The sequence below is a fragment of the Herbidospora sp. RD11066 genome, from assembly GCF_054661255.1.
This window is the reverse complement of the sequence record NZ_BAAGDO010000001.1, coordinates 707,185-764,070: the sequence shown is the minus strand read 5'-3', so window position 1 is coordinate 764,070 and position 56,886 is coordinate 707,185. Positions and strand designations below refer to the sequence as shown.

Below are 56,886 nucleotides of genomic sequence, written 5' to 3'. Positions count from 1 at the left end.
GGGAGCCGAAGCCACCCCGCTTGGCGGGGCCACCGGAACCGGAGCCGGAGCCGCGGGCGCCTGAACGGCCCGCGCGGAAGGAGTTGCCTCGACCGCGTCCATCACCGGACGGGGTTCGCTTGTTCACTTGGATTGCTCCTCAAGAGTGTCGTCGTCGGGGAGGAAGGGCGCGAGTTCGGGGAGCTCGGAAAGGTCCCGCAGGCCCAGCCTCTCCATGAAGTAGCTGGTGGTCCGGTAGAGCACGGCCTGGCTCTCCGGGTCGGTCCCGGCCTCTTCGACGAGGCCGCGGGCGGCGAGCGTGCGCATGACGCCGTCGCTGTTGACGCCGCGGATCGCCGCCACCCTGGCCCGGCTGACGGGCTGTCGGTAGGCGACCACGGCGAGGGTCTCCAGGGCGGCCTGGGTCAGCCGCGCCTGCTGGCCGTCGCGCACGAACCGCTCCACCAGCGGAGCGCATTCGGCGCGGGTGTAGAGGCGCCATCCTCCGGCGACCTCTCTCAGATCAAAACCCCTCCCGGCGGAGGTGTATTCCGCCGACAGTTCGCGCAGTGCGGCCCCGACCTCGACGGTCGGCCGTTCGAGGACCTGCGCGAGGGTGATCTCCTCGACGGGTTCGTCGACGACGAGAAGGATGGCCTCGAGCCCCATCCGGAGGTCAGACACCTTCATCCTCTTCTCGTCGCGACTCGTCGTAGTCGTGGCCGACGAGCACGTTGCCGTCGGCCGTTCCGGTCCAGGTCACGTAGAGATCCCCCAGAGGCTCGGCCTGATCGAAGGTGACCGCGGACTCGCGGAACAGCTCCAGAACGGCGAGGAACCTCGCCACCACTTCGAAAGGGCCGGCGCAGTCGGAGGTCAGCGCCCGGAATGTCGCGGTGCCCGCCCGGCGCAACCGCTCGACCAGGATAGCGGCCTGTTCGCGTACGGAGGCGAGGGGTTGGTACATGTGGGTGACGGAAACGGTGGGCGGGAGCTTCGGGGTGAACGCCCTGCGGGCGATCTCGGCCAGCCGTTCGGGCCCGATCCCGAGCACCAGCTCGGGCAGCAGGTTCGCGAACGCGGGCTCCAGCGGCACCACGCGCGGGAAGCGCAGCGCCTCCTCGGCCATCCGCCCCGAGAAGATCTTCGCCACTTCCTTGTACGCCCGATATTGCAGCAACCGCGCGAACAGCAGGTCACGGGCCTCCAGCAGGGCGAGGTCCTCTTCGTCCTCCACCTCGCCGGTCGGCAGCAGCCGGGCCGCCTTGAGGTCGAGCAGGGTGGCCGCGACCAGCAGGAAGTGGCTCGTCTGGTCGAGGTCCCACTCGGGGCCCCGCGACCGGATGTAGGCGATGAACTCGTCGGTGACCTTGCTGAGCGACACCTCGGTGATGTCGAGCTTGTGCTTGGCGATCAGCCCGAGCAGCAGGTCGAAGGGGCCCTCGAACACCTCAAGGTGGACGTGGAAGCCCTCTTCAGGCGCTGCGGTCTCCGGCTCGGTCACCGAGCCATTGTCCCCCAGAACTCAGTGCCGCGCGGGCCAGCGGACGAGCACCTCACGGGCCAGCTCACGGTAGGCGGTCGCACCCATCGAACCCGGGTCGAACTGGGTGATCGGCTCACCGGCCAGGGTGGCGTCGGGGAAGCGGACGGTCCGGTTGATGACGGTGTGGAAGACCTTGTCGCCGAAGCCCTGCATGATCGTCGCGAGGACCTCGCGGGCGTGGAGGGTGCGGGGGTCGTACATGGTGGCGAGGAGACCGTCGATCTCCAGCGTCTTGTTGAGGCGCTCCTGGACCTTGGAGATCGACTCCATCAGCAGGGCCACGCCGCGCAGCGCGAAGAACTCGCACTCCAGGGGGATCATGACGCTGTGGGCGCAGGTCAGGGCGTTGACCGTGAGCAGGCCCAGCGAGGGCTGGCAGTCGATCAGGCAGATGTCGTAGTAGGGAAGCAGGGGCTCCAGGCTGCGCTGGAGGGCGTATTCCCTGGCGACCTCGTTGACCAGCCGAATTTCGGCGCCGGAGAGGAAGATGTTGCTGGGCAGCAGGTCCATGCCCTCGACGCTGGTGGCCAGCAGCGCGTCTTCCGCGGTGACGTCGGGCTCCTCCATGAGGAGGTCGTAGATCGTCGTCTCGAGCGGGCGGGGGTCGATGCCCAGGCCCACCGAGAGGGCGCCCTGCGGGTCGAAGTCGACCAGCAGCACCTTCTGCCCGACCTCGGCTAACGCGGCGCCGAGGTTGATCGTGGTGGTCGTCTTACCGACGCCACCCTTCTGGTTCACCATGGCGACGACCCGCGCGGGACCGTGGCTCTCGGGCGCGGGCGGTTCGGGGAAGACGGGGCGGGGGCGCCCGGTCGGACCCAGGGCACCCGGATTCGCCGCGGTCCACGTCTCGTCTGTGGTCGCAGTCACCTGTTGAACCTCCCTGACGGTCCCGAATCGGACCGAATCTAGAGGGTAGTCACGTATGCGGCAAGGCGCCGCGCCCAAGCAAAGCAAGGGTAATGGAAGTGCATCACCTGCGTGCGCGGGGATGCGCAGCGGCGTACACCTCTCGGAGCCGGTCGACCGTCACCAGTGTGTAGACCTGAGTGGTGGTCACCGAGGCGTGGCCCAGCAGTTCCTGCACCACCCTAACGTCGGCGCCGCCGTCGAGAAGGTGGGTTGCGAACGAATGGCGCAACATGTGCGGGGACACACCGGACAGACCGGCCCGCTCGGCGGCCGACTGGAGGACCTCCCAGGCGCCCTGACGGGTCAGACGGCCGCCCCGGGCGTTGAGGAACAGAGCGGGCGTTCCCCGGCCGTGAGAGGCGATCTGAGGGCGCGCCCGGACGAGATAGGAATCGAGGGCCGATCGGGCATAGCGGCCGAGAGGAACGATCCTGGTCGTACCGCCCTTGCCGCGCAGCACCACCTGTGAGGCCGCGGCGATGTCGTCGACCGCCAGGCCCACCGCTTCGGAGATGCGGGCGCCCGTGCCGTACAGGACCTCGAGAAGGGCGCGGTTCCGGAACGTCAGAGGCGCCTCGTCGGGGCCCGAGGCGGCGATGAGACGTTCCACGTCGTCGACGGTGATCGCCTTCGGCAGCCGCCGCAGGGTGCGCGGGGGGCGGACCTGGTTGGCCGGGTCGTGCCCCGAGACGCCCTCGCGCAGCGCGAACCGGTGGAGGCCCCTGACGGCCGAAACGGCCCTGGCCGCCGAACTGGCGACCAGGGCCGGATGATCGTCGTCGCCCTCCCGCAGCGCCGCCAGGAAGCTGACCACATCGGCCTCGGCGACCTGGCCGATGGAGCACAGGCCGCGCGAGGACAGATGGTCGACGTAACGTCGCAGGTCACGGCGGTATGAGGCCAGCGTGTTCGCCGAAAGGCCCCGCTCCACCGCCAGATGGGCGAGGTAGCTGGTGAGTACGACTTCCGGCGAGCTCAGCGTAGGTCCCCTGGTTCAGGCCTCCGGCGCGGTCGCGGCCCGCAGGCCCTTGAAGTCGTCGGAGGATGCGGCGTACGCGGCGAGAATACCGGCGATGGCGGGGGAATTGTGGATCATTCCGGCCAGCGCCTTCTCTACCGCTTCGTCCAGAGGTACCCATTCCACGGGCATGTCGATCTCTTCGTGATGCCGGACGTAGGTGTTCTCTTCGTCAGGAATCCTTTCCAGACCCCTGGCCAGGAAGACCCGGTTGCGCTCATTGCTCATCCCCGGCGAGGTGAAGAGATCGACCAGGGTGTGCCAGGTCGTTGCCCGGTAGCCGGCCTCCTCGGCCAACTCCCTGGCCGCGCACTCGACCAGAGACTCGCCGGGAACGTCGCGAATACCTGCGGGCAGCTCCCAGAGCAGTTTGCGGACGGGATGGCGGTACTGCCGCAGCAGCAGCACTCGCCCGTGCTCGTCGATCGCGGCCACCGACACCGAACCGGGATGCATCACATAGTCACGGTCGGCTGTCTTTTCCCCCGGCATCACGACCGTGTCCGTCACGGCCGAGATGATCCGCGCGGAGAACCGTTCACGTGACCCGGTGACCTCCCACTTCTCGCCGACGTCGGCGACGATCACTTGGCCTTCACCGCCTTGGCGCGGCCCTCGCCATGCGCGATCGAGGCCGCGATGAGGCCCCGGAACAGCGGGTGTGCCCTGGTCGGACGCGAGCGGAACTCGGGGTGCGCCTGCGTACCGATGAAGAAGGGATGCTGGTCGGCGGCCAGCTCGGCGTATTCGACCAGACGGCCGTCGGGCGACAGGCCCGAGAACGTCACGCCGACCTTCTCCAGGCGCTCGCGGTAGGCGTTGTTGACCTCGTAGCGGTGGCGGTGCCGCTCGTCGGCCTTGGCCTTCCCGTAGAGCTGGCGGGCCAGCGAGCCCTCGCTGAGCTTGGCGGTGTAGATGCCCAGCCGCATGGTGCCGCCCATGTCGCGCTCACCCGCGACGACGTCCTCCTGGTCGGCCATCGTCGAGATGACCGGGTGCTTGACGTCGGGGTCGAACTCGGCGCTGTTGGCCCCCTCGATGCCGGCCAGGTTGCGGGCCGCCTCGATGACCATGCCCTGCATGCCCAGGCAGATGCCCAGCAGGGGGATCTTGTTCTCTCTGGCGTGCCGGATCGCGCCGATCTTGCCCTCGATCCCCCGCACACCGAAGCCACCGGGGATGAGCACCCCGTCGACGCCGTCGAGCTCGCGTGCCGCCCCCTCCTGGGTCTGGCAGTCGTCGCTGGTCACCCAGCGGATGTTGACCCTGGCGTCGTTGGCGAAGCCGCCGGCTCGCAGGGCCTCGGTGACCGAAAGGTAGGCGTCGGGCAGGTCGACGTATTTGCCGACCAGCGCGATGGTGGCCTCCTTGGACGGCTTGTGAACCCGCTTGAGAAGTTCATCCCATTCGGTCCACTCGACGTCGCGGAACGGCAGCCCCAGGCGGCGCACGACGTAGGCGTCGAGGCCCTCGGCGTGCAGCACCTTGGGGATGTCGTAGATCGACGGCGCGTCGATGGCGGAGACGACGGCATCTTCGTCGACGTCGCACATCAGGCTGATCTTGCGCTTGAGGGAGTTGGTGATCGGCCGGTCGGACCGGCAGACGATCGCGTCGGGCTGGATGCCGATGCTGCGCAGCGCGGCGACGGAGTGCTGCGTCGGCTTCGTCTTCAGCTCCCCGCTGGGCCCGATGTAGGGCAGCAGCGAGACGTGCAGGAAGAAGACGTTGTCGCGGCCCACCTCGTGGCGGACCTGCCGGACCGCCTCCAGGAAGGGCAGCGACTCGATGTCGCCGACGGTCCCGCCGACCTCGGTGATGACGACGTCGACGTCGGGGCCCGCCATGCCCCTGATGCGGTCTTTGATCTCGTTGGTGATGTGCGGGATCACCTGCACGGTGTCACCGAGATACTCGCCGCGGCGCTCTTTGGCGATGACGTTGGAGTAAACCTGGCCGGTTGTGACGTTCGCCGAACCGTGCAACTCGGTGTCGAGGAAGCGTTCATAATGGCCGACGTCGAGGTCGGTCTCAGCGCCGTCATCGGTGACGAAGACCTCACCGTGCTGGAACGGATTCATCGTTCCGGGGTCGACGTTGAGGTAGGGGTCGAGTTTCTGCATTGTCACACGGAGCCCGCGGAGCTTGAGCAGCCGGCCAAGACTGGAGGCCGTCAGGCCCTTGCCGAGGCTGGAGGCGACGCCGCCGGTGACGAACAGGTGTTTGGTGCTAACGGCGTTTCGCAAGGAGTCTCCCGTGGTCCGAAAAAGTGTCGGCCATGTCCACGGGCTTCGAGCCTATCAAAGCCTGGTGTCCCCAGCCCACCCACGTGCGGTAACCCGCCATGGATGGCGATTTCACAAGAAGGTAACTTGATCCGTTATGTCGATGAGGCGACGGTTGCTCGGCCGTCTGATCCACCGGATGTGGGATGTCGTACGAGATGCGGGAGCCATCAGCCCGCACTCTCCGGCCGGATACCGCTTCCGCAGGCTGGGCGACGGCGTGTGCATCGCCTTCCCGGTCGGAGCCATCTTCGGTGAGCAGTGGATCGAGATCGGCGACCACACCCTGATCGGCGAACGGGTGTCGATCTCGGCCGGCATGTGGCCCGGCATCGACCTCGGCCCGTCGTCGCTGGTCCGCATCGGCGGCTCCTGCTCGATCGGCCGCGGCAGCCACATCGTCGGCCACCAGTCGATCGACATCGGCGACCACGTCTTCACCGGCCCGTACGTCTACATCACCGACCAGAACCACGTCTACGACGACCCGTCGATCCCGGTCGGCCGCCAGTGGCCGCGTAACAATCCGGTCAGCATCGGCGAGGGCTCCTGGCTCGGTACGGGCGCCATCATCCTGCCCGGCACCCGCATCGGCCGCCAGTGCGTCGTCGCAGGTGGGGCCGTAGTTCGGGGCGAGTTCCCGGACCACTGCGTGATCGCCGGGGTGCCCGCGAAGATCGTACGGCGGTACTCTCCGGAGGAGGGCTGGGTGGCGCCGGAGGTCCGGTTGATGCGGATCGCCGGAACTTCCGGGGATATTTCGTAATAGTGGGTCGTTGTCCCCCTCGAAGGGAGGTCGATCCGCTGTGTTAGCGACACTGACCGGGCTGGGCCTGTCGACGGCGGCCGGCCTGAACGCCTACATCCCGCTGATGGTCGTCGGCGTCCTGGCCAACGTGACCGACGCGGTGAAGCTGCCGTCCGAATACGCGTGGCTGTCGAACGGCTGGGTGCTGGGCATCATCGGGGTGCTCCTGCTGGCCGAGTTCGTCCTGGACAAGGTCCCGGTCGTCGACCACGTGAACGACATGATCCAGACCGCGGTCCGCCCTGCTGCCGGTGGCGTGGTCTTCAGCGCGACCTCGGCGGCCTCGCAGCTCGACAACTCGACGTGGATGGCGGAGCACCCGGCGGTCGGCTGGGTGCTGGGCATCGTGACGGCCTTGATCGTCCACACGGTGAAGTCGAGCGCGCGACCCGTGGTCAACGCCACGACGGCCGGAGTCGGCGCCCCGGTCGTGAGCACGGTGGAAGACGCGAGCTCACTGAGCCTGAGCCTGGTGGCCGTCTTCCTGCCTTTGCTGGTGCTGGTCTTCCTCGCGGCCTTCATCGTGATCGGCTGGCTGGCACTCCGAAAACTGAGACGCTTCAAACAGACCCGCCGAGCAAGATCCGCAGTGGTCTAACGGCACTGCCGCGAACCTCGCACAAGAACCGGTGCATGCCGGATGCAGGCGCCCTAGTGTCTCCCGTCGCGAAACACCGTCAGGATTCAACACGATTCGCTCGGCGGCCGAAATGCCGTCGAGGACGGGCATCTGCTCACCGCGGATCACCAGGTCCGGCCGGACCTCGGTGACGAGCCGACCCATGCGGCAGGTGGGCGCTGGAGGATCGGCCAATGCTGCAAGCGGGCACATGAGAGCCCACGCATGCGACACGTGGGCGCTGAACCCCGAAGCCTGACCAGGTGAGCGAGCTCTCTCAGTTCTCGGCGAGGTGGGCGAGAGGTGCCATCAGGGTCTCGTAGTCGATGCCTCGCTTGATCAACGCGCCCGCCCGCTGGGCTTCCCTGATCGTGGGCAGCCATCCCGCCAGCATCGGCGACAGCAGCGCCCGCCGACCCCAGAGATCCATCGCCGACCCGGACCGATGCGGGTTGCGGATGATCGCCACGTTCACCCGGATGGCGTGCTCGTTTCCCGGCGGCACCCCCGCCCTGTCGGTCTCCCTCGCCGAGAACCGGAACCCGTGGGCCAGGTCGCACGGCCCGCACCCCACCGGCCCCCGCCCGAGGAACGCCCCGCACTCCCCGCAGGGCACCCGGTCCATCGCGGCGTCGACCACCCGCCAGTCGTGGGCCTGCGGCTCGTCGACGACCATCTCGGCCAAGGTTCGCTCGTCGGCGGAGGAACCGTACTCCCGGAGGAGGCCCGGCCACACCGACTCGACGATCGCGTCGACGAGGGCCAGGCAGTCGGCGCAGTCAGGCGCTCCGCCGTATCGGAACCACCCGCACGACGGACACCGCGCCATCAACGACCCCACGGCGGGACGGCTCACCGGGATCACCTCGCGCTCAATCCGAGGCGGGACCACCGCCGAAGCCGATCTCGTTGCCGTCGGGGTCGCGGTAGGTGACCTTGCGGACGCCGTTCGAGTAGGTCTCCTGCTGCGCCGGCTCCAGCCCCCGCTCGGCGATCCCCGCCAGCACCGTGTCGAGATCGCTCACGAAGACCGTGTTCAGCGCATGACCGGCCCGCTCGGGGAGCAGCTCGATGTACACATACCGATGCTCCCCGAGCCCCCACACGGCCTCCACGTCGTTCGGGAAGAACTCTGGCGGCGACCCCAGTAACCGTTCGTACCAGTCGAGGGCCACGGCGAGGTCGGACACCGGGATCCCCGCGAACAGGTCGCCGGTCACCCCACGCCCGCCGTCTTCATGTCGCGGACCTCACGCTTCAGCTCCTTGATCTCGTCGCGCAGCCGGGCCGCGACCTCGAACTGGAGGTCGGCCGCCGCGGCGTGCATCTGCTCGGTGAGCGATTCGACCAGGGACTCGAGCTGGGCCCGGGGCATCTCCCCGACGATCGCCTTGGCGTGCTGGCCCGCCTGGCGCGACTTCAGGCCCGGGACGGGGGCCTTGCCGCGCGACTGCTGGCGACCGCCGCCGCCGAGGAGCTCGGCCGTGTCGGCGTCTTCGCGGTTCAGCGAGTCGAGGATGTCGGCGATCTTCTTGCGGAGCGGCTGCGGGTCGATGCCGGCCGCCTCGTTGTAGGCGATCTGCTTGGCCCGGCGCCGGTTCGTCTCGTCGATCGCCCGCTCCATGCTGGGGGTGATCTTGTCGGCGTACATGTGGACCTGGCCCGAGACGTTTCGCGCCGCACGCCCGATGGTCTGGATCAGCGACGTCTCCGACCGGAGGAAGCCCTCCTTGTCGGCGTCGAGGATGGCGACCAGCGACACCTCGGGCAGGTCGAGGCCCTCACGGAGGAGGTTGATGCCGACCAGGACGTCGAACTCGCCCACCCGCAGCTCGCGCAGCAGCTCGATGCGCCGGAGCGTGTCGACCTCGCTGTGCAGGTAGCGGACCCGGATGCCGTTCTCCAGCAGGTAGTCGGTCAGGTCTTCGGACATCTTCTTGGTCAGCGTGGTGACCAGGACCCGCTCGTCGCGGTCGGCGCGGGTGCGGATCTCCTCCATCAGGTCGTCGATCTGGCCCTTCGTGGGCTTGATCACGACCTCGGGGTCGACCAGGCCGGTCGGGCGGATGACCAGCTCGACGAACTCGCCCTTCGCCCGGCCCAGCTCATAGGGGCCCGGGGTGGCCGACAGGTAGACCGTCTGGTCGATGCGGCCGAGGAACTCCTCCCACTTCAGCGGGCGGTTGTCCATCGCCGACGGCAGGCGGAACCCGTGGTCGACCAGGGTGCGCTTGCGGGAGGCGTCGCCTTCGTACATCGCGCCGATCTGGGGGACGGTCTGGTGGGACTCGTCGAGGACCAGCAGGAAGTCTTCGGGGAAGTAGTCGAGCAGGGTGTAGGGGGCCGAACCGGCCTCACGGCCGTCGATGTGGCGGGAGTAGTTCTCGATGCCGGAGCACGAGCCGATCTGGCGCATCATCTCGATGTCGTAGGTCGTGCGCATGCGCAGGCGCTGGGCCTCCAGCAGCTTGTTCTGGCCCTCCAGCTCGGCCAGCCGCCCGGACAGCTCGGCCTCGATGCTGTTGATCGCGCGCTCCATGCGCTCGGGACCGGCCACGTAGTGGGACGCCGGGAAGATGTAGAGCTCGGTGTCCTCGGTGATCACCTCGCCCGTGAGCGGGTGGAGCGTGGCCAGCTTCTCGACCTCGTCGCCGAACATCTCGATGCGGACGGCGAGCTCTTCGTACTGAGGAATGATCTCGATCGTGTCGCCACGCACCCTGAAGGTGCCCCGGGTGAAGGCGAGGTCGTTGCGCGCGTACTGCATGTCGACCAGGCGGCGCAGCAGGCGGTCACGCTCGATCTCCTGGCCGACCTTCAGGCGCAGCATGCGATCGACATATTCCTGCGGGGTGCCCAGGCCGTAGATGCACGACACCGAGGCGACCACGATCGTGTCGCGGCGGGTCAGCAGCGAGTTGGTCGCCGAGTGGCGCAGCCGCTCGACCTCCTCGTTGATCGAGGAGTCCTTCTCGATGTAGGTGTCGCTCTGCGGGACGTAGGCCTCAGGCTGGTAGTAGTCGTAGTAACTGACGAAGTATTCGACCGCGTTGTTGGGCAACATCTCGCGCAGCTCGTTGGCGAACTGGGCCGCGAGCGTCTTGTTGGGCTGCATCACCAGGGCGGGCCGCTGGAGCTTCTCCACGAGCCACGCCACCGTCGCGGTCTTACCGGTTCCGGTCGCGCCCAGGACGACGGTGTCCTTCTCCCCCGCGCTCACCCGCCGTTCCAGCTCGGCGATCGCCGTCGGCTGGTCACCGGACGGCGACATCTCTGTGACGACCTGGAAGGGCGCCACCTTGCGCTGCAAATCTGTTACCGGCCTCACGCCTCCATAACCTACGCGCCCCCACCGACAATTCCGGGGGTCACCCGTTTGCAAGCCGACGGCAAGTCAGCCCCGTTAGGTTACAGAAGCACCAGGTTGGGGAACCCCGCGGCCTGAGTCGGCCGTTAAGCGATCAACCGTCACAAATTAGTAGGAGCCTCCTAAAATGGTCTTCCGCAAGCTCATGGCCGCCTTCGGCGCCGGCGTCGAGGTCGACACGGTCCTCGCCACTTCGACCGTCCGCCCCGGCGACACCCTCTCCGGCCAGGTCAATTTCGCGGGTGGCGGCAGCGACTACAACGTCGAGGGCATCTTCATCGACTTCACGGCGGTCGTGGAGGTCGAGAGCGGCGACAACGAATACCACGCCAACTACAGCTTCCTGCGCCAGCAGGTCGCCGGCCCCTTCCACCTCACCGCTGGCGCCCGCCACTCCGCGCCCTTCCAGATCCCGGTCCCGTGGGAGACCCCGATCAGCGCTATCGGCGGCCACCCGCTGCGCGGCATGAAGCTCGGCGTGAAGACCGAACTGTCCCTCGCGGGCGCGCTCGACAAGGGCGACCTCGACCCGCTGTTCGTCACCCCGCTCCCCATCCAGGAGCACCTGATCATGGCGCTCGACCGCCAGGGCTTCCGGTTCAGCAAGGCCGACCTCGAGCGCGGCACCCTCCAGGGCTCCCGCATGCCGTTCTTCCAGGAGATCGAGTACTACGCCGGCCCCCAGTGGAGCCGCCACTTCAACGCCCTCGAACTGACCTTCATCACCAGCCCCCACGCGGTCGACGTCATCCTCGAGGCCGACAAGCGCGGCGGCTTCATGAGCTCCAGCCACGACACCTACAACCGCTTCACGGTCCCCCTCAACGGCGACCTGGGCGCGGCCGAGCAGGCCCTCAACAACGGCCTCCACCAGATGGCCCAGCGCCGCGGCTGGTTCTAACGGCTCTTTCTTTCCGGTACGGCTTCCGCGACGCGGGAGCCGTTTCCCTTATCCGGGGAGAACCAGCACCCCGAACCCCACGCAACAGACCGCCAGCCCCAGCCCGGTCGCCACGAACCTGCCCACCGGCACCCGCAGCCCGAACCGCCGGCACTGCTCGAACCACAGCAACGTGGCCAGCGACCCCCAGGGCGTCACGATCGTCCCGGCGTTGGTCCCGATGAGCAGCGCGAGAATGGCCCGGGTATCTCCCGGCGGAAGTCCCTGCTCGACCGCGACGTAGGCGGGCAGATTGTTGACCACGTTCCCCAGCCCGCCCCCCAAGGCCGCCACGGCGAACGGGTCGCCGCCCCCGAGCCCGTCGAGCACCCCTTGGGCCTCCAGCGCCCCCACGACCAGGAACAGCCCGGTCACGAACACCAGCAGCCCCCACGGGATCAGCGCGAACGACAACCGCCCCCGATCCCGCCACGCGAACACCCCGACCGCGACGACCGCCGCCACCACGGCGGCCACCTCGATCGGCACCCCACCCAGCACCGCGACGGCGAACGTCAGACAGGCGGCGGCGAGCACCCTGAACACCACGGGATCCCCGATCTCCACCTTCTCCGGCAGCGTGTACGAGGCCGGGTGGCGCCGCCAGTAGAAGATCCACAGGAACACCGCCGTGAGCGCGAGGATCACCACCTGCGGCAGCCACATGTGGCGCGCGAACTCCAGCGGCGGCAGATTGAGCCGGTCGGCCGCCAACAGGTTCGTCAGGTTGGAGACCGGGAGCAGCAGACTGGCGGTGTTGGCCAGCCAGACGGTGGTCATCGCCAGCGGCAGCCCCGGGATGCCGGAACGGGCCGCCATCGCCAGCAGGACCGGAGTGAGCAGAACGGCCGTCGTGTCCAGGTTCAGGAAGATCGTGGAAACGGCCGCGAACCCGAAGCAGACGGCGAAAAGAGCCGGATAACGCCCCTTGCCGGTACGGGCCAGCGTCGCCGCGACGACATCGAAGACCCGCGCCTCCTTGGCCAGCTCGGCCAGCACGATGACGGCACAGAGGAACACGAGCAACGGCGCGATCCGCCGAAGACCGCCTTCAGCGGCGGCCCAGGGAAGCACGCCCGTGGCCAGACACACCAGCCCGGCGAGCAACAGCCCACCCCGAACCCAGTCGAGCACCCGCAACCGCTTCAACACCGAACCCAACCCGATCACCCAGCCGCCCGAGCCCCACCGATCGTGACCGCCCCGGCGAAAGATTGTGCCCGACCGGAAAACGGCCCCGAGCCCCGACCCGGAAACCCGGGCTCAGGGCCCTGATCCCGGGGTCACCACGGCCGGCTCACGGCCGCCAGGGCGCCCTGATCGTGCCCCGCAGCATGGCGCCGCCGAGAAAGAATGATCGCGCTTCGTTGACGGCAACCTCCCCCATCCGCCGACAGGTGGTGAGGTCGTCCCCGACCACAGAACGTGGAGGAAGACACCCTCAGAGGCGTAGCTCCGTCCGCTCGCGTCCGGGGCGCGGTCGACTATGTCGGTCCACTGCGGGCCCTGATCCTGCGGGAAGGCAGACACCGTGCCGGTGCCGTCGGCGAGCAGCTGCCAATCCTCTGCCGGGGGAACCGGCAGTCGATGCCCGCGATCACCAGATCGCTGCCGTCCTTATCCTGAGCACCGCGTGGCGCCTGGCTCAAGGACTGCCCCAGAAGCAGGCGCTTGCAGACGTGCTGTCCCGATTCGAATGGGCCGCCGATGTCGACATCACCGAAGTGACAGCCGAGGAGATCGCCGCCTCCCAGCAAGAGGTCGCCAAGGACACGGGCGCCCGCCCGGGACCGGCTACGAGGCGATGCGGTAGATATCCCGCCCATCTCCGCGCCGGGACCCGATGACACACCGTCGCAAGGGCCCGGAGGCTGGGCTGCCGTCTCGTTGTCGGTGTTCTCAGCTCGACGTCAGCCGGGCCCACGCCTCGTCGATCTGGCGGTCGAGGTCGTCGACGGTGCCGTTGTTGTCGATCACCGTGTCTGCGATCGACAGCCGCTCCTCGCGGGACGCCTGGGCCGCGATGCGGGCCCGTGCGTCCGACTCGGACATGCCCCGGTTCTCCGCCAGCCGGCGGATCCGGGTCTCGTCGTCGGTGTCGACGACGATCACATGGTCGAAGGTGGGTGCCAGCTTGTTCTCGGCCAGCAGCGGTACGTCATAAACGATCACGCCACCCTCCGGAACATCGTCCAGAAGCTGCTGGACGCGCTCGCCGACCTTCGGATGGACGATCCCGTTCAGGGTTGTGAGCTTCTCCGCGTCGGAGAACACGATCGAGCCGAGTTTCTCCCGGTCGAGGGCGCCGTCGGGGCGCAGGACCTCCGTCCCGAAGGCGGCGACGATCTCGGCCAGGCCCTCGGTGCCCGGTTCGACGACCTCGCGGGCGATCTTGTCCGCGTCGATGACGACCGCGCCGCGTGCGGCCAGCCGCTTGCTGGCCTCGCTCTTGCCCGACCCGATGCCGCCGGTGAGCCCGATTTTCACGACCCGATCGTACTGACCCGTCGCATGTGCACCATCGTCAGGTGGTCTTGGACGCGCTCGCGACGCGTCTCGCCATAGCCGAGCCGCTTGTAGAGCCGCAGGTTGGCGTCCGAGAGATGGCCGGTGAACAGGTCGAAGGCGCGGACATCGGAGTACTCCTCGGTCACCCGCTCGTGGAGCGCCTCCAGCAGGGCGGTGCCGATCCCCTCGCCCTGGCGGTCCGGGGCCACGACGAGACGCCCGACGACGCAGGCGCGCCCGTTGGAGGTGCCCGGCGTCAGATCGGCGACCACGCCACGCACTGCCCCGACGATGCGGCCGCCGTCGACGGCCTTCAGCAGGATCCCGCTCTCGATGGCCTTACGGAGCTGCTCGAGCGACTCGACCAGCGGGGCGATGAAAGGGTCGCCGTAGAGCTGCGCCTCGCTGACGTAGGCGGCGCGCTGGAGGGTGAGAATCTCTCCGGCATCGGAGGACCCGGCACGCTCGATCGTGAACATCGCGCCACCTTATCCGCTCCGACGCCTTTACAAAGTAGATCACTATCGGTTCGACCCGACACCCAACCTCCCGGGCCCGTCACGGCAGCCCCGCGAGCTCGCCCGCACACGAACCGAAGCGCGTACATGAAAAACAAAAAGCCCCGTCCACCTTGGTGGACGGGGCTTTTGATGAGCTCTTAGCTCTGGCCACCCGCGAGCTTCTCGCGGAGCGCGGCCAGGGCCTCGTCGGAGGCGAGCGCGCCGCCCGTCGACGCGGTGGTGGTCTGGGTCTCACCCGTGTAGGAAGACGGGGCGGCCTCGTTGGCCTCCGCGTCTTCGGCGCGGGCCTGCTCGACCTGCTTCTTGTGAGCCTCGAAGCGGGTCTGAGCCTCGGCGTACTGCCGCTCCCACTCCTCGCGCTGCTTGTCGAAGCCCTCGAGCCACTCGCCGGTCTCGGCGTCGAAGCCCTCGGGGTAGATGTAGTTCCCCTGGTCGTCGTACGTCGCGGCCATGCCGTAGAGCGTGGGGTCGAACTCGACGTCGACGCCGGCGTTCTCGTTCGCCTGCTTCAGCGAGAGCGAGATGCGGCGACGGTCGAGGTCGATGTCGATGATCTTCACGAAGATCTCGTCGCCGACCTGGACGACCTGCTCGGGGATCTCCACGTGACGCTCGGCCAGTTCGGAGATGTGGACCAGGCCCTCGATGCCCTCCTCGACCCGGACGAACGCGCCGAACGGCACCAGCTTGGTGACGCGACCCGGCACGACCTGGCCGATCTGGTGGGTGCGGGCGAACTGCTGCCACGGGTCTTCCTGGGTCGCCTTCAGCGACAGGGAGACGCGCTCGCGCTCCATGTCGACGTCGAGGACCTCGACCGTGACCTCCTGGCCGACTTCGACGACCTCAGACGGGTGGTCGATGTGCTTCCAGGACAGTTCGGACACGTGGACCAGGCCGTCGACGCCGCCAAGGTCGACGAAGGCGCCGAAGTTGACGATCGAGGACACGACGCCCTTGCGGACCTGGCCCTTCTGGAGGGTGTTGAGGAAGGTCTGGCGGACCTCGGACTGGGTCTGCTCCAGCCAGGCGCGGCGCGACAGAACCACGTTGTTGCGGTTCTTGTCGAGCTCTATGATCTTGGCCTCGAGTTCACGGCCGACGTAGGGCTGCAGGTCGCGCACGCGCCGCATTTCGACCAAAGACGCCGGGAGGAAGCCACGCAGGCCGATGTCGAGGATGAGACCACCCTTGACAACTTCGATGACCGTGCCGGTGACGATGCCGTCTTCGTCCTTGATCTTTTCGATCGTGCCCCAGGCGCGCTCGTACTGTGCGCGCTTCTTGGAGAGGATCAGACGGCCTTCCTTGTCCTCCTTCTGGAGAACCAGGGCCTCGACGTGCTCGCCGACCTCGACGACCTCAGCGGGGTCGACGTCGTGCTTGATCGAAAGCTCGCGCGAGGGGATGACGCCCTCGGTCTTGTAGCCGATGTCGAGCAAGACCTCGTCTCGATCGACCTTGACGACGGTGCCTTCGACGATGTCACCATCGTTGAAGTACTTGATGGTCTCGTCGATCGCGGCGAGGAAGGCCTCCTCCGAACCGATGTCGTTGACCGCTACCTGCGGGGTGTTCGAGGTGGCCTCAGTGCTGCTCGTCATGTGTGGAATTGCTCCGAACCGGACAGATGTCGTTGTGTCGAAGCGCAGCAGGCCTGCTTCGTTCAAGTCCGGGGATCAGGATTGAGCGAGCGCGAGCCCGCTCCCTTCGAGGCGCGCGCGAGCCCACAGCGCAGCGATCAGCATATGAGACCAGACGAGCGGGGTCAATCCGAAGGCTCGGTACGCAGCTTAATAGTAGATAACCTTTTTGCCACGCTTTGAAGCAAGTTTAGCCCGAAGTTGGCGAGGCGCGGAGAGACTCGTGGGATCTCCGTCGGCCGTGTAGCGCTCGCCCGGATGATCGTCGAGCCACTTGAGCCAGTAGGTCGAGCACCACCTGCGGCAGTCGCCGGCCAGCCCGTTCGCCTGGATCCGCTGGATTTCACGGGGGTCGTACCCCTTCGCGAAGGGCGACTTCGACGGCTCGGCCCCGGCCAGGAACACGCCTTCGTACTTGTACTTGGAGCCGTCCCACGACCCCCCGCGTCCCAGGGAGCCCTTTCTCGGACGTGACCCGAACGGGAGGGCGAAAGTGGCGAAATCATCGACGCCGAGCTTCTTCAGCAGCCGCTCGCCCCGCACGATCTGCTCGCTGACCTTCTTGTTGGAGAGGGCCCGCAGGTCTTGGTGGGCCCACGTGTGGTTCGCCACCTCGAAGCCGTGGTCGAGTAACCACCGGACCCCGGCCTTCTGGGCGTCCACACCCTGCAGCCCGAAGGGCTCGCGGTTGACATAGAAGGTGGCGACCGGACGGAAGGAGGGGTACTTCTTCGCGACGTCGAAGATCACCGCCACGGCGGTGTCCTTCATCGGGTGGCCGTCGGCGTCGAGCGCGAAGTGGCTGGGGTTGCCGTCGTCGAAGGTGAGCACGACCGGGTGGGCCCCGGCGGCGACGTCCATCCTCCCCTCGACGAACTCGGCAGCGGTGACCGGCACGTAACCCGCCCGCGCCAGCCGCTCCAGCTCGACCCGTAACTGCTTGGGCGTGCGGTCGATCGACGCGCTGCGATCCCACCGGATCCGGTGGTACATGAGCACCGGCACGAGCCCGAGCTCGTTGGCCTTGGCCGTCCGGGCCGACTCTTCGGTCGCCTGTACGGGGGCCGGAAGGGCGAACCCGGGTAACGCGGGCTTGGCCGGGGGCGGCGGCGCCTGCTCGACCTTCTTCTGCGCCTCGGGGTGGGGCGCCTGGGTGCGGGGCGGGGACGCGGGGCCGTGCATGACCGAGAGCACGATCAGGCCAAGCGTGACCACCACGACATTGGCCACACCCGTGAGCGACACAACCTTCCGCACAGTCACCCGACTTTAGCCGTGATCACCCGTTGGAACGAGGTGAAAGCCCCTCAAAGCCAGGGGCCATAACCAGGGGATTACCCACAAAGGCCAAAATTCCACCCATCCTCGGTCGCGCCTCACCCGGGCCGGTCACCCGGCGACCCGGGCGCGCCCGGTTGGCGCCGGCCACGGCGTGGGCCGGGGACGGCGGTCGGTGCCGGCCGGGCGGAGCCGTAACGGAAGAAGCGCCTTTGACTTGGGCTTCTCAGTGACCGGCGTCCTGCCAGTTCGAGCCCACACCTACAGATACGTCGAGCGGCACCGTCAGTTCATATGCCGCGGCCATCTCCTTGACGACCACCTGGCGCAGGTCATCGAGTTCGCCGGGGTGGACCTCGAAGACGAGTTCGTCGTGGACCTGGAGGAGCATTCTCGACTGCATCCCCGAGATCGCCCGCTGCACGTTCAGCATGGCGACCTTGATGATGTCGGCGGCGCTGCCCTGGATCGGGGCGTTGAGGGCCATGCGCTCGGCCATCTCGCGGCGCTGCCTGTTGTCGCTGGTCAGGTCGGGGAGGTAGCGGCGGCGGCCGAGGATGGTGGAGGTGTAGCCGTCGGTGCGGGCCTGGGCGACGATCGCGTTGAGGAAGTCGCGGATGCCGCCGAACTCCTCGAAGTATTCGTCTTTCAGGGCGCGCGCTTCGGCCACGGGGATGTTGAGCTGGCCCGAGAGGCCGAAGTCGCTCAGGCCGTAGGCCAGGCCGTAGTTCATCGCCTTGATCTTGGCGCGCATCTCGCCCGTGACGGCCTCGGGCGTGGTGTCGAAGACCTTGGCGGCGGTGGCGGCGTGGAAGTCGTGGCCCGACTCGAAGGCCTCGACGAGCGAGCGGTCGCCGCTCAGGTGGGCCATGATGCGCAGCTCGATCTGGCTGTAGTCGGCCGTGAGCAGGGTCTCGTAGCCGGGGCCGACCACGAAGCCCTTGCGGATGCGGCGGCCCTCGGAGGTGCGGATCGGGATGTTCTGGAGGTTGGGCTTCTCCGACGACAGGCGGCCGGTCGCGGCGACGATCTGGTTGAACGTCGTGTGGATGCGGCCGTCGTCGGCGATCTCCTTGATCAGGCCCTCGACCGTGGTGCGCAGCTTCTGCTGGTCGCGGTGGCGGAGCATGATCGTGGGGAGCTCGTGGTCGGTCTGGGTGGCCAGCCAGGCGAGCTGGTCGGCGTCGGTGCTGTAGCCGGTCTTGATCTTCTTGGTCTTCGGCAGGTTGAGCCGCTCGAAGAAGATCTCCTGGAGCTGCTTGGGCGAGCCCAGGTTGAACTGCTCCCCCACCGCCGCGTGGGCGGCGTCGACGGCGAACTTCACCTCGGCGGCGAACTCGGCCTCCAGAGCGGCGAAGTAGTCGCCGTCGGCGGCGATGCCGTTGCGCTCGACCTCGGCCAGCACCCGCACCAGCGGGAGCTCGACGTCGGTCACCAGGCGGGTGCCGCCGCGCTCGGACAGGTGGTTCTCCAGCGCCTCGGCCAAGTCGAGGACGGCCACGGCCTTCATCGCGAGGTCGCGGGCGGCGGTGTCGTCGGCGTCGTCGAACAGGCTGGTCTGGCCGTTGGTCTCGGCGGTGTTGGTCAGCGTGCGGTGGAGATAGCGCAGCACCAGGTCGTCGAGCGGGAAGGAGCGCTGGCCGGGCATCGCCAGGTAGGCCGCGAGAGCGGTGTCGCAGGTGAGGCCGCGCAGGTCGTAGCCCTGCGCCCACAGGCCGAGCAGCGGGCCCTTGCTGTCGTGGACGGCCTTCTCGATCGACTCGTCGGCCAGCCAGGCGGCCAGGTCGGCCTCGTCGTCGGGGGTCAGCCGGGTCAGGTCGAGGTAGGCGGCGGTGCCACCGGCGGCGGCGAAGGCGATGGCGTCGATGCGGCCGGTGCCGGCGCCCCAGGAACCGGCGAAGGCCAGCGCGGTGCGGCCGGAGGCGAGGGTGCCGAGCCAGGCGGCCAGGCCACCGGGCTCCAGGGTGACGATCTCGGCCTCGAAGCCGCCCTCGACCTCGGGCTCGGCGGTGCCGAGCACCTTGAACAGGCGCTCGCGCAGCTCGCCCCGGATCTGGAGGCTGTCGAGGATCTTGTTGAGCTCTTCGCGGTCCCACTGGCCCATGACCAGGGACGCGGGCTCGGCGTCGATCGCGACGTCGCGCTTCAACTCGGTGAGCATGCGGTTGTGGATGACCTGGCCGAGGTGCTCGCGGAGCTTGTCGCCGACCTTGCCCTTGACCTCGTCGGCCCGGCGGACCAGTTCGTCGAGCGACCCGAACTCGCTGATCCACTTGGTGGCAGTCTTCTCGCCCACACTCGGGATGGACGGCAGGTTGTCGCTCGGGTCGCCGCGCAGCGCCGCGAAGTCGGGATATTGGTTTGGGGTCAGACCGTATTTCTCCACGACCGCGTCGGGCGTGAAGCGCGTCATGTCGCTGATGCCCCGGCGGGTCATCAGAACGGTCACCTTCGGGTCGACCAGCTGGAGGGCGTCGCGGTCGCCGGTGACGATCAGCACATCCATCCCCTCGCCGGAGGCGCGGGTGGCCAGGGTGGCGATCAGGTCGTCGGCCTCGAAGCCGGCCAGGGACAGGTGGGGCACCTTCATGACGTCGAGCAGTTCGTAGATGAGCTGCATCTGACCGCGGAAGTCTTCGGGGGTCTCCGACCGGTTGGCCTTGTAGGCGGCGAAGGCCTCGTGGCGGAAGGTCGGCTCACTCCGGTCGAAGCAGACCACCAGGTGGGACGGTGCCTCGTCGCGCATGATGTTGACCAGCATCGACAGGAAACCGTAGACCGCCTCGGTGTGCTGGCCGTCGGTCGTCATGAGGTTGGCGTCCTTCAGCGCGTAGAACGCCCGGTAGGCCAGCGAGTGGCCGTCAAGCAGCAGCAAGCGGGGGGTCTCTTCGGTCTTCGGCACCCTCAGAGCCTAGTCTCCCCCTACGACAGAACCACCCGGAAAGGAAGAGCCTTGACCCAAGAGCTCGTCGCTCTGATGAACGCCTCAGGAACCGGTCATCTGCCCGATCGGATGGGCATCGAATTCCTCGAGGTGACCGCGGAGAAGGTGGTCGCCAGGATGCCCGTCGAGGGCAACACCCAGCCGTTCGGGCTGCTGCACGGCGGGGCCTCCGTGGTGCTGGCAGAGACGGTCGGTTCCATCGCGGCGATGTTCCAGGCGGGCGAGGGCCGGGCCGCGGTCGGCATCGAGATCAGCGCGACCCACCACCGTTCGGCCAGGTCGGGATACGTGACCGGCACGGCCACACCTCTTCACCTGGGGCGCACGCTGGCGACGTACCAGATCGAGGTGGTCGACGACGAGGGTCGCAGGGTGTGCACCTCGCGGCTCACGTGCATGCTGCGTGACCAGTAGAATTCCTGACCCGAAAGCTGACACAACCGCCCCAACGGTCGCTACCGTTGGGTGCCGAGGGCCCGTGGCGAGCCGAGTAGATAACGTGCGGCGCCGGGGAAGTGCCGCACGGCCCCAAAGGCCGCCACGGGTCCTTTACATCCCCTGACATTTCGGCCCCTCACCTGCGCCGACTTTGCAAACGCCGATGACACAGGCAGGTCACCGATTGGTGACGAACTGTCCGTAACCGGGCGTTCGGCTCTATGCTCCGGCCATTACACCGTGGACCTATCACGGTGTCCCGTGTTCGGGATGACGAGGCACAACCCCGTCATGACCTACGAGGAGCACCATTGCGCAGAGCCGTGATCGCGTTCACGGCCTTCATGGGTGGACTCATCTTCGTCTTCTTGGCCGGAGCGTCCACAGCGTGGGCCGAGGGCGAAGAAGTCAAAGGCACACTCAGACTCCAAGGCCAGCCTGTACCAGGCGTGACAATCACCGTGACGTCCGACGCTGACGCGCCCGTCGGAACCGCCACGACCGGACCTGATGGGACCTGGAGTGTCCCCATCGACGAGGCCGGCTCGTACAAGGTGACGCTGGACCAGGCCACCCTGCCTGCCGGGAAGGCACTACGTGACCCCAACAGGGGCACGCTGACCGTGCAGGTCTTCGAGGGCAACGCCCGCAACGTGCTGTTCGGATTGGTCGACGCGAACGCCCCGCCCGCGGGGCAGCAGGGAGACGGGGGTGGCAGCTCCTACTGGACGCGTGTCGCCCAGCTCGTCTTCGAAGGCTTGAACCTCGGTTTGATCATCGCGCTCGGCGCGGTAGGCCTGTCACTGATCTTCGGTACGACCGGATTGACCAACTTCGCCCATGGTGAGCTGCTCACCATCGGCGCCTTCCTCGCGTTCTTCTTCAACACCACACTCGGGCTCCACCTGCTGATCGCGGCGCCGCTGGCGCTGGTGGTCGCGGCGGCCTTCGGCTGGGGGCAGGACCGCTTCTTCTGGGGCCAGCTCCGGCGCCGCAAGACCGGCCTGATCTCCATGATGATCATCTCGATCGGCCTCGCCCTGTTCCTGCGGGCGCTGCTGCTGTTCCTGTTCGGCGGTGGCGGCGAGTCCTACGACCAGTACGTCGCCCAGGCCGGCATCCAGATCGGCCCGATCTCGGCCACGCCCAAGAGCCTCATCGCGATGGGCATCGAGATCGTGGTGCTGGTCGCGGTGGGTCTCGCGCTGACGTACACCCGCCTCGGGAAGGCGACCCGCGCGGTCGCCGACAACCCGGCGCTGGCCTCGTCGTCGGGCATCAACGTCGACCGGGTCATCCGCATCGTCTGGGCGGCCGGCACCTGCATCGCCGCGCTGGCGGGCATCCTGCTCGGCACCACCCAGAACCTGAACTTCCAGATGGGCCAGCAGATCCTTCTGCTGATGTTCGCCGGCGTCACCCTCGGCGGCCTGGGCACCGCGTACGGCGCCCTCGTCGGCTCGCTGGTCGTCGGCATGTTCGTCCAGGTCTCCACGCTGTGGATCCCGCCGGAGATGAAGACCATCGGCGCGCTGGTCGTGTTGATCATCGTGCTCATGGTCCGGCCGCAGGGCATCCTCGGTCGTCGCGAGCGGATCGGTTAGGAGGCACACATGGACTGGACATTCGTCATCAGCCGTGCCGTCGAAGCCGGCATCGGCTCCGAGGCCATCATCTACGCCCTCGCGGCGATCGGCCTCAACGTGCAGTTCGGCTACACCGGCCTGCTCAACTTCGGCCAGGCCGGCTTCCTGGCCATCGGCGCCTACTCCATCGCGGTGACCGTCGCCACCTTCGGCCTGCCCTTCTTCCTGGGCGTGGGAATCGGCCTGCTGCTGGCCGCCGTGATGGCCCTGTTGCTGGGCATCCCGACCCTGCGGCTGCGGGCCGACTACCTGGCCATCGTCACCATCGCGGCGGCGGAGATCGTCCGCCTCGTCGTGCGGTCGGTCGCGCTGTCGGACACCTTCGGCGGCACCGACGGCCTCCAGGCCTTCTCGGGCTCGTTCTACGACCTGAACCCCTATCCCCCGGGGGACTACGGCATCCCGCCGATCATCGGTTTCGACAACCGGTCGATGTGGGTGCTGACGGTCGGCTGGGCACTGGTCGCCATCGCGTCGTTCATCCTGTTCATGGCGATGAAGAGCCCGTGGGGCCGCGTGCTCAAGGCGATCCGCGAGGACGAGGACGCCGTGCGCAGCCTCGGCAAGAACGTGTTCTCGTACAAGATGCAGGCGCTGGTCATCGGCGGCATCATCGGCTCGATGGGCGGTTTCATCTTCGCCCTGAGCCGGTCGGCCGTGCAGCCCGACCTGTACTCGACCGACCTGACGTTCTACGCCTACACCGTGCTGATCCTCGGTGGCGCGGCCCGCATCCTGGGCCCGATCGTCGGTTCGATGCTGTTCTGGCTGCTGCTCATCTTCGTCGGCCAGGGGATGGAAACGGCCGTCAACAGCGGTGTGATCACGTTCATCACGGTCAACCAGGTCGGCGCGATCCGCCTGATGCTCGTCGGCCTCGGACTCATGCTGCTGCTGATCTACCGGCCGCAGGGCATCTTCGGGGACAAGAGGGAGATCTCAATCGATGCACGCTGACTCGCTCCCCGCCGGGAAGGCCGCCGCGCTCAAGGCGTTCGAGGGCATGGCCGCCGAACCCGGTGTCGCCAAGCCCGACCCGATCCTCGTCGTCGACAACGTGGTGCGCCGCTTCGGTGGTCTGACCGCCGTGAACGTGAACCACGTCGAGATCCAGCGGGGCAGCATCACCGCCCTGATCGGCCCCAACGGCGCCGGCAAGACCACGTTCTTCAACCAGCTCACCGGCTTCGACACCGCCGACGAGGGTCAGTGGACCTTCAACGGCAGGAACATGAACGGCGTGTCGGCCTACAAGGTCGCCCGTCAGGGCATGGTCCGCACGTTCCAGCTCACCAAGGCGCTCTCGAAGCTCACGGTGATCGAGAACATGCGGCTGGGGGCGCAGGCGCAGCGGGGGGAGAACTTCTTCCGCGGCCTGATCCCGGGCCTGTGGCGCGGCCAGGAGGACGAGATCACGGCCAAGGCCGAGGAACTGCTCCAGCGCTTCAAGCTCGACGCCAAGCGCGACGACTTCGCCGGCAGCCTCTCGGGCGGCCAGCGCAAGCTGCTGGAGATGGCCCGCGCCCTCATGGGCGACCCCGAGCTGGTCATGCTCGACGAGCCGATGGCCGGTGTGAACCCGGCCCTGACGCAGTCGCTGCTCGGCCACGTGAAGAACCTGCGCGAGCTCGGGATGTCCGTCCTGTTCGTCGAGCACGACATGGACATGGTCCGCGACATCTCCGACTGGGTCATCGTGATGGCCCAGGGCGAGGTCATCGCCGAGGGCCCGCCGGACAGCGTCATGTCCGACCACCGGGTCGTGGACGCCTACCTGGGCGCCCACCACGACGCGCCCCTCTCGGCCGAGGAAGAGGAGCGGCAGCTCCACGAGGCCGAGGCCGAACTCGACGCCGAGCTGGAGAAGGAGGTCAAGGAATGAGCGCCGCCGACTCGAACGTGATCGTCGACCGCTCGGCCCACGTGGCCGCCGCCGGGAGCGCGCTGCTGCGCTGCGACGAACTGCTCGCGGGTTACCTGCCGGGCGTGAACATCCTCAACGGCGCCGACCTCTACGTGAACGACGGCGAGCTGATCGGCATCATCGGCCCCAACGGTGCCGGTAAGTCGACCCTGCTCAAGGCGCTGTTCGGGCTCGTGGAGGTCCGGTCGGGGTCGATCACCCTCAAGGGCGAGAACATCACCGGCCTGAAGGCCCACGCGCTCGTGGAGCGCGGTGTCGGCTTCGTGCCGCAGACCAACAACGTGTTCCCGTCGCTGAGCGTCGAGGAGAACCTGGAGATGGGCGCCTTCCAGACGCCCAAGAAGTTCAAGGAACGCTTCGACTTCGTCTGCGAGATCTTCCCCGCCCTCAAGGAGCGCCGCAAGCAGCGGGCCGGCTCCCTGTCGGGCGGCGAGCGCCAGATGGTCGCCATGGGCCGCGCGCTCATGACCGAGCCGTCGGTGCTGCTCCTGGACGAACCGTCGGCCGGCCTGTCGCCCAAGCTGCAGGACCTGGTGTTCATCCAGGCCCAGCAGATCAACCGGGCCGGGGTGACCGTGGTCATGGTCGAGCAGAACGCCCGCCGCTGCCTGCAGATCTGCGACCGCGGCTACGTGCTGGACCAGGGCCGCAACGCCTACACCGCGACCGGCAAGGAACTGATCAAGGACCCGAAGGTCATCGAGCTCTACCTGGGGACGCTGGCCAAGGCCTGACGTCTCCCTCTGAAAAGGCCACCGGGGTTTCCTCGGTGGCCTTTTCTGGTTTCGTACGAGAAGAAGGGGGTTCCGCCCATGACACCCGGCCGCCTGCTCACCGCGCTCGCCCTCGCCGCCCTGACCGCCTGCGCCACCACTCCCCCGCCGCCCGATCCTGTCGCGGCGCCCTCCGACCGGTACATGACGGGGACCGAGCCCGGCGACGACCCGTGCCAGCGGGTGGTGTCGGCACTGGGGTTCGCCGAGATCGTCCTGAAGCCCGCGGGGCAGGAGGAGGGCCAGGAGTTCGGCGAGGGGGTGCGGGGGCGGATCGCCTATGGGGAGGGCGTGATCCTGACCTACGGTGCGAAGCTGCCGGCGGAGCTGGCCGAGCACACCGCGACGCTGAAACGGGTCATCCGGGAGCTGGTCCCGGCCGCGACCCCGCACGAGAAGGCGGTCGCGGCACTGAAGGAATGGCGCGCGGCGGCCACCGCGATCGAGCGGGTCTGCGCCGGGAAGGCCTGAGCGGCCCTGAGATCGATCACGGCGGCCGAACGGGGGGCGCAGTGAGGTTGCATATTCATACATCGGACAAGCCGCCAGAAACGGGCAAAGGCCCCCGCCGTCCTTGCGGACGACGGGGGCCTTTGGTGGGCTGAGGGGAAGTTCAGCCTCAGACCTTGCCGGCGAGGTAGGTCTCGTTGGTGTACTTGTTGTCCTTGCCGTACTTGTAGATGCCGATGGTGGCCTCCGACGGGTCACCCGCGTCCGAGAACTCGACCGGACCGCTGATGCCGTCGTAGTCGATGTCGGTGCCGGCCTTCAGCAGGTCGACGCAGGCCTTGAAGTCGGTGCACTTCGTGCCGCCCTTGCTGACCGCGACCAGGTTCTTCGAGATGCCGGTGCCCGAGTCGTCCTTGCCCGCCTCGGCGGCCAGGGCGATCAGGATGGTGGCGTCGTAGGACTCCGGCGCGTAGCTGAAGTCCTTCAGGTCGGGGTTGGTCTTGAGCAGCTTCTCCTTGAAGTCACCCTCGGAGGCGGCGCCGGGCAGGGTGCCCTTGACGCCCTCGAGAAGACCCTCGGGGAAGTCGGCCGAGTAGTCGGCCAGGTTGCCGTCGACGAAGTAGATCTTGACCTTGTCGGGGCCGAGACCCTGCTTCTCGAGCTCGGGGATGAGCTTCTTGGTCTCGTCGAAGGAGATCAGCGCGATCGAGTCGGGGTTGGCTTCCTTGATCTTCGCGACGTCGGCCGAGAAGTCGGGGGCGGCCGGGTCGTAGGCGACTTCGCCGGCGATGGTGCCGCCGCCGCTCTCGACCGACTTCTTGACCTCGGCCGCGAGGCCGGTGCCGTAGGAGTCCTGGCGGTTCAGGATGGCGATGTTCTCGCCGCCGTCCTGGATCATCAGGTCACCGAGAACACGACCCTGGAGCACGTCCGACGGGGCGGTACGGAAGTAGAAGCCCTTGTCGTTGTAGGTCGTGAACTCCGGCGAGGTGTTCGCCGGGGAGAACTGGACCACACCGGCGTTGACGATCTTGTCGATCACGGTGAGGGACACACCGGAGGAAGCGGCACCGATGATCGCGTCGGCCTTCTGCTGCAGCAGGCCGTCGACGGACTGCGAAGCGATGTCCGTCTTGGCGTCGCCGGAGTCGGCGTGGATCTTGGTCACCGGCTTCCCGAGGACACCGCCGGCAGCGTTGATCTCTTCCACGGCGAGGTCGACGCCCGCGAACTCCGGCGGGCCGAGGAAGGCCAGGTCACCAGTCTGGGGCAGGATCGAGCCGATGGTGAGGGTGCCGTCGCCCGCGGTCGCCGCCGTAGTGGCGGGAGCCGCGCTGGTCGCGGCCGGCGCCGAGGTGGCCGGCGCGGCCGTCTCCTCGCCACCACCACAGGCGGTCAGGGCAAGGCTGGCGGCCGCGGCGACTGCCAGCACCCGCCCCATGGGGGCAATGCGGATCATGAAGTGTCTCCTTCATCCATGCAACGGGGCGCCGGGTTCAACCAGGACACCGCCCCGTTCGAATGCTGGAAACGTACATAACTCCCGGGGGCGTGAACAGGAAAGCGTCTGAACTGTGGACACTTGGATGCGGAGTCGTAATAAGACCTCAACACAAACCCTCCGGCTCTGACCTGCGCGGTCGCGAGCCGGAGGGATCTTGGTCGGTTCAGGCGGTCGTATCAGGCGTCCCGGCCGCCTCTGTCACCACGATCTGCGCGACCTGGCGCATGCTCAGCCGCCGGTCCATCGAGGCCTTCTGGATCCACCGGAAGGCCTGCGGTTCGGTCCAGCCGTGCTGGGCCATGAGCAGGCCTTTCGCCCGTTCGACGAGCTTCCTGGTCTCCAGCCGGTCGGAGAGGGTGGTGACCTCCTTCTCCAGGGCCGCCATCTCCTCGTGGCGGCTGACCGCCATCTCGATGGCCGGTACCAGGTCACCCTTCGTGAACGGTTTGACCAGGTAGGCCATCGCCCCGGCGTCCCGCGCCCGCTCGACCAGGTCTCGTTGCGAGAACGCCGTCAGGATCAGGCACGGGGCGATGCGCTCCGACACGATCTGCTCGGCGGCCGAAATGCCGTCGAGGACGGGCATCTTCACATCGAGGATCACCAGGTCCGGCCGGAGCTCGGTGGCGAGCTTCACGGCGCTCTCCCCGTCACCGGCCTCGCCGACGACGGCGTAGCCGTCTTCCTCCAGCATCTCCTTCAGGTCGAGGCGAATCAGGGCCTCGTCTTCCGCGATCACCACTCGCCGCTGCGTTCCACTCACGCACAAGAGGTTACCGACGTCCGCTAGATTGGGACCACGCACGCCCCGATAGACCAACGGCAGAGTCAATGGCCTCAAAATCCATCAAGTGTGGGTTCGAATCCCACTCGGGGCACCCCTCAGTAACGCCCGGATCCTCTTCGTGATCTTTGTGTACGCAGCGTAACCACCACCGGAAAGCCGAAAGGCCGCCACGTCGTACGTGACGGCCGTTTCGCCGAGCGACTAGCCGAGGTTCGGGTGAGCCACGGCCGAGCCGATGATGTGGACGCGCAGGGCGTTGGTCGACCCGGGGTTGCCGGGAGGCGAGCCCGCCACGATGACGATCTTGTCGCCCTTCTCGAACGTGCCGAGGGCGAGCAGGGACGCCTCCACCTGACGGACCATGTCGTCGGTGTGGTGCACGAACGGCACCTCGAAGGTCTCCACGCCCCACGTCAGCGCGAGCTGGCCACGCACCTGCGGGTTCGAGGTGAACGCGATCAGCGGGATCGGGCTGCGATAGCGGGCCAGGCGGCGCGCGGTCTCACCCGACATGGTGAACGCCACCAGGGCCTTGGCGCCCACGATGGCGCCGACCTCGGCGGCCGCGCGGGCGATGGCGCCACCGGTCGACTCGGGACGCCGGTCGAAGTGGTGGGTGGCGTGCAGGGTCGCGCCCTCCGCGGCGGCGGCGATGCGGGCCATCGTCGAGACCGACTCGATCGGGTAGTTGCCGACCGACGTCTCGCCCGACAGCATGACCGCGTCGGCGCCGTCCATGACGGCGTAGGCCACGTCGGAGGTCTCGGCCCGGGTCGGCCGGGGTGCGGCCATCATCGAGTCGAGCATCTGGGTCGCCACGATGACCGGGTGGGCCTTCTCGCGGCAGAGTTCGATGATCCGGCGCTGGACGATCGGGACCTGCTCCAGCGGAAGCTCCACGCCCAGGTCGCCACGGGCGACCATGACGCCGTCGAAACGGTCGACGATCGCCTCGAGGGCGTCGACGGCCTGCGGCTTCTCGATCTTGGCGATGAGGGGCAGGGTGACGCCCTCTTCCTCCATGATGCGGTGGACGATGTCGGCGTCCTCCGGCGCGCGCACGAACGACAGCGCGATCATGTCGAAACCGGTGCGGAGAGCCCAGCGGAGGTCGGTCTCGTCCTTCTCGGTCAGGGCCGGGGCGCTGACGGCCACGCCCGGCAGGTTCAGGCCCTTGTTGTCGGAGATCATGCCGCCGACGATCACGCGGGTGGTCACCCGGGGACCCTCGACCTTGTCGACCTCCAGGTGGAGACGGCCGTCGTCGACGAGGATGGTGTCGCCCGGCTTCACGTCGCCGGGGAGACCCTCATATGTGGTGGAGACCATGTCGCGGTCTCCGGGGACGTCTTCGGTGGTGATCGTGATGATGTCACCGACGCCGAGGCGGACCGGCCCGGAGGCGAACTTGCCCACCCGGATCTTCGGTCCCTGGAGGTCGGCCAGCACGCCAACGGCGCGGCCGAGCTCCTCGGCGGCCTCCCGCACCCGGTCGAAAATCTCTTTGTGCAGCTCATGGCTGCCGTGAGAGAGGTTGAAGCGGGCGACGTCCATGCCCGCGCTGATCAGCTCCCGCAGCCGTTCCGGAGATGAGGTGGCGGGACCTAGGGTACAGACGATCTTTGCTCGACGGCTCACGAGTCCTAGCCTAATTGGTCCAGACCACTTGAATGTGACGGCGCCCATAGCTGTGGCCAAATTGTCAATGACTTCACGCGATAGCCGACGTGTCCTAACGTTGCCCGTCATGGGGTGTTTCAGGAGGTTGGCTGCCGTCTCGACGCTGATGAGCGTCCTCGCGTGCGGTGGACAGGCTACCGAATCCGCCACGCCCCCCACCGGTGTTTCCGTCGCGTTGCAGCAGTGGCGTTCGGATGTCGCGGTCCACCGGATCCAGGTGTCGGTCTCCAACTCCGGCACCACTCCCCTGCACATCAGCGACCTGCGGCTCGACTCCGGCTCGTTCGAGGCCTCGGCCCCGGTGAAGGTGGACACGACGCTGGGGACGACCCCGCGCACCGACTTCCCGATCACCTACGGAAAGGCCCGTTGCGAGGCCACGGCCATCCCGCCGGTGAAGCCGACGAGCATCGTCGCCACGATCGCGGTGGGCGACGCGCAGCCCAAGGAGTTCCGGTTCCCGATCCCGGTCACCGACGGCCTGCTGACGCAGCTCGTGAAGTACGAGTGCGGGGAGTACATCCTGAAGCAGGCGGCCACGATCGCCTTCGGCCCGGCCTTCACGCGGGACGGCGACGACCTCAAGGGCACGCTCAGCGTGACGAGCACCCGTCACGTGACGATCGACGACATCGACGGCACGACGCACTACGTCCTGGAACCGGAGAAGAGGCGCCCCGTCGCGGTGGTCGAGCCCGGTAAGCAGGAGATCCCGGTCACGATCCGGCCCACCCGCTGCGACCCGCACGCCTTCGCCGAGGCCAAGCAGGCCTACCTGTTCCAGGTCTGGGGACACACCGAGGGCGGGGAGACGTATCGGATGATCGTCACCCCGCCCAAGGACGTCCAGGAGAAGCTGCTCAACTACGCGATCGAGGTCTGCGACTTCCCCGCCACGTGACGGCGATACTGGATCACCGCGAACCCGGTCCAGGAGATCGCGATCACCGCGATGATCCCGACCCTGACCTCGGTGAGGTAGCGCGTCGGATAGACCACGCCGGTGATGTACGTGTCGATGAACCCGCCCGGTTTGAGCAGGTCGTCGCCCGCGCGGGCGCGGGCCCAGTTCTCCAGGGCCGTCAAGGGGCACTCGACGATCCCGGTGAGCTGAATGGCCCCCCACAGGGAGAAACCCACGGCGGGCCAGATCAGGCGGGGCCACCGCCAGGCCAGGAACCCGCCCAGAGCGATGTACGCGATGACGATGAAATGCACGACCATCACGGTTTGCCACAAAACGTGATAAATCATTTCTCGAACCTAGAAAGAGAACGGACAGCCGGGATCCGTCCGGCTACTCATCTCTGACTAGGTACCCGGAATCGTGACCGCCTTCTGCGCGCTGACGATGCCGTTACCGAAGAACCCGTTCTGCGACGCGGTGCCCTCGCAGGCGTGGGTCACCCCGGCCGAGTAGCGGTAGTTGCCCGACGCCGGGCAGCCCCGGTCGTGGGTCGAGGCGTAGAGCAGGCTCTCCAGCCGCGCCGGGTCGAGGTGCAGGCCGCCCTTGCCGGGCTTGCCGAACCGGGCCACCAGCAGCGCCGCGACCCCGGTGACGTGCGGCGCGGCCATCGAGGTGCCTTCCAGGTACTGGTAGTAGGAGCAGGTGCCGGCTTTGCACTCCCGGATGATCGAGGAGATGATCGGCTTGCCCTGCTTGTCGAGCATGCCCTGCGCCTTCATCGCGTTCGCGGGCGCGGCGGCCAGGATCTCGCGGGTGAAGCCCTTCAGTGAGGTGCCCTTGTCGGAGCCGTCGCCGCCGGGGGCGGCGATGTCGGCCTGCTCGGCGCCGTAGTCGGAGTAGACCGCCTTGCGCTTGCTCGGGCCGACCGAGGTCACCGTGATCACGCCGGGCAGTTCGGCCGGGATGTTCAGGCAGGTGTTGTCGATCATGCGCGACTTGGCGGCGCCCGCCGGGTAGTCGGGGCTGCCGGTGTCCTTGGTCGGGTTGCCGAGGTCGGTGGAGCCGTTGCCGATGGCGCTGATCAGGGTCACCCCGCGCGAGCGGGCGTAGTTGACCGCGCGGGTCATGCCCTCGATGATCGCCTTCTGCTCCGACTGCTGGGCCGCCGTGTCGGCGGGGTTGGCCGGGCAGTTGAAGTTCCACGGGTCGACGTAGAACGACATGTTCACCACGTCGATGCCCTGGTCGCCGGCGTATTTGAGGGCGTCCATGGTCGGCTTGAGGAAGAAGTAGCCCGAGTCGGTGCCCGCCCGCAGGTTGACCAGCGAGACGCCGGGCGCGACGCCGCCGATGCCGATGCCGTTCAGCGGCGAGGCGATCGTGCTGGCCACGTGGGTGCCGTGGCCGTCGTCGTCGACGTCGGCCGGGTCCTTGCAGCCCTTGTACTCGCACGGGCCGTCGAGGTTCTTGCCCTTGCTGTCCTTCGGCCGGTCGGTGACGAAGTTGCGCGACAGCGTCCGGTTGAAGTTGGGCGCGATGTCGGGGTGCTTGCCGTCGATCCCGGTGTCGATGACGCCGACCAGCACCTTGTGGTTGCCGATCTGGGTCTTGTACGACCCCGTCGGCGTCGCCCCGATCATCCTCATGTCCCACTGGCGGGAGGCGAGCGGCTCGTTCTTCACCGCGGCGACGGGCCCCTCGGCCCGCTTCACCCGGGCGATCTCGCCGATGGGTTTGTCCTCCAGCACGCCGACGATGGCCGGGCTCGACGGGATCCGCGTGGCACGGGCCACCAGGTAGCCGAGCTCCGCGTCGTCCGACAGGACGTCGCCGCCGGTGGCCTCGACCGCGTCGGTCGCGGTCTTTCCCTGGCCGGGCGTGTAGAACACGAGGTAGTCCTGTGACGCGTCGGTGCCCACAGGGGCCGCGCAGGCCGTGGCCAGCAGGGTCAACGCCAGACCCGCGAAAACTGCCTTGCCCACACGTCCTCCTTCGCTCGGAACGTCCAGATATATCGGAATTGCCCTTACCGATCACCCGGAAACAGCGAAACGGTGTCCCAGGGAATACCTGGGGACACCGTTTGCCGTGCTGCTGCGTTGCTAGACCAGCGGACGCGCCGTCGGCGGGATGGCCACCGGCAGGGCGGTCGCCCCGGTCAGGTAGTCGTCGACCGCGGCGGCGGCGGAGCGGCCCTCGGCGATCGCCCACACGATCAGCGACTGGCCGCGGCCCATGTCACCGGCCACGAAGACGCCCTCGACGCCCGACTCGTAGGTCCGGTTGCGGGCGACGTTGCCGCGCGGGTCGTAGAACTCCCCGGCCGAGGCGGTCGCCAGGTCGTCGAGGAGCCCGGCGTGCTGCGGGCCGACGAAGCCCATCGCCAGGGTGACGAGCTGGGCGGGCAGTTCGCGCTCGGTGCCGGGGATGGCCTTGAAGCCGGCCCCGGGGCCCTCGACGTCCACCACCTTGATCGCCTGGAGGTTGCCGTCGGCGTCCTTGACGAACTCGGTCGTCGAGACGGCGTAGACCCGCGCTCCCCCGCCGTCGGCGAGTTCCTCGTGGGCCGACTCCATCTTGAACAGCATCGGGAACGTCGGCCACGGCTGCCCGGCCGGACGCGCCTCCGGCGGCATCGGCATGATCTCCAGCTGGGTCACCGAGGCGGCGCCCTGGCGGATCGCGGTGCCGATGCAGTCGGCGCCGGTGTCACCGCCGCCGATGACCACGACGTGCTTGCCGTTGGCGTTGATCTCCGAGTCGGCCAGCGCCCGGTTGGCCGGGGGCAGGTACTCCATCGCCTGGTAGACGCCGACCGCGTCGCGCCCGGTGACGGGCAGGTCGCGCCAGGCGGTGGCCCCGCCCGCGAGCACGATCGCGTCGAACTGCTCGCGCAGTTCGGCGGCCGTGATGTCGACGCCGACGTTGACGCCGGTGCGGAACTCGGTGCCCTCGGCCCTCATCTGGTCGAGACGGCGGTCGATGTGCCGCTTCTCCATCTTGAACTCGGGGATGCCGTAGCGGAGCAGCCCGCCGATGGCGTCGGCCCGCTCGAACACGACGACGTCGTGCCCGGCGCGGGTGAGCTGCTGGGCGGCGGCCAGGCCCGCGGGCCCGGAGCCGACGACCGCGATCTTCTTGCCCGTCTTCTCCAGCGGCGGCTGGGGGGTGACCCAGCCCTCGGCGAAGGCGCGGTCGATGATCTCGACCTCGACCCTCTTGATCGCCACCGGGTCGGAGTTGATGCCGAGCACGCAGGCCGCCTCGCACGGAGCCGGGCACAGGCGGCCGGTGAACTCGGGGAAGTTGTTGGTCGCGTGGAGCCGCTCGACGGCCTCGCGCCAGTCGTCGCGGTAGACCAGGTCGTTCCACTCGGGGATGAGGTTCCCGAGCGGGCAGCCGTTGTGGCAGAACGGAATGCCGCAGTCCATGCAGCGCGCGGCCTGCTTGGTCAGCTTCTCCGGGGCGAAGTCGACGTAGACCTCGCGCCAGTCGCGGATCCGCACGTCCACCGGACGGCGGGTCGGCAGCTCACGCGTGTGAGTGAGGAACCCCTTCGGGTCGGCCATGTCGTTACCCCCCTTATCCGTGCACCGCGGCCATGATGGCCTCGTCGATGTCGCGGCCCTCGGCCTCGGCCGTGGCCCTGGCGGTGAGCACCCGCTTGTAGTCGATCGGCATGATCTTGCCGAACCTGGCGGCGGACGCCTCCCAGTCGGCGAGCAGCCCCTTGGCCACCGGCGAACCGGTCTCGGCCAGGTGCTTCTCGACGAGTTCGCGGACGATCTCGGAGTCCTCGGCGCCCAGCGTCTCGAGCTCGACCATCTCGCGGTTGACCCGCTCGGGCTTGATGTCCAGCACGTACGCGACACCGCCGGACATGCCGGCCGCGAAGTTACGGCCGGTCGGCCCGAGGACGACGGCCCTGCCGCCGGTCATGTACTCGCAGCCGTGGTCGCCCACGCCCTCGACGACCGCCGTGGCGCCGGAGTTGCGGACGCAGAACCGCTCGCCCACCACGCCCCGGATGAACGCCTCGCCGGAGGTCGCGCCGTAGAGGCCGACGTTGCCGGCCACGATCTGGCCGTCGAGCAGGTCGCTCGGCGGGGTGACCGTGATCCGGCCGCCCGACAGGCCCTTGCCGACGTAGTCGTTGGCGTCGCCGGTCAGCCGCAGCGTGATCCCCTTCGGCACGAACGCGCCGAAGGAGTTGCCCGCCGAGCCGGTGAAGCTCACGTCGATCGTGTTCTCCGGCAGGCCCGCCCCGCCCCACTTCTTGGTGACGTGGTGGCCGAGCATGGTGCCGACGGTCCGGTTGACGTTGCGGATCGGCAGTTCCAGCGTGACCTGCTGGCCGAACTCGATCGCGCCCTCGGCGAGCTGGATCAGCGTGTTGTCGAGCGCCTGCGCCAGACCGTGGTCCTGCTCGACGACCCGCTGACGCGGGGTGCCCGCGGGCAGGTCGGGCTGGTAGAGGATCGGCGCGAGGTCGAGACCCTGGGCCTTCCAGTGGCTGACGGCGTCTTCGGTGTCGAGCAGTTCGCTGTGGCCGATGACCTCGTCGAGCGAGCGGTAGCCCAGCTCGGCCAGGTATTCGCGGACCTCTTCGGCGATGAACTCGAAGAAGTTGACCACGAACTCCGGCTTGCCGGTGAAGCGCTTGCGCAGCTCGGGGTTCTGGGTCGCCACGCCCACCGGGCAGGTGTCGAGGTGACAGACGCGCATCATGACGCAGCCGCTCACGACGAGGGGAGCGGTGGCGAAGCCGTACTCCTCGGCGCCGAGGAGGGCGGCGATGATGACGTCGCGGCCGGTCTTGAGCTGGCCGTCGGCCTGCACCACGATCCGGTCGCGGAGCCCGTTGAGCAGCAGGGTCTGCTGGGTTTCGGCCAGGCCGAGCTCCCAGGGAGTGCCCGCGTGCTTCAAGCTCGTCAAAGGCGAAGCGCCGGTGCCGCCGTCGTGACCGGAGATCAGCACGACGTCGGCGTGGGCCTTGGAGACGCCCGCCGCGACCGTGCCGACGCCGACCTCGGAGACCAGCTTCACGTGGATGCGGGCCTGCGGGTTGGCGTTCTTCAGGTCGTGGATGAGCTGGGCTAGGTCCTCGATCGAGTAGATGTCGTGGTGCGGCGGCGGCGAGATCAGGCCGACGCCCGGCGTGGAGTGCCGGGTCTTGGCGATCCACGGGTAGACCTTGTGGCCGGGCAGCTGGCCGCCCTCGCCGGGCTTGGCGCCCTGGGCCATCTTGATCTGCACGTCGTCGGCGTTGACCAGGTATTCCGAGGTCACGCCGAAGCGGCCGGAGGCCACCTGCTTGATCGACGAACGGCGGGCCGGGTCGTAGAGGCGCTCGGGGTCCTCGCCGCCCTCACCGGTGTTCGACTTGGCGCCGAGCCGGTTCATCGCGATCGCGAGGGTCTCGTGGGCCTCCATCGAGATGGAGCCGTAGGACATCGCGCCGGTGGAGAACCGCTTGACGATCTCGGAGACCGGCTCGACCTCGTCGATCGGGACCGGGCCGCCGGCCGCCGGGCGGAGCTTGAACAGCCCGCGCAGCGTCATCAGCGTCTCGGCCTGACCGTCGATCAGGTCGGTGTACTCCTTGAAGATCTCGTAACGCCGGGTGCGGGTGGCGTGCTGGAGCTTGAAGACCGTCGTCGGGTTGAACAGGTGGGGCTCGCCCTCGCGCCGCCACTGGTATTCGCCGCCGACCTCCAGGCGCCGGTGGGCGTTCTCGGCCCGCGGGTACGCCTTGGTGTGCCGCTGCAGCGCCTCCTTGGCCAGCACGTCGAAGCCGACGCCGCCGAGCCGCGAGGTGGTGCCGGTGAAGCACTCGGCGATGACCTCGGCCCCGAGGCCCAGGGCCTCGAAGATCTGGGCTCCGGTGTACGACGCCACCGTGGACACGCCCATCTTGGACATGACCTTGAGGACGCCCTTGCCGTACGCCTTGATCAGGTTACGGACGGCCTTGGCGTCGCCGGGGAACAGCTCCTCGACGGTCTCGATCGCCAGGTAGGGGTTGATGGCGCTGGCGCCGTAGCCGACGAGCAGGGCCATGTGGTGGCACTCGCGCGCCTCGCCGGTCTCGATGACCAGGCCCACCCGGGTGCGCGACTTCTCGCGGATCAGGTGGTGGTGCACCGCGCCGGTCAGCAGCAGCGACGGGATCGGCGCCTTCTCGGCGTTCGACCCGCGGTCGGACAGCACGATGATGCGGGCGCCGTCGGCGATGGCCTGGGAGACCTCTTCACGGATCTCCTGCAGCCGCCGGGTCAGCGCGTCGCCGCCCCCGCCGACGTGGAACAGACCGGAGACCACATGCGGCTGGAAGCCCGGCAGGGCGCCCTCGTCGTTGATGTGGACGATCTTCGCCAGCTCGTCGTTGTCGATCACCGGGTAGGGCAGCACGAGCCGGCGGCACGACACCGCGGTCGGGTCGAGCAGGTTGCCCTCGGGCCCGATCGTCGACTGGAGCGAGGTGACGAGCTCCTCGCGGATGGCGTCGAGCGGCGGGTTGGTGACCTGCGCGAACAGCTGGCTGAAGTAGTCGAACAGCAGCCGGGGCTTGTCGCTCAGGGCGGCCACGGGGCTGTCGGTGCCCATCGACCCGATCGGCTCGGCGCCGGTCCTGGCCATCGGGGTGAGGATGATGCGCAGCTCTTCCTCGGTGTAGCCGAAGGTCTGCTGGCGCTTGACGAGGGCCTCGTGGGTGGGGTGCTCGTGCTCGCGCTCGGGCAGCTCCTCGAACCGCACCAGACCGGCGTGCAGCCACTCCTCGTAGGGCTCGGCGGCGGCGAGCTCGGCCTTGATCTCGTCGTCTTCGATGATCCGGCCCTGGGCGGTGTCGACCAGGAACATCTTGCCCGGCTGGAGACGGCCCTTGCGGACGATCTTCTCCTGCGGGATGTCGGACAGCACGCCCGCCTCGGAGCCCAGGATGACCAGGCCGTCGTCGGTGACGTAGAAGCGGCCGGGACGCAGGCCGTTGCGGTCGAGCACGGCGCCGACGACGGTGCCGTCGGAGAACGAGATCGACGCGGGGCCGTCCCAGGCCTCCATCAGCGTGGAGTGGAACTCGTAGAAGGCCCGGCGGGCCGGGTCCATCTCCGTGTGGTTCTCCCACGCCTCCGGGATCATCATCAGCACGGCGTGCGGCAGCGACCGGCCACCGAGGTGCAGCAGCTCCAGCGTCTCGTCGAACGAGGCGGTGTCGGAGCCGTCGGGGTCGCAGATCGGGAACAGCCGCTCCAGGTCACCGGGGATGAGGTCGGTGTCGAGCATCGTCTCGCGGGCGCGCATCCAGTTGCGGTTGCCCTTGACGGTGTTGATCTCACCGTTGTGGGCGACGTAGCGGTAGGGGTGCGACAGCGGCCACGACGGGAACGTGTTGGTGGAGAAGCGCGAGTGCACCAGCGCGATGGCCGACACGTAGCGCTCGTCCGACAGGTCGGGGAAGAAAGGCTCGACCTGCTGCGGGGTCAGCATGCCCTTGTAGACGGTGGTCCGGCTGGAGAGCGACGCGAAGTAGACGTCGGCCTCGTGCTCGGCCCGCTTGCGGAACGCGAAGGCGGCGCGGTCGAGCTCGATGCCCGACAGGTCGCCGGAGCTGACGAAGAGCTGGGTGAAGTGGGGCATCACGGCGCGGGCCGACGGACCGGCGTGCCGCGTGTCGACGGGCACGTCGCGCCAGCCGAGCACGGTGACGTTCTCCTCGGCCGCGATCTCGTCGATCATCCGCAGGGCGATCGCCCGTGCCTGCGCGTCGATCGGCAGGAAGGCGATGCCGGCGGCGTACTTCCCGGCCTCGGGCAGGGAGAAGGGGACGACCGAGCGGAAGAACGCGTCGGGGATCTGCGTCAGGATGCCGGCGCCGTCACCGGTGTCCGGTTCGCTCCCCCGAGCACCCCGGTGGTCGAGGTTGATGAGCGCGGTCAGAGCCTTTTCGACGATGTCGTAACTGCGGCGGCCGTGGACGTCGGCCACCATGGCGACACCACAGGCGTCATGCTCGTACGAGGGGTCGTAAAGGCCCTGAGGCTCGGGAAGGTCCCCAGGACGGCCATGGCGGGCAGCAGGCATGAAATCACTCCCGTCGTCTTCTTCTGCGTGGTGACAGAGGGACGACGCTGGCCCTGCTGCAGTTGTAAGTGAGTAGAGGTTACCCCACCGTTTCCGGATGGCACCTGCCGGGCCCACTAAGGTTTCGCGTATGTCGATCGAGGAGCTCTACGCGCGTGCCGGTGTCGATGGATGGCGGTTGCGCAGGGCCGTCAATCTCCTGTCGAACGGTCAGTGGTGGACACTCGCCGACGTGGTCAGGGAGACGGCGACGTCCCGGAGGACGATCGAGGCGCTGATGCGGGTGCTCCCCCTTGAGCATCGCGACCAGCACGTCCGAATCCCAACTGAACAGGTCAAACTCTACAACATTTCGATATCGTCCTCTATTTCGGACCCGGTGTCTCATCTGGTGGACACTTCGGTGGTCGAGCGGATGGCTTCGCTCATCGCGAAGGCGCCGCGCGGGCGGTCCGCTCTCGATCATGTGTCGGCGACGCCGGAGACCGTGGTGCGGCGGGCTTTGCTGCTGGGCGCGCGGTTCTGGCTGCCCGGTTCGCGGCTGCTCTGCGTGGGCGACCACGACCTCACGTCGCTGGCGGTCCGGCTGATCCATCCCGAGGTCGAGGTCATGGTCGTCGACATCGACGACCGGATCCTGGCCTACATCGACGAGCAGGACCTCGGGGTCACCACCCGCTGGGCCGACCTGCGGTTCGGGCTGCCCCCGTCGGCGCGCGGGTTCGCCGACCTGGCGATCACCGACCCGCCGTACACCCCCGACGGCGTCGGCCTGTTCGTCGCCCGGGGTCTCGAAGGTCTCCGCGACCGCGACGAGGGCCGCGTGCTGCTGGCCTACGGCGCCTCCGAGCGCACCCCGATGCTGGCGCTCAAGGTCCAGCACGCCCTGGCGGACCTGCAACTGCTCAACGAGGCGATCTACCCCGATTTCAACCGCTACGACGGCGCCGAGGCCATCGGCAGCGCCGCCGACCTCTACGTCCTGCGCCCGACCACCAAGACCTGGCCCGCCGTGGCCTCCCGCGTCGACCGCCTGGCCACCGCGATCTACACCCAGGGCCCGCAGTCGGTCGAGTCGGCGCAGGCCGCGCCCCCCGACCCGGGCGACTACGCCCCCGACCTGCTGGTCGGCGACTGGCCCCGCGACCTGCTCCCGGGCGTGCCCCGCGTCCGCCTCTCGACCTGGCTGGCCAAGCCCTACGCCGCCCACGTCTCCCGCGTGGCCATCCACGCCCCGGCCGGCCTGGAGGCCGCCCTCCCGCGCCTGGTCCTCGCCGCCCGCGACGCCGAGGTCCGCGTCTTCGGAACCCCTTCTTCTGTACGGCTCCCGCCCGCCCCCGACGCCATCACGCGGCGGATCCTGTCCAACAGCCACGGCAAGGTCGCCAACACCTGGCGCGAGGGCCTCGTCTCGGCGCTCGGCCTGACGAAGAACCAGGCCAGAGCCCGCATCCCCGAGTGGGCCGCAGCGACGGCGCTGGAACTGCCGATGCACCGCCTCGACCACCTCGCGACGGAGGTCGCCCGCAGCCTAGAGAGCGAGGATCCGGGCCTGGACGAAGCGTGAGGCCAGGTCGAGGGCGGCCAGCGGCTCGGCCAGGTCGGGCCTGGCGTCGCCGTCGGCCGACACCCAGCTCACCGACACGAAGTGGCCCATCGCCCTGACCATGGCGGTCCCGCCGTTCTCCGACGCCAGCGGCGTCAGGAACAGCTCCTCCTTGAACCGGTTCACGAAGGCGTCCGACGCGGCGACGTCGGCCAGGTTGAACACCGCCACCTGCCCCACCAGCTCAGGCCCCCGGAACAGCGCCCGGACGACCTGGGTGCACCCGTCGACGCCCGTTCCCACGGCCGCCGCGCAGTCGGCGCTCACGGTCACCGACTCCTTCTTCATCGCCCCGAGGGTGGCCGCGGGAAAGACCTCCTGCTCGGTCAGCGGCGCGGCGTCGACCTGCTGCCGCGCGATCGGCGCGTAGATGGCCGAACTGACCTCCGCCCGGACCGTCCCCGGCCGATGCCCGTCGTCGTCACCCCCGGCGCACGCCGTCAACACCACCGCCAGCAGCACCGGTAAGGCCACCACGCGCATCATCAGTCCCACCCTCACCTCGGATTCGACCCCCATCATGACGGGGATCGAGGCCCGGGCGGGCGCACATCTCACTCTCCGAACACTCCAGGTGGCGGAAACGGCTCACCCGGTCAGCCGGCGGGGACTCCGGTCACGGCGACGACGCGGCGGTAGACGACCTTCTCGGCCTCGCGGACGGCCAGGCTCAGGGTCACCATGTCGTCTTTGTCTTCAGGGGCGGCGCCGTCGGCGCGGCCGATCCAGACCAGGCCCGCGTAGTGGCCCATGGCGTGGCCGCTCGACTCGGTGAAGCCCGTCAGCGCGGGCTGGGCGCTCTGCAGGGGCAGCACCCAGCCGCCCCGGTAGAGGCTGCTCAGCTCCTTGACCAGTTCGTCGGCGGCGGTCGCCGACTCCAGATTGAAGAGGGTGTACTGGGCGACGTAGCGGCCGTCGGAGCTGGTGAACAGGGCGCGGGCGGCCTGGGTGCAGCCGGCGCCCTCGATCGCCTCGATCAGGGTGTCGCCCCAGACGGTGGTGGCGCAGTCGGCGTCGAGCTTGCGCTCGCCCAGCTTCAGGGTGATCTTCCCGGCCTTCAGGGTCTTGGTGTTGAAGACCTCTTCGACGGTCAGCGGCTTCGCGTCGGCGGCCCGGTCGGCGATCGGCGCGAACTGCTTCAGCGACGCCCACGCCCGGTAGTCGGACGGCCGGGCCTGGCCCAGCGGCGAACTCGACTGCAGCTCGGCCACGGGGTCGTCGTCGAACGCCTCGACCACGTAGACCAGCACGAACGCCATCACCAGGATGCCGACGACCGAGGCCAGCACCGCCAGGATCTTCTGCTGGAAGCCGGTGAGCCCCATCTCGGCCAGTTTCTCGCTGCCCCAGGGCTCCCCCGGCTCCGCACGGCGCTTGGCGCGGGCCTGCCTGGCGGGTTTCTGCTGGGACGGGGTCACAGACCGCTCGCCCCGATCAGCGAGCCCAGCCCCCAGGTCAGCCCGGCGGCGACCGCGCCGACCAGCAGCTGGCGCAGGCCGGTGAACCACCAGCTCCGCGCGGTCACCCGGGAGACCACCGCGCCCGCGCCGAACAGCGCGACCATGGACAGCACGGCCGACAGCCACAGGTGGGTGAACCCGGCCAGGTAGGGCACCAGCGGGATCACGGCGCCGACGGCGAAGGACAGGAACGACGACAGGGCGGCGGTCACCGGCGACGGCAGGTCGCCGGACTTCACGCCGAGCTCGTTGAGGGTGTGCACTTCGAGAGCCTGTTCGGGGTTGCGGGAGATCTGCCGGGCCACCTCGGCGGCCAGCTCGGGATCGAGGCCGCGCCGCTCGTAGAGGGCGGCCAGCTCGGCCTCCTCCTCTTCGGGGTGGACGGCCATCTCGCGGCGTTCGACCGCGATCTCGGCCTGGGCCAGCTCGCGCTGGCTCGCCACCGAGACGTATTCGCCACCGGCCATCGAGAACGCCCCCGCGGCCAGGCCCGCCACACCCGCGAGGGCGATCACGCGGGTGTCGGCCGTGCCGCCCGCCACACCGGCGATGAGCGCGACGTTCGACACCAGGCCGTCCATCGCGCCGAACACCGCCGGGCGCAGCCAGCCACCGTTGACGTCACGGTGGCTGTGGTGGGTGGGGAGTTCCGGGCCAGTGGCGCCGGTCATCTCTGACCGGCCTCCTCGGCCTTCTCCGTCTTGTCGCCAGTGTCTCCGTCGCCGGTGACCGGGTCGTCGGTGTCTTCGCCGGTCTGGCGGGCCTCGTTCTCGTGGTCGTCGGCCTGGTCGTGGAGGTGGGCCGGGTCGGCCTCCGCACCTTCCGACACGGGCGGGAGCTCACCGGCGGGGACGATGACCTCTTCGGTGGTCTTGTTCCTCATCAGCCAGAAGTAGGCCAGGGCCGCGAGGAACAGGACGATCGACGTCCACTGGTTGAGGCGCATGCCGAGGATGTCGTGGGCCGGGTCGGAGCGCATGCCCTCGATCCAGAAGCGGCCGAGGGTGTAGCCCATCACGTACAGGGCGAAGAGGCGGCCGTGGCGAAGCGTGAAACGCGAGCCGATGAGAAGGAGCAGGCCCGCCACCGCGAAGTTCCAGAGCGATTCGTAGAGGAACGTCGGGTGGTAGGTCAGCGCGCCGGGCACGGTGCCCGCGCGGCCGGGCTCGATCTCCAGGCACCACGAGTAGTCGCAGGGGCCGCCGAAGAGCTCCTGGTTGAAGTAGTTGCCCCACCGGCCGATGCCCTGGGCGATCAGGATGCCGGGCGCCAGGGTGTCGGCGATGGCCGTCACCGAGATGCCGCGGCGGCGGCAGGCGATCGCGACCCCGACACCGCCGAGCGCGACCGCGCCCCAGATGCCGAGGCCGCCCTTCCAGATGAAGAAGATGTGATACCACTCGTTCTCCGCGTCAGCCCCGAAGTAGAGCTGATAGTCGGTGATCACGTGGTAGAGCCGGCCACCGACCAGGCCGAACGGGACCGCCCAGACGGCCAGGTCGGTGATCGTGCCGGGCAGACCTCCGCGGGCACGCCAGCGGCGCTCGCCGAGCCAGACGGCGACGACGACGCCCAGCACGATGCAGAGCGCATAGGCCCGGATGGGAAGGGGTCCGAGATTCCAGACCCCCTGCGACGGGCTCGGGATCGAGGCGAGGGGCATGTCACAGGACGTTACCGCCTCCGAGGCGCACTCGCGCACGCTCGTCACCAATGAGCCCGTCTCAGGTTGATCACCCTGTCTTCAAGGGTTACTTGCCCGCCGCGAGCACGGCCTGACGCAGCTTCGCGGGGACGAACGCGACGTTCGAGTCGAGCTCCTTCCCGTTCAGTTTGAGCGCCGGGGTGCCCTCGATCTTCTCGGTCCGAATGATCTTGTCGGACTGGGTGAGCTGGGTCTGCGCGAACTTCTGGGAGGTCACGCACTTCTCCCAGTCGGGCGAGGTCACGCCCACCTCTTTGCCCCAGGCGACCAGATCGGTCAGCGGGAAGCCCTCGACGGTCTCCGACGGCTGCTCGGCGAAGAGCTTGTCGTGGAAGGCCGGCCACTGGGCCCCGTTGGTGATGCAGCGCGACGCCGCCCCGGCGCGGACCGAGTTGGACTTGGTCGGCTCCATCGAGAAGATCGTGATCGGGTGGAAGACGACCTTGGCCTTGCCCTCGGAGGCCAGGTTCTTGATCGTCGGGCCCGACGACTCTTCGAGCGCCTTGCAGGCCGGGCACTGGAAGTCTTCGTAGACGTCGAGCACCGGCCCGGTCACCCCCGCCTGGGCCATGGTCACCGATCCGTCGGCGTTGACCGTGGTCGGCGCGAGCTTCGCGGCCGCCGTCTGCTGCTCGGCGGTGTCGCGGGCGGCGGCGTACCAGGCGCCGCCGCCGATGGCGAGGACCGCGATCGTGCCGATGGTGACCATCGTGGCCAGGCGGCGATGGCGGTCTTTCCTGCGGTCGGCGTTCCGCTGCTGCGCGATCCGCTCGCGGGCGGTCGCCTCGCGGGCACCTTTGCCCATCAGTGGTTCTCCTTCACTTCTTCCTGGTGATCACTGGCCCCGGGCTCGTGATCGCCGGCCTCCTCTTCGGCGTAGGGGCGGGGGGCCAGCCCCAGGGGCGTGTCGAGCGCGAGCCGGCCGGGCGTGAACCAGGCGATCCAGCCCGCCAGCACCACCAGCCCGAAGTCACGCACCAGTTCCCAGAAGTACGAGGGCTCCTGCCCCTCGGCGAGCGGTCCGCCGCCGCCGAAGCAGCCGCAGTCGATGCGCAGCCCCCGCGCCCACGCCGAGGCGATGCCGATGACGAAGGCGACCATGAGCAGCCCCGCGCCGACCGCCGACAGGCGGGTGAGCAGGCCAAGGACAAGGAGCACTCCGACGACGATCTCCAGCACGGGCAGGCCGTATCCGACGGCCGTGGCGATCCGGTCCGGCAAGAGTTCGTAGGCGCGCACGGCCTGCACCGACAGAGCGGGGGCGCCGACCTTCAGCCACCCCGCGACGATGAGCACGCCTGCGAGCACGAGCCGGGCGACGGTCGTCACCCAGGGTACAGCTACAGATGCACTGAGTGACGAACTCGGGCCGCGACGATGCGATGACACGCAGACTCCTCTGAGGTCCCGGGGCCGCCGGTACGGCCACCGACACGGAACCTATTGGAGTCCACCCCACCATGACCTCGATAAACACCCGGTAAGCCGAAACGTGGGGTCGGGTATGGGCAGGGTCGCCCAGGTAAATCCCCGGTGGGGAAGAGACGGCTACGGCACGCAGACCGTCGGGTCGACGATTTCGATCCCGATCGCGGGCTCCACGCCCGGCTTGGAGTCCTGCCAAGGCGGAACCGGGTCCGTCGAAGGTGCGAGCCACTCCGCCGTCTCTGCCCGGATCTCCTCGTAGGCCGCCTCGGACACCGCGGCGCGCTCGGCGTCGGTGAGAGGACGCACCCGGCAGGTCGGACCGGCGGTGGTGAAAGCAAGCCCGGCCACCAGCGCCACGACCAGCAGGCGAGCCGCGTTCCGCCACTTCATCGCACATGCCCCCAAAACGGGATGGACCGGAAAGCCGAACGGCCGGCACCTCTTGGGTGACCGGCCGTGTGGCTGCGTACAGGAAGAACTAGCGGCGGACGCCCTCCGCCAGTTCCGCGGAGAGTTCGCGGATCGAGGCGAGGCCCTCCTTCTCGCTCGGCGCGTCGAGGAGGCGGCGGATGAAGGCCGAACCCACGATCACGCCGTCGGCGTAGGCGGCGACCTCGGCGGCCTGGGCGCCGGTGCCGACGCCGAGGCCCACGCAGACCGGGACCTTGGCGTGGGGGCGGGTGCGTTCGACCAGGCCCTTCGCCGCGGCGCCGACCGAGGAGCGGGCGCCGGTGACGCCCATGAGCGAGGCGGCGTAGACGAAGCCGGTGCAGCACTCCGCGACGATGCCGATGCGCTCTTCTGTCGAGCTCGGGGCGACCAGGAAGACCGTGTCGATGCCGGCCGAGGCGCTGGCCTCGCGCCAGGGGCCGGCCTCTTCGGGCGTGAGGTCGGGCGTGATGGTGCCCACTCCCCCGGCGTTGGCCAGGTCACGCGCGAAACGGTCGGCGCCGTAGCGGTCGATCGGGTTCCAGTAGGTCATGACGAGGGTCGCCGCGCCCGACTTGGCCACGCCCTCGACCGTGCGCATCACGTCGGCGATGCGGGTGCCGTTCTCCAGGGCTCGGTGGACGGCGTCCTGGATGGTCGGGCCGTCCATCAGCGGGTCGGAGTAGGGCAGGCCGATCTCGATCACGTCGCAGCCGGACTCGACCAGGGCGGTCGCGGCGGCGATGGCGCCGTCGATCGTGGGAAAGCCGGCGGGCAGGTAGCCCACCAGCGCTGCGCGGTTCTCCGCGCGGGCCTTCTCGAAGACCGTGGCAAGTGTCGTCATGGCTGGCTTCCGGCTACAGGTTGAAGTATTTCATCGCGGTCCCCATGTCCTTGTCGCCTCGACCGGACAGGTTGACCAGGATGGTGGCGTCGGGGCCGAGCTCACGGCCCAGCTTGAGCGCGCCGGCCAGGGCGTGGGACGACTCGATCGCCGGGATGATGCCCTCGGTGCGGGCGAGCAGGGCGAAGGCCTCCATCGCCTCGGCGTCGGTGATGCCGTGGTAGGTGGCCCGGCCGCTGTCCTTGAGCCAGGCGTGCTCGGGGCCGACGCCCGGGTAGTCGAGACCGGCCGAGATCGAGTGGGACTCGATCGTCTGGCCCTCGTCGTCTTGCAGGACGTAGGTGCGCGAGCCGTGCAGGACGCCGATCGAACCCGCCGTCAGCGTGAGCGCGTGTTCGCCCGTCTCCAGGCCCCGGCCCCCGGCCTCGTAGCCGTGGAGCGCGACGCCCTCGTCGCCGATGAAGGCGTGCATGATGCCGATGGCGTTGGAGCCGCCGCCGACCGCCGCGCACACCGCGTCGGGCAGCTTGCCGGTCAGCTCCAGCATCTGGCGGCGGGCCTCGACGCCGATGATGCGGGCGAAGTCGCGGACGATGCCCGGGAACGGGTAGGGCCCTGCGACGGTGCCGAACAGGTAGTGGGTGCTGTCGACGTTGGTGACCCAGTCGCGGAACGCCTCGTTGATGGCGTCTTTCAGGGTCTGGCTGCCGTTGGTGACGGGCACGACCGTGGCGCCGAGCAGTTTCATGCGGGCGACGTTGAGCGCCTGGCGCTCGCAGTCGACGGCGCCCATGTAGATGACGCACTCGAGACCCATCAGGGCGGCGGCGGTCGCGGTGGCGACGCCGTGCTGGCCCGCGCCGGTCTCGGCGATGACGCGCTTCTTGCCGAGCCGCTTGGTCAGCAGGGCCTGGCCGAGCACGTTGTTGATCTTGTGGGCGCCCGTGTGGGTGAGGTCTTCACGCTTCAGGATGAGCCGGGCGCCGCCCGCCTGCTCGGCGAACCGGGGCACCTCGGTGAGCGTCGTGGGACGGCCGGCGTAGGTGCGCAGCAGGAAGTCGAACTCACGGATGAATTCGAGGTCGTTGCGGGCCTTCTCGTATTCGGCGGCCACCTCGTCGAGGGCCGGGATCAGCGCTTCGGGCACATAGCGCCCGCCGAACACGCCGAACTTGCCCCGCTCGCTCACGTCGCCGGACGAACCGGCGCCGGCGAAGTCGGCGGGGGTGATGAGGGTGCCCTCAGAGATGGACATGGACGAATCTCCGGTCACGACTGCCGTTCTTGGCGGGACGAAGGATGGGCGCCCGCGGTGACCAGGTCGTTCACCGCCGAACGCGGGTCTTTTCCGGTGACCAGGCTCTCGCCGACCAGCACGGCGTCGGCGCCGGCGCGGGCGTAGGCGAGCAGGTCGTGCGGGCCGCGCACGCCCGACTCGGCGATCCGGACGATGCCCTCGGGCACCTTCGGGGCGAGCCTGGCGAACACCTCGCGGTCGACCTCGAGAGTGCGCAGGTCGCGGGCGTTGATGCCGATGAGCTTGGCGCCGGCGTCGACCGCGCGCTCCAGCTCCTCCTCGGTGTGGACCTCGACCAGCGGGACCAGGCCGATCGACTCGGACCGCTCGATGAGCGAGACGAGGGCGTTCTGGTCGAGCGACACGACCATCAGCAGGGCCAGGTCGGCGCCGTAGGCGCGGGCCTCCCAGAGCTGGTAGGCGGTGACGATGAAGTCTTTGCGCAGGATCGGGATGTCGACCGCCGCGCGGACCGCCGCGAGGTCGTCGAGGCTGCCGCCGAAGCGCCGGCGTTCGGTCAGAACGCTGATGACGTGGGCGCCACCGGCCTCGTAGTCGGCGGCGAGCGCGGCCGGGTCGGCGATGGCCGCCAGCGCGCCCTTGGACGGGCTCGACCGCTTGACCTCGGCGATGACCGAGACGCGGTCGGCCTTCAGGGCCCCGAAGACGTCGCGCGGAGTGGGTGCGCGCCGGGCGCGTTCCTTGAGCTCATCGATCGACACGGCCTTCTGCCGCTCGGCCAGGTCTTCGCGGACGCCCTCGAGAATGTCGTCGAGAACCGTCATCGGACCTCACCGCCCTTGCTGGCTCGTTCGCTCACGTGCTCCGGATCCCTCCAGGTCGACTGCGTCCCCCGATGGTATCGGCCTTGCCGACGTCGGCCCGCCATCGGGTGCCGGTCACGGCGCCAGAAAAGCGCCGTAAGGCGTATTGCGTACAACCCCGAACAACAAGGCCAGCGCGGCGAACGACCAGACGACCACGGGAGCCGTCAGGCGGGTGCGCAGCGGCACCCCCCGCCAGGCGGACGCGATCCACTTCGCCCACAGGTACACCAGGAAAGGGGCGACTGCAACGAACAGCGGGTTGAACGACAACGCGCCGCCGACGTCGAGCCGGGTCAGCGCGTGGACCGCCCGCAGCCCGCCGCACCCCGGGCAGTAGAGCCCGCTGACCAGCAGGAACGGGCACACCGGATAGTGACCGGGCCGCGAGGGGTCGACCAGCGCGACGAACGCGGTCGCCGCCGCGAGCAGGCCGCCGACGGCGGCCGGGACCGCGACGGCGCCGGTTCTGGAGCTCATCGCCCCAAGGTAGTACGAGTCAGTACGAGGGGACCGACGAGAAGAGGTCGTCGGGGATCGTGTTGCCGTAGTCGGTGCTCTCGGCGATGCCGACCATGGCCAGCATGAAGGCGCCGAACGCCAGCCAGAGGATGACCCACAGGGCGATGGTGATGTAGGAGATCACCAGGCCCGCGACCGCCATGCCGTGGCCCTCTTCGCCGCTGGTCTTGATGCGGCTGATCGCGATGTGGCCGAAGATCACGCCCAGGACGGCGGTGACGCCGCAGAGCACGAGGCCGATCAGGCCCATCACGAGCGAGGCGACCGCCATGCCGTTGGTGGGCCGGGTGGCGGCGTAGCCGTAGCCGGGCTGCGCGTAGCCGGCGTCGTAGCCGGGCTGCTGGTATTGCTGGTAACCCTGGCCGTAGCCGTAGTCCTGCCCGTAGCCGCCGCCGGCGGGCTGGGTGTCCTTCGTGCCGTAGCCCGGCTGGCCGTAAGTGGGCTGCTGGGGATAGCCGCCCTGGCCGTAGTCCGGCTGCTGACCGTAACCCGGGTAGTTGTTGCCCGGGTCCCCCGTGTCGCCGGGCTGGTTCCCGTAAGTCATGCGACGACTGTAGCGACGGGGGCCGACATCCCCATCAAATCGGGGCAACCTGAGGACAAGTTGTAATCAGGTGGGATCGTCGCCGCGATCGATGGCGTCCCACATCGACCGCTCGGTCGGTGGTCTGTCATGATCGGGCCGGTCGTAGCGGGACGACAGGCCCGGCCAGCGCCCCCCGGCCACGGCCGCCCACAGGCCGCCCGCGAGCAGCAGCACCCCGCCCAGCGCGGTGAGCCACGGCCAGACGGTGACCTGCACGGCCGCCCCGGTCAGGTCGGCGCTCTCCAGCAGCAGGACGTCGTCGAACACCCGCATCATCGCGATGACGACGGTGGCCCCGCAGATCGCGACCAGCGCCCCGATCACCTGCCGCCAGACGCCCTTGGCCGCCAGCACGGCCACACACCCGGCCAGCGCCGCCAGCACGACCGGCGTGATCACCGGCGCGACCTGCGACCCGGGCACGTCGTGGATCGCCTCCGGATTGGTCAGCCCGGTGGGCGCGAGCAGCTGCGCCCAGACGCGGGTGCCCGCGAACAGCGCGAGCGCCCCGCCGGCCGCGCAGACGACCAGCCAGGCGTAGACCGCGCGGCGGCTCATGAACCCTCGATCACCGGAAGCACGTCGTCATCGAAGCAGGTGCGGGTGCCGGTGTGGCAGGCGGGGCCACGCTGGTCGACCTTGAGCAGGATCGTGTCGCCGTCGCAGTCGAGCGCGACGTGCTTGACGAACTGGGCGTTCCCCGAGGTCTCGCCCTTGACCCAGTATTGACCCCGGCTGCGCGACCAGTAGGTGGCCCGGCCGGTGGTGAGGGTGCGGTGGAGCGCCTCGTCGTCCATCCAGGCGAGCATCAGCACCTCGCCGGTGTCGTGTTGCTGGACGACGGCGGGCACCAGCCCGTCGCCGGTCCGCTTGAGCCGGTCTGCGATCTTCGGGTCCAGGGACATGCGCCCCATTCTGCCGCAGTGACCAGTAAGAACAGGCCTAGCTACGGGTCGCGGTGGCCCACGATGCGTGGAGGTCGGCGTAGACGCCCGGCTCGCCGACCAGTTCGGCGTGGGGGCCGCGCTGGACGATCTCGCCCCGGTCGAAGACGATCACCTCGTCGGCCGCCTCCGCCGTGGACAGGCGGTGGGCGATCGAGACGGCGGTGCGGCCCCGGGTGACGCCGTCGAGGGCGCGGGCGATGCGGACCTCCGTCGCGGGGTCGACGGCCGAGGTGGCCTCGTCGAGCAGGAGCAGGTCGGGGTCGGCCAGGTAGGCCCGCGCCAGGGCGACGAGCTGGCGTTCGCCCGCCGACAGCGACTCGCCGCGCTGGCCGACCGCCGTGTTCAGGCCGCCCGGCAGCCCTTCGAGCCAGTCGGCCAGGCCGAGCTCGGACAGGGCCTCGGCGATCTCGCCGTCGGTGGCGGTGGGACGGCCGAAGCGGATGTTCTCGGCCAGGGTCGAGTCGAAGAGGAACCCGTCCTGCGGGACCATCACGATGCGCTCGCGCAGTGAGGCGAAGCGGATGTCGCGCAGGTCGACGCCGTCGATCGCGACGCGGCCCTCGACCGGATCCATCAGGCGGGTGAGCAGCTTGGCGAAGGTGGTCTTGCCCGAGCCGGTCTCGCCGACCACGGCCACCCGGCGGCGGGGCGGGATGACGACGTTGACCTCGCGCAGCACGGGCGGGCCGCCGGGGTAGGCGTAGCCCACGTCTTCGAACGCCACCGTGATCGGGCCGCGCGGCTGGGTGACGCCTTCTTCGCCCGGGTCGGCGACGTCGGCCGGGGTGTCGAGCACGCCGAGCACGCGGCGCCAGCCGGCGATGGCGTTCTGCGCCTCGTTGAGCATCTCGGTCGCCATCTGGAGCGGCGCGACGAACAGGGTGATGAGGAACAGGAACGCGATCAGGCGGCCGTCGGTGATCGAGCCGTCGACCCCGAGCAGCACGCCGACGACGACCACGGCGGCGATCGCGACCGAGGCGACCAGCTCGGTGGTCGGGAACGTGAGGCCGATGATCTTCTGGGCCCGGGTCTGCGCGGCCCGCTGGGCGTCGATGGCGGCGTCGATGCGGGCGCCGGTGCGCTCCTCGGAGCCGTGGGCGCGGATGACCGCGCTGCCGACGACCGACTCGCTGATCGCGGCGAGGGTGTCGCCGGTGCGCTCGCGGATCGTCAGGTAGTTGCGGGCCACGATGCGCTGGAACCTCGGCAGCACGAACGACAGCGGCAGGAACAGCGCCACGACGAGCAGGGTGAGCTGCCAGGAGTAGAAGGCCATCACCACGGTCGCCACTCCGAGCTGGCCGACCGCGACGATGATCCACACGCCGCCCGACTGCATGAAGGTGCTGATCTGGTCGACGTCCCCGGTCACCCGGGAGACCAGCGAGCCCCGGCGCTCGGTGTTCTGGGTCAGCACCGACAGGTCGTGGACGTGGCGGAACGCCTTGCCGCGCAGCGTCGCCAGGCCCGCCTCGGTGGCCCGGATGAGCCGCACGTTCATCAGGTAGCTCGACAGCGCGGTCAGCAGGACCGCCGCCGCGCAGAGCAGCACGGCGTCGCGGATGAACGCCAGATCGGGAGCGCCGATCTTGATACCGCCGTTGTCGATCACCTGCTGGATGGCGATCGGGACGATCACCTTCCCTGCGGTGGCCACCACGGCCAGCAGCAGGGTGACGGTCAGGCCGCGCCGGAACTCGGGCGAGAGCCGCATGCCGTCGCGGACGGTCTGGACCGCACCGCGCTCGACCGTCTGGAGACTTTGCGTGGTCACGGGGCGACGATCTCCTCTTCGAGGGCCGAGTGCTCGGCCTCCTGGCGTTCGTAGGCCGTCACGAGATCGCGGTATCCGGCGCAGCGGGCCAGCAGGATCTCGTGGGGGCCGTGGTCGGCGACGGTGCCGTTCTCGAGGTAGACGACGTCGTCGGCCAGGGAGATCGTGGCCATGCGGTAGGCGATCACGATGACGGTGGCATGTTGGTCGCGCAGGCCGAACAGGATGCGCTTCTCGACCTGGGGGTCGACGCTGGAGGTGGCGTCGTCGAGGATCAGCAGCCGCGGCTCCTGGGCCAGCGCCCGCGCCAGGGCCAGCCGCTGACGCTGGCCGCCCGACAGGGTGGTGCCGCGCTCGCCGACCTTGGTGTCGAGGGCGGCGGGCAGCGCGCTGACGAACCCGTCGGCCTGGGCCAGCCGCAGCGCCGCCCACACCTTCTCGTCGGGGACGTCGGCGCCGAGCGTGATGTTGCCCCGGACGGTGTCGTCGAACAGGAACGTCTGCTGCGGAACGAGCGAGACCGCGCCGCTCACGCCGTGGCGGGCGACCTCGCGCAGGTCGACGCCGTCGAGCGCGACCACGCCCTCGTCGGGGTCGACCAGGCGGGCCAGCAGCTGGGTCAGGGTGGACTTGCCCGAGCCGGTGGGCCCGACCAGGGCGACCGTGCGGCCCGGTTCGACGGTGAAGCCGACGTCGCGCAGCACCGGCACGCCCGGCTCGTAGGCGAAGGAGACGTCGGTGACGGCCAGCTCCGCAGGTCGGTCGGCCGGCAGGGAGGCGGAGCCGTACACCATCGAGCCCTCCGCCTGGAGCACTTCCTGCACCCGGGTCCAGCCCACGACGGAGCGGGGCAGTTCACCCAGCACCCACCCGAGCGCCCGCACGGGGAAGGACAGCAGCGTGAACAGGTAGGACACCTGGATCAGCTCACCGGCGGTGACGTCGCCGGAGGAGAGCCGGTAGGAGCCGAACAGCAGCACGGCGAGCACCCCGAGCGTCGGCAGCGCCTCCAGCAGCGGATCGAACAGGCCGCGCACCCGCCCGGCCGCGATGTTGGCGTCGCGCAGCGCCTCGGCGCGGGCCCGGAACCGGACCGCCTCGGCGTCTTCGCGGCCGAGGGTCTTGATCACGAGCGCGCCGTCGAAGCTCTCGTGGGCGACCTCGGACACCGCCGCCCGCAACTCCTGCGCCCGCGTCGCCAGCGGGGACAGCCGCCGCTGGTAGACCAGGTTGAGCAGGGCGATCGCCGGAAAGATCAGGAAGCCGACCACGGCCAGCACCGGATCGGTCAGCACGATCGCCACCGCCGCCGCCACCAGCATGACCACCACGCCGACCGCCATCGGCAGCGGCGCGAGCGGCCCCCACGCGGCCTCGGCGTCGGAACTGGCGTTGGAGAGCAGCTGCCCGGTCGGATGACGGTGGTGCCACGACAGCGGCAGCCGCAGGAACTGCCGCCCCAGCGACCGCCGGACATGCGCCTGCATGCGGTATTGGTGGATGCCCGCCATGATGCGCCGGCCCATGATCCCGAGCGCCTTGAACACCGCGACCCCGACGATCAGCGCCGCCGCCAGCCACAGAGTGCCCGCGACGGCCTGGTTCTCACGGAAGGCGGGCAGGATCGCGTTGGTCGTCGCCCAGCCGAGCGCCCACGACGACAGCACGGTCGTGACGCCGTAGAGGGCGCTCGCCAGCACCGCCCCCGTGAAGATCTTCGGCTCGGTCTTGATGGCGTGGCCGATGACGCGGAACCCCTTGCGCATGACCGCGGTTGAGACCTTTTCGGGCACTCGGGGTGTCCTTCCGTTTGCAGCGACGTTCAAGCCCTGACCTTACGCAGCCCGACCGACAGTCCGGATCGGGCCAAGGTCTGACCAAGGGATGGGGCCATAGGCTGAGGCCCAGAGGAGGAAATCGCGGCGATCACCGCTCTTATTCCCGCGACCGGGATGCTTAGGGTTGGACCATGAGCTACGCCCGCGCGGAACGTGCCGCCATCACCGACCTCCTCGACGACCTGGGCCCCTTCGCCCCCACCCTGTGCGAGGGTTGGGAGACCGCCGACCTCGCCGCCCACCTGGTCGTCCGCGAGCGCCGCATCGACGCCGCCGCCGGAATCGCGGTGAAGTTCCTGGCGCCCTACACGCAGAACGTGCAGGCGCAGGTCCGGGCCCGGCCGTATGCGGAACTGGTCAACGAGGTGCGGCAGGGCCCGCCCCGCTGGACCCCCTACGGGCTGATCCCCGGCCTCGACTCGGCGGTGAACACGATCGAGTTCTTCATCCACCACGAGGATGTGCGGCGGGCGCAGGCGGGGTGGGAACCGCGCGAACTGCCCGCCGACCTGGACGACCTGCTGTGGAAGCGGGTGGCGGCCGGGGGGCGCGTGTTCTTCCGGAAGTCTCCTGTCGGGGTGGTGCTGCGGCGGGCGGGGACGGGGCAGAAGTCGGGGGCCAAGATGTCCGAGCCCGCTGTGGTGGTGACGGGACCTTCGCAGGAGCTGCTGCTGTTCGCGTTCGGGCGCCAGGACCATGCGCGGGTGTCGCTCGACGGGGATGCGGCGGCGGTCGAGAAGCTCATGGGCGCCCGTCTGGGCATGTGAGACGTCAGTCCCAGGCTTCTTCTTCCGTTACGGCTCCCGCCTGGCCGGCACCGCCCACCGTCTCCGGCCCCGCACTGCAACCGGCGCCAGCCGGGCGCTCCCGGTTCGCCCGGCGACGCGGCGGCTGGTCAGAGGAGTAAAGCGAGAATGGCTTCCCCTGCTTCGTGGTCGCGTTGAGTTGCGAGCGCCGGGGTGGTGGCGGCGCGGATGCCTGCTGTGATCTTCTGCTTCGCGGCGTGGAGGACGCGGTCGGTGGTCTCTGTTCGCTGGTAGGTCTGGGGGTCGTGGGCGAAGGCCAGGGCCGCTGACGAGAGCAGGGTGCGGACGTTCGATCTGGCGTCAGGGGCCATGCGAAGGAGGAGGGCCTTCGACTGGCGGGCGGCGAGGCCGGGGTCGAAGGTGAGGATCTCGTCGAGGCGGTGGCCGTTCAGTTCCGGGTAGGGGCCTGCGACCAGGGCCGATGCGATCTTTCCCTCTTCTGTTGTGGCGTCCTCGTTCAGGACTGCTCTGACCACGTTGAGGCGGGTTTCCGGGGGTGGATACGCTCCTGCGCCCGTGCCGCCCGAGCCGGTGTCGAGGAAGTCGGACAGGGCGCTCAGGTAGCCGGGGCCGGTGGCGAGAGTGGCGTACACGTCGGCGAAGACTTCGCCCAGCCATCTGGTCCAGTTCGGGGCTGATCCGGCGATCAGCCGGTGGAGCGTCGGGGTGAGGTTGAGGTCGGTCTCGGCCAGGTGGCCTACCTCGTGGGCGATGACCAGGGCGTCGGGGAGGTGGCGGAGGTGGAACCACGGGACGCCGATGACCGGGACCGGGAGGCGTTCGACGACCCGGCGGAGGGTGCCCTGGGGTTTCGCGGTGAGTTCGGTGGCGTAGTCGGCGCCTCTCGCGATGGAGAAGGGCTCTGCCGACGGGCCCAGGAAGACGAGCGGGGGTTCCTTCAACAGCGGGGCGTACTTCCGGACCGGCTCGTAGCACTCCCAGGCCAGTTCGTCGGCGACGGTGAGGTAGCCGGCGAAGACGTCGGCCAGGCGGAGGGTGAACTTGGCGCGGAAGTAGTCGAGGACGTCGTGGGTGCGGATCAGGAGCCGTTCCGTTTCCATCCACGGCACCTGCGCGTCGGCGCTGGTGGTGAGGTGGTCGACGGCGACCTGGAGGGCCGCGGTGACGGCCGCGATCTGGGTGTGGTGCTTCTCCAGGCGGGCGCCGGGGGCGGAGAGGTCTCGCCAGGCTTGGAGTTCGGCGGCCAGGCCTGTGATCTTGGCGTGGAGCTCGACGCGGCGGCGTTCCGTCATCGGGGGCCGAACCTGGGCATGTCAGGCGGGCGGACGTTCGAGAACAGCGCGGTGGCGGCGAAGGCGTAGGCGTCGTCCTCCGAGTCGATCGCGTGACTCTGGATCCGCTGCCACAGGTCGGGTGTCGTCGACCCGGCCGCCACGGAGAACGCGACATCGGTGACGACCGCCGAGCGGGTCAGACCGGGCGCGGGACCGATGGCCAGCACCGTGATGGGATAGGGCACCCGCACGAGATCCTGGGCGAACCGGTTGCGCAGTTCGAGCTGCCGGTGATGTTCCGCCCGGTTCTCCGAGGCCAGGATGTCCAGCACGATGAGGGGCGAGGAGAAGCGGAGCCGGCGGAACGCCGCGTGCAGGGTGGAGGCATCGATCCAGTCGTTGACGCCGAGGAAGGTGAGCGCGGGGACTCCGTGGGAGACGTCCATGACCCCGGCGAGGTGCAGCACCGACGGATCCACTTCGCCGAGCGATGCCAGCGGACTCCGCGTCTCAACCCGGATATCGCGATTTCTATAGATTTCGGCGACCTTGAGGGAGCCCGGTACTCCACGCATCCGAGCCGCCGTGGCCGGATCGGGCTGCACGATGTGGACAGGGCGCAGCCACAGGACCGGAGGGTCCGCCGCGAGGAGATCACGGGGCGTCCGGTACACACACCGGACCCGGGGATGGCGACCCATCGCCTCGCCGTCCCAGCCGAGCAGCTCCCACGGCTCAGGGCCCGGACCGGCCTCGCCGGTCAGCCGCACGTCGACGGCTTCCCGGGTCGCCGCCAAGCGTGCGGTCAGCCCGGGAAGCTCCCGCGCGCCCATGACGAATCCGGCATGGGCGCCGACCCAGTTCTCGGTGCGGGAGGGCGTGAGATCGTCCAGGACGACGACGATCTCCCCCTCCGGAGCCGGCCATCGCGCCTCGAAGACCCTCGCCGTCTGATCGGCCTTCTCCGTCTGGCCCAGCTCGCGCCACACCCCACCGGCCGCCTCCAGGAAGTCCCGGTCCGAC

Annotated in this window: 52 protein-coding genes, 1 tRNA gene and 2 pseudogenes (2 of these 55 cut by a window edge); 13 read left to right on the top strand and 42 right to left on the bottom strand. The window is 69.0% G+C overall.

The annotated features are described in order from the left end of the window. The 7 genes and pseudogenes from ACYQ78_RS03515 to ACYQ78_RS03485 form a co-directional block, all read right to left on the bottom strand. Positions 1-127, bottom strand: a pseudogene (locus ACYQ78_RS03515) (hypothetical protein); its annotated part reaches 532 nt to the left of the window's first position; the annotation flags it as partial. Further along, the gene (gene scpB / locus ACYQ78_RS03510) at positions 124-669 is read right to left on the bottom strand and encodes an SMC-Scp complex subunit ScpB (protein WP_459799182.1); all 546 of its coding nucleotides are present in this window, start codon (positions 667-669) and stop codon (positions 124-126) included. The pseudogene ACYQ78_RS03515 and the gene scpB, both read right to left, overlap by 4 nt. Then, the gene (locus ACYQ78_RS03505; protein WP_459799181.1) at positions 656-1,483 is read right to left on the bottom strand and encodes a segregation and condensation protein A; all 828 of its coding nucleotides are present in this window, start codon (positions 1,481-1,483) and stop codon (positions 656-658) included. The genes scpB and ACYQ78_RS03505 overlap by 14 nt, the downstream gene beginning before the upstream one ends. A 21-nt stretch (positions 1,484-1,504) precedes the next feature. After that, positions 1,505-2,395, bottom strand: a complete 891-nt coding sequence (locus tag ACYQ78_RS03500; RefSeq protein WP_459799180.1) for a ParA family protein — start codon at positions 2,393-2,395, stop codon at positions 1,505-1,507. A gap of 103 nt (positions 2,396-2,498) precedes the next feature. After that, a complete protein-coding gene (gene xerD / locus ACYQ78_RS03495; RefSeq protein ID WP_459799745.1) occupies positions 2,499-3,416 on the bottom strand; it encodes a site-specific tyrosine recombinase XerD in 918 nt (305 codons plus the stop codon). A 15-nt stretch (positions 3,417-3,431) separates the two neighbouring features. Beyond that, the gene (locus ACYQ78_RS03490) at positions 3,432-4,043 is read right to left on the bottom strand and encodes an NUDIX domain-containing protein (protein WP_459799179.1); all 612 of its coding nucleotides are present in this window, start codon (positions 4,041-4,043) and stop codon (positions 3,432-3,434) included. After that, on the bottom strand, positions 4,040-5,701 hold the full coding sequence (locus ACYQ78_RS03485) for a CTP synthase (RefSeq protein WP_459799178.1): 1,662 nt from the start codon (positions 5,699-5,701) through the stop codon (positions 4,040-4,042). Before ACYQ78_RS03485 ends, ACYQ78_RS03490 begins: the two co-directional genes overlap by 4 nt. Positions 5,702-5,843: 142 nt before the next feature. Between ACYQ78_RS03485 and ACYQ78_RS03480 the strand changes: the two genes are divergently transcribed. Further along, positions 5,844-6,506, top strand: a complete 663-nt coding sequence (locus ACYQ78_RS03480; protein ID WP_459799177.1) for an acyltransferase — start codon at positions 5,844-5,846, stop codon at positions 6,504-6,506. 40 nt (positions 6,507-6,546) lie between these two features. Then, positions 6,547-7,146 (top strand): DUF4126 domain-containing protein, encoded by a 600-nt coding sequence (locus ACYQ78_RS03475; RefSeq protein WP_459799176.1) that lies wholly within the window; start codon positions 6,547-6,549, stop codon positions 7,144-7,146. Between the two features lie 93 nt (positions 7,147-7,239). Here the strand turns inward: ACYQ78_RS03475 and ACYQ78_RS03470 are convergent. The 4 genes and pseudogenes from ACYQ78_RS03470 to uvrB all read right to left on the bottom strand — a co-directional run. Further along, a pseudogene (locus ACYQ78_RS03470) lies at positions 7,240-7,326 on the bottom strand (response regulator); the annotation flags it as partial. Positions 7,327-7,444: 118 nt separating this feature from the next. Beyond that, positions 7,445-8,023: a hypothetical protein gene (locus ACYQ78_RS03465; protein ID WP_459799175.1), complete on the bottom strand. Its 579-nt coding sequence runs from the start codon at positions 8,021-8,023 to the stop codon at positions 7,445-7,447. A 16-nt stretch (positions 8,024-8,039) separates the two neighbouring features. Continuing rightward, on the bottom strand, positions 8,040-8,387 hold the full coding sequence (locus ACYQ78_RS03460; RefSeq protein ID WP_459799174.1) for a VOC family protein: 348 nt from the start codon (positions 8,385-8,387) through the stop codon (positions 8,040-8,042). Next, positions 8,384-10,495 carry an excinuclease ABC subunit UvrB gene (gene uvrB, locus ACYQ78_RS03455; RefSeq protein WP_459799173.1) on the bottom strand — a complete coding sequence of 704 codons (2,112 nt, stop codon included), beginning with the start codon at positions 10,493-10,495 and terminating at the stop codon, positions 8,384-8,386. The genes ACYQ78_RS03460 and uvrB overlap by 4 nt, the downstream gene beginning before the upstream one ends. A 166-nt stretch (positions 10,496-10,661) precedes the next feature. Here uvrB and ACYQ78_RS03450 point away from each other — a divergent pair, with 166 nt between their 5' ends. Beyond that, positions 10,662-11,435 carry a sporulation protein gene (locus ACYQ78_RS03450; protein ID WP_459799172.1) on the top strand — a complete coding sequence of 258 codons (774 nt, stop codon included), beginning with the start codon at positions 10,662-10,664 and terminating at the stop codon, positions 11,433-11,435. Positions 11,436-11,483: 48 nt separating this feature from the next. On the opposite strand, the gene ACYQ78_RS03445 is transcribed toward ACYQ78_RS03450, so the two are convergent. The 6 genes from ACYQ78_RS03445 to polA form a co-directional block, all read right to left on the bottom strand. Continuing rightward, positions 11,484-12,626, bottom strand: a complete 1,143-nt coding sequence (locus ACYQ78_RS03445) for an ArsB/NhaD family transporter (protein ID WP_459799744.1) — start codon at positions 12,624-12,626, stop codon at positions 11,484-11,486. Between the two features lie 747 nt (positions 12,627-13,373). Further along, positions 13,374-13,955, bottom strand: a complete 582-nt coding sequence (gene coaE / locus ACYQ78_RS03440; RefSeq protein WP_459799743.1) for a dephospho-CoA kinase — start codon at positions 13,953-13,955, stop codon at positions 13,374-13,376. Between the two features lie 2 nt (positions 13,956-13,957). Beyond that, the gene (locus tag ACYQ78_RS03435; protein ID WP_459799171.1) at positions 13,958-14,461 is read right to left on the bottom strand and encodes a GNAT family N-acetyltransferase; all 504 of its coding nucleotides are present in this window, start codon (positions 14,459-14,461) and stop codon (positions 13,958-13,960) included. A 179-nt stretch (positions 14,462-14,640) separates the two neighbouring features. Then, positions 14,641-16,107 (bottom strand): 30S ribosomal protein S1, encoded by a 1,467-nt coding sequence (gene rpsA / locus ACYQ78_RS03430; protein ID WP_459799170.1) that lies wholly within the window; start codon positions 16,105-16,107, stop codon positions 14,641-14,643. Between the two features lie 189 nt (positions 16,108-16,296). Beyond that, positions 16,297-17,403, bottom strand: a complete 1,107-nt coding sequence (locus ACYQ78_RS03425) for a polysaccharide deacetylase family protein (RefSeq protein ID WP_459799169.1) — start codon at positions 17,401-17,403, stop codon at positions 16,297-16,299. Between the two features lie 247 nt (positions 17,404-17,650). Then, positions 17,651-20,326, bottom strand: a complete 2,676-nt coding sequence (gene polA / locus ACYQ78_RS03420; protein ID WP_459799168.1) for a DNA polymerase I — start codon at positions 20,324-20,326, stop codon at positions 17,651-17,653. 75 nt (positions 20,327-20,401) lie between these two features. On the opposite strand from polA, the gene ACYQ78_RS03415 reads away from it, so the two are divergent. The 6 genes from ACYQ78_RS03415 (at position 20,402) to ACYQ78_RS03390 (ending at position 25,620) form a co-directional block, all read left to right on the top strand. Further along, positions 20,402-20,782, top strand: coding sequence for a hotdog fold thioesterase (locus ACYQ78_RS03415; RefSeq protein WP_459799742.1), 381 nt, complete (start codon positions 20,402-20,404; stop codon positions 20,780-20,782). Between the two features lie 485 nt (positions 20,783-21,267). After that, on the top strand, positions 21,268-22,410 hold the full coding sequence (locus tag ACYQ78_RS03410; protein WP_459799167.1) for a branched-chain amino acid ABC transporter permease: 1,143 nt from the start codon (positions 21,268-21,270) through the stop codon (positions 22,408-22,410). 9 nt (positions 22,411-22,419) lie between these two features. Then, complete coding sequence (locus ACYQ78_RS03405) at positions 22,420-23,409, top strand: branched-chain amino acid ABC transporter permease (protein ID WP_459799166.1); 990 nt, start codon at positions 22,420-22,422, stop codon at positions 23,407-23,409. Next, positions 23,399-24,334 carry an ABC transporter ATP-binding protein gene (locus ACYQ78_RS03400; RefSeq protein WP_459799165.1) on the top strand — a complete coding sequence of 312 codons (936 nt, stop codon included), beginning with the start codon at positions 23,399-23,401 and terminating at the stop codon, positions 24,332-24,334. Before ACYQ78_RS03405 ends, ACYQ78_RS03400 begins: the two co-directional genes overlap by 11 nt. Then, positions 24,331-25,110, top strand: a complete 780-nt coding sequence (locus tag ACYQ78_RS03395; protein ID WP_459799164.1) for an ABC transporter ATP-binding protein — start codon at positions 24,331-24,333, stop codon at positions 25,108-25,110. The genes ACYQ78_RS03400 and ACYQ78_RS03395 overlap by 4 nt, the downstream gene beginning before the upstream one ends. Positions 25,111-25,188: 78 nt before the next feature. Further along, positions 25,189-25,620, top strand: coding sequence for a hypothetical protein (locus ACYQ78_RS03390; protein WP_459799163.1), 432 nt, complete (start codon positions 25,189-25,191; stop codon positions 25,618-25,620). Positions 25,621-25,768: 148 nt separating this feature from the next. Here ACYQ78_RS03390 and ACYQ78_RS03385 read toward each other — a convergent pair whose 3' ends face one another. Both ACYQ78_RS03385 and ACYQ78_RS03380 read right to left on the bottom strand, forming a co-directional pair. Further along, positions 25,769-27,058 (bottom strand): ABC transporter substrate-binding protein, encoded by a 1,290-nt coding sequence (locus tag ACYQ78_RS03385; protein ID WP_459799162.1) that lies wholly within the window; start codon positions 27,056-27,058, stop codon positions 25,769-25,771. A gap of 208 nt (positions 27,059-27,266) precedes the next feature. Further along, complete coding sequence (locus ACYQ78_RS03380) at positions 27,267-27,872, bottom strand: ANTAR domain-containing response regulator (RefSeq protein WP_459799161.1); 606 nt, start codon at positions 27,870-27,872, stop codon at positions 27,267-27,269. 36 nt (positions 27,873-27,908) lie between these two features. Here ACYQ78_RS03380 and ACYQ78_RS03375 point away from each other — a divergent pair. Beyond that, a tRNA-Leu gene (locus ACYQ78_RS03375) sits at positions 27,909-27,981 on the top strand. A 110-nt stretch (positions 27,982-28,091) separates the two neighbouring features. Here ACYQ78_RS03375 and pyk read toward each other — a convergent pair. After that, the gene (gene pyk, locus ACYQ78_RS03370; protein WP_459799160.1) at positions 28,092-29,528 is read right to left on the bottom strand and encodes a pyruvate kinase; all 1,437 of its coding nucleotides are present in this window, start codon (positions 29,526-29,528) and stop codon (positions 28,092-28,094) included. Positions 29,529-29,655: 127 nt separating this feature from the next. Here pyk and ACYQ78_RS03365 point away from each other — a divergent pair, with 127 nt between their 5' ends. After that, on the top strand, positions 29,656-30,471 hold the full coding sequence (locus tag ACYQ78_RS03365) for a hypothetical protein (RefSeq protein ID WP_459799159.1): 816 nt from the start codon (positions 29,656-29,658) through the stop codon (positions 30,469-30,471). Here ACYQ78_RS03365 and ACYQ78_RS03360 read toward each other — a convergent pair. From ACYQ78_RS03360 to gltB, 4 genes are all read right to left on the bottom strand, one after another. Then, on the bottom strand, positions 30,435-30,824 hold the full coding sequence (locus ACYQ78_RS03360; protein ID WP_459799158.1) for a DUF2784 domain-containing protein: 390 nt from the start codon (positions 30,822-30,824) through the stop codon (positions 30,435-30,437). The genes ACYQ78_RS03365 and ACYQ78_RS03360 overlap by 37 nt on opposite strands. Positions 30,825-30,881: 57 nt before the next feature. Next, the gene (locus ACYQ78_RS03355; protein WP_459799157.1) at positions 30,882-32,459 is read right to left on the bottom strand and encodes a S8 family peptidase; all 1,578 of its coding nucleotides are present in this window, start codon (positions 32,457-32,459) and stop codon (positions 30,882-30,884) included. A 120-nt stretch (positions 32,460-32,579) separates the two neighbouring features. Beyond that, complete coding sequence (locus tag ACYQ78_RS03350) at positions 32,580-34,046, bottom strand: glutamate synthase subunit beta (protein WP_459799156.1); 1,467 nt, start codon at positions 34,044-34,046, stop codon at positions 32,580-32,582. Positions 34,047-34,059: 13 nt separating this feature from the next. Beyond that, positions 34,060-38,559 carry a glutamate synthase large subunit gene (gltB, locus tag ACYQ78_RS03345; protein ID WP_459799155.1) on the bottom strand — a complete coding sequence of 1,500 codons (4,500 nt, stop codon included), beginning with the start codon at positions 38,557-38,559 and terminating at the stop codon, positions 34,060-34,062. 130 nt (positions 38,560-38,689) lie between these two features. Between gltB and ACYQ78_RS03340 the strand changes: the two genes are divergently transcribed. Next, positions 38,690-40,126, top strand: a complete 1,437-nt coding sequence (locus ACYQ78_RS03340; protein ID WP_459799154.1) for a bis-aminopropyl spermidine synthase family protein — start codon at positions 38,690-38,692, stop codon at positions 40,124-40,126. Here the strand turns inward: ACYQ78_RS03340 and ACYQ78_RS03335 are convergent. The 16 genes from ACYQ78_RS03335 to ACYQ78_RS03260 all read right to left on the bottom strand — a co-directional run bounded on the left by ACYQ78_RS03335 (position 40,091) and on the right by ACYQ78_RS03260 (position 53,750). Continuing rightward, positions 40,091-40,651 (bottom strand): hypothetical protein, encoded by a 561-nt coding sequence (locus ACYQ78_RS03335; protein ID WP_459799153.1) that lies wholly within the window; start codon positions 40,649-40,651, stop codon positions 40,091-40,093. The two genes, ACYQ78_RS03340 and ACYQ78_RS03335, sit on opposite strands and share 36 nt — an antisense overlap. A gap of 110 nt (positions 40,652-40,761) precedes the next feature. Further along, a complete protein-coding gene (locus ACYQ78_RS03330) occupies positions 40,762-41,583 on the bottom strand; it encodes a hypothetical protein (RefSeq protein WP_459799152.1) in 822 nt (273 codons plus the stop codon). Beyond that, complete coding sequence (locus ACYQ78_RS03325) at positions 41,580-42,296, bottom strand: VIT1/CCC1 transporter family protein (RefSeq protein WP_459799151.1); 717 nt, start codon at positions 42,294-42,296, stop codon at positions 41,580-41,582. Before ACYQ78_RS03325 ends, ACYQ78_RS03330 begins: the two co-directional genes overlap by 4 nt. Continuing rightward, complete coding sequence (gene lgt, locus ACYQ78_RS03320; protein ID WP_459799150.1) at positions 42,293-43,288, bottom strand: prolipoprotein diacylglyceryl transferase; 996 nt, start codon at positions 43,286-43,288, stop codon at positions 42,293-42,295. The genes ACYQ78_RS03325 and lgt overlap by 4 nt, the downstream gene beginning before the upstream one ends. A gap of 88 nt (positions 43,289-43,376) precedes the next feature. Beyond that, positions 43,377-44,135 (bottom strand): thioredoxin domain-containing protein, encoded by a 759-nt coding sequence (locus ACYQ78_RS03315; protein WP_459799149.1) that lies wholly within the window; start codon positions 44,133-44,135, stop codon positions 43,377-43,379. Then, on the bottom strand, positions 44,135-44,659 hold the full coding sequence (locus tag ACYQ78_RS03310; RefSeq protein WP_459799148.1) for a MauE/DoxX family redox-associated membrane protein: 525 nt from the start codon (positions 44,657-44,659) through the stop codon (positions 44,135-44,137). The genes ACYQ78_RS03315 and ACYQ78_RS03310 overlap by 1 nt, the downstream gene beginning before the upstream one ends. Positions 44,660-44,878: 219 nt before the next feature. Continuing rightward, positions 44,879-45,148, bottom strand: a complete 270-nt coding sequence (locus ACYQ78_RS03305) for a hypothetical protein (RefSeq protein WP_459799147.1) — start codon at positions 45,146-45,148, stop codon at positions 44,879-44,881. An 88-nt stretch (positions 45,149-45,236) separates the two neighbouring features. Then, entirely contained in the window at positions 45,237-46,031 is a 795-nt protein-coding gene (gene trpA / locus ACYQ78_RS03300) for a tryptophan synthase subunit alpha (protein WP_459799146.1), read from the bottom strand. A 13-nt stretch (positions 46,032-46,044) separates the two neighbouring features. After that, entirely contained in the window at positions 46,045-47,286 is a 1,242-nt protein-coding gene (gene trpB, locus ACYQ78_RS03295; RefSeq protein ID WP_459799145.1) for a tryptophan synthase subunit beta, read from the bottom strand. A gap of 14 nt (positions 47,287-47,300) precedes the next feature. After that, a complete protein-coding gene (gene trpC / locus ACYQ78_RS03290; RefSeq protein WP_459799144.1) occupies positions 47,301-48,113 on the bottom strand; it encodes an indole-3-glycerol phosphate synthase TrpC in 813 nt (270 codons plus the stop codon). A 114-nt stretch (positions 48,114-48,227) separates the two neighbouring features. Continuing rightward, positions 48,228-48,632 (bottom strand): DUF2752 domain-containing protein, encoded by a 405-nt coding sequence (locus tag ACYQ78_RS03285; protein WP_459799143.1) that lies wholly within the window; start codon positions 48,630-48,632, stop codon positions 48,228-48,230. 19 nt (positions 48,633-48,651) lie between these two features. Then, positions 48,652-49,218, bottom strand: coding sequence for a DUF4190 domain-containing protein (locus ACYQ78_RS03280; protein WP_459799142.1), 567 nt, complete (start codon positions 49,216-49,218; stop codon positions 48,652-48,654). A 66-nt stretch (positions 49,219-49,284) separates the two neighbouring features. Then, positions 49,285-49,818 carry a Trp biosynthesis-associated membrane protein gene (locus ACYQ78_RS03275; protein ID WP_459799141.1) on the bottom strand — a complete coding sequence of 178 codons (534 nt, stop codon included), beginning with the start codon at positions 49,816-49,818 and terminating at the stop codon, positions 49,285-49,287. Continuing rightward, on the bottom strand, positions 49,815-50,165 hold the full coding sequence (hisI, locus tag ACYQ78_RS03270) for a phosphoribosyl-AMP cyclohydrolase (RefSeq protein ID WP_459799140.1): 351 nt from the start codon (positions 50,163-50,165) through the stop codon (positions 49,815-49,817). Before hisI ends, ACYQ78_RS03275 begins: the two co-directional genes overlap by 4 nt. Positions 50,166-50,202: 37 nt before the next feature. Continuing rightward, a complete protein-coding gene (locus ACYQ78_RS03265; RefSeq protein WP_459799741.1) occupies positions 50,203-51,924 on the bottom strand; it encodes an ABC transporter ATP-binding protein in 1,722 nt (573 codons plus the stop codon). Between the two features lie 56 nt (positions 51,925-51,980). Continuing rightward, complete coding sequence (locus ACYQ78_RS03260) at positions 51,981-53,750, bottom strand: ABC transporter ATP-binding protein (protein ID WP_459799740.1); 1,770 nt, start codon at positions 53,748-53,750, stop codon at positions 51,981-51,983. 203 nt (positions 53,751-53,953) lie between these two features. Here ACYQ78_RS03260 and ACYQ78_RS03255 point away from each other — a divergent pair, with 203 nt between their 5' ends. Next, the gene (locus ACYQ78_RS03255) at positions 53,954-54,589 is read left to right on the top strand and encodes a TIGR03085 family metal-binding protein (protein ID WP_459799139.1); all 636 of its coding nucleotides are present in this window, start codon (positions 53,954-53,956) and stop codon (positions 54,587-54,589) included. Positions 54,590-54,717: 128 nt separating this feature from the next. Here ACYQ78_RS03255 and ACYQ78_RS03250 read toward each other — a convergent pair whose 3' ends face one another. Together ACYQ78_RS03250 and ACYQ78_RS03245 are read right to left on the bottom strand one after the other, a co-directional pair. Then, the gene (locus ACYQ78_RS03250; protein ID WP_459799138.1) at positions 54,718-55,881 is read right to left on the bottom strand and encodes a hypothetical protein; all 1,164 of its coding nucleotides are present in this window, start codon (positions 55,879-55,881) and stop codon (positions 54,718-54,720) included. Further along, a protein-coding gene (locus tag ACYQ78_RS03245; protein ID WP_459799137.1) for a hypothetical protein crosses the window boundary here: on the bottom strand, positions 55,878-56,886 show its final stretch. Its footprint extends 3,779 nt past the window's final position; 1,009 of the gene's 4,788 nt are visible here — the last part of the coding sequence; the start codon falls outside the window, past its right edge — the gene reads right to left on this strand; the stop codon is at positions 55,878-55,880. The genes ACYQ78_RS03250 and ACYQ78_RS03245 overlap by 4 nt, the downstream gene beginning before the upstream one ends.

What these genes read in the sequence shown, in the direction of transcription:
- ACYQ78_RS03350 (WP_459799156.1), bottom strand. Translation starts at nt 34,046, where the DNA reads ATGGCCGACCCGAAGGGGTTCCTCACTCACACGCGTGAGCTGCCGACC.
- ACYQ78_RS03450 (WP_459799172.1), top strand. Translation starts at nt 10,662, where the DNA reads ATGGTCTTCCGCAAGCTCATGGCCGCCTTCGGCGCCGGCGTCGAGGTC.
- ACYQ78_RS03325 (WP_459799151.1), bottom strand. Translation starts at nt 42,296, where the DNA reads ATGACCGGCGCCACTGGCCCGGAACTCCCCACCCACCACAGCCACCGT.
- ACYQ78_RS03385 (WP_459799162.1), bottom strand. Translation starts at nt 27,058, where the DNA reads ATGATCCGCATTGCCCCCATGGGGCGGGTGCTGGCAGTCGCCGCGGCC.
- ACYQ78_RS03305 (WP_459799147.1), bottom strand. Translation starts at nt 45,148, where the DNA reads ATGAAGTGGCGGAACGCGGCTCGCCTGCTGGTCGTGGCGCTGGTGGCC.
- ACYQ78_RS03275 (WP_459799141.1), bottom strand. Translation starts at nt 49,818, where the DNA reads ATGAGCCGCCGCGCGGTCTACGCCTGGCTGGTCGTCTGCGCGGCCGGC.
- ACYQ78_RS03315 (WP_459799149.1), bottom strand. Translation starts at nt 44,135, where the DNA reads ATGGGCAAAGGTGCCCGCGAGGCGACCGCCCGCGAGCGGATCGCGCAG.
- ACYQ78_RS03390 (WP_459799163.1), top strand. Translation starts at nt 25,189, where the DNA reads ATGACACCCGGCCGCCTGCTCACCGCGCTCGCCCTCGCCGCCCTGACC.
- ACYQ78_RS03255 (WP_459799139.1), top strand. Translation starts at nt 53,954, where the DNA reads ATGAGCTACGCCCGCGCGGAACGTGCCGCCATCACCGACCTCCTCGAC.
- ACYQ78_RS03285 (WP_459799143.1), bottom strand. Translation starts at nt 48,632, where the DNA reads ATGAGCTCCAGAACCGGCGCCGTCGCGGTCCCGGCCGCCGTCGGCGGC.
- ACYQ78_RS03395 (WP_459799164.1), top strand. Translation starts at nt 24,331, where the DNA reads ATGAGCGCCGCCGACTCGAACGTGATCGTCGACCGCTCGGCCCACGTG.
- rpsA (WP_459799170.1), bottom strand. Translation starts at nt 16,107, where the DNA reads ATGACGAGCAGCACTGAGGCCACCTCGAACACCCCGCAGGTAGCGGTC.
- ACYQ78_RS03415 (WP_459799742.1), top strand. Translation starts at nt 20,402, where the DNA reads ATGAACGCCTCAGGAACCGGTCATCTGCCCGATCGGATGGGCATCGAA.
- ACYQ78_RS03260 (WP_459799740.1), bottom strand. Translation starts at nt 53,750, where the DNA reads ATGCGCAAGGGGTTCCGCGTCATCGGCCACGCCATCAAGACCGAGCCG.
- ACYQ78_RS03400 (WP_459799165.1), top strand. Translation starts at nt 23,399, where the DNA reads ATGCACGCTGACTCGCTCCCCGCCGGGAAGGCCGCCGCGCTCAAGGCG.
- gltB (WP_459799155.1), bottom strand. Translation starts at nt 38,559, where the DNA reads ATGCCTGCTGCCCGCCATGGCCGTCCTGGGGACCTTCCCGAGCCTCAG.
- ACYQ78_RS03340 (WP_459799154.1), top strand. Translation starts at nt 38,690, where the DNA reads ATGTCGATCGAGGAGCTCTACGCGCGTGCCGGTGTCGATGGATGGCGG.
- hisI (WP_459799140.1), bottom strand. Translation starts at nt 50,165, where the DNA reads ATGTCCCTGGACCCGAAGATCGCAGACCGGCTCAAGCGGACCGGCGAC.
- ACYQ78_RS03360 (WP_459799158.1), bottom strand. Translation starts at nt 30,824, where the DNA reads ATGATTTATCACGTTTTGTGGCAAACCGTGATGGTCGTGCATTTCATC.
- ACYQ78_RS03405 (WP_459799166.1), top strand. Translation starts at nt 22,420, where the DNA reads ATGGACTGGACATTCGTCATCAGCCGTGCCGTCGAAGCCGGCATCGGC.
- ACYQ78_RS03435 (WP_459799171.1), bottom strand. Translation starts at nt 14,461, where the DNA reads ATGTTCACGATCGAGCGTGCCGGGTCCTCCGATGCCGGAGAGATTCTC.
- ACYQ78_RS03480 (WP_459799177.1), top strand. Translation starts at nt 5,844, where the DNA reads ATGAGGCGACGGTTGCTCGGCCGTCTGATCCACCGGATGTGGGATGTC.
- trpB (WP_459799145.1), bottom strand. Translation starts at nt 47,286, where the DNA reads ATGTCCATCTCTGAGGGCACCCTCATCACCCCCGCCGACTTCGCCGGC.
- trpA (WP_459799146.1), bottom strand. Translation starts at nt 46,031, where the DNA reads ATGACGACACTTGCCACGGTCTTCGAGAAGGCCCGCGCGGAGAACCGC.
- lgt (WP_459799150.1), bottom strand. Translation starts at nt 43,288, where the DNA reads ATGCCCCTCGCCTCGATCCCGAGCCCGTCGCAGGGGGTCTGGAATCTC.
- ACYQ78_RS03265 (WP_459799741.1), bottom strand. Translation starts at nt 51,924, where the DNA reads ATGCGGCTCTCGCCCGAGTTCCGGCGCGGCCTGACCGTCACCCTGCTG.
- ACYQ78_RS03335 (WP_459799153.1), bottom strand. Translation starts at nt 40,651, where the DNA reads ATGATGCGCGTGGTGGCCTTACCGGTGCTGCTGGCGGTGGTGTTGACG.
- ACYQ78_RS03280 (WP_459799142.1), bottom strand. Translation starts at nt 49,218, where the DNA reads ATGACTTACGGGAACCAGCCCGGCGACACGGGGGACCCGGGCAACAAC.
- trpC (WP_459799144.1), bottom strand. Translation starts at nt 48,113, where the DNA reads ATGACGGTTCTCGACGACATTCTCGAGGGCGTCCGCGAAGACCTGGCC.
- ACYQ78_RS03250 (WP_459799138.1), bottom strand. Translation starts at nt 55,881, where the DNA reads ATGACGGAACGCCGCCGCGTCGAGCTCCACGCCAAGATCACAGGCCTG.
- scpB (WP_459799182.1), bottom strand. Translation starts at nt 669, where the DNA reads ATGAAGGTGTCTGACCTCCGGATGGGGCTCGAGGCCATCCTTCTCGTC.